This is a genomic window from Sulfurihydrogenibium sp. YO3AOP1 (assembly GCF_000020325.1).
Taxonomy (GTDB): domain Bacteria; phylum Aquificota; class Aquificia; order Aquificales; family Hydrogenothermaceae; genus Sulfurihydrogenibium.
The window spans coordinates 287,697-344,353 of sequence record NC_010730.1 but is presented as its reverse complement, the minus strand read 5'-3'; the positions used below and the strand labels follow the sequence as shown (position 1 = coordinate 344,353).

At 33.3% G+C, this 56,657-nt stretch carries 63 protein-coding genes, 6 tRNA genes and 1 other RNA gene (2 of these 70 cut by a window edge); 57 read left to right on the top strand and 13 right to left on the bottom strand.

Features of this window, described 5'->3' with window-relative positions; genetic code table 11:
• The 7 genes from SYO3AOP1_RS01745 to SYO3AOP1_RS01715 form a co-directional block, all read left to right on the top strand.
• On the top strand, positions 1-1,071 hold the 3' portion of the coding sequence (locus SYO3AOP1_RS01745) for a tetratricopeptide repeat protein (protein ID WP_012459067.1). The gene continues 603 nt to the left of window position 1, outside the view; the window shows 1,071 of its 1,674 coding nt (coding positions 604-1,674); its start codon lies beyond the left edge, outside the window; it ends in the stop codon at positions 1,069-1,071.
• A gap of 5 nt (positions 1,072-1,076) precedes the next feature.
• Positions 1,077-1,697 carry a hypothetical protein gene (locus tag SYO3AOP1_RS01740; RefSeq protein WP_012459066.1) on the top strand — a complete coding sequence of 207 codons (621 nt, stop codon included), beginning with the start codon at positions 1,077-1,079 and terminating at the stop codon, positions 1,695-1,697.
• A gap of 283 nt (positions 1,698-1,980) precedes the next feature.
• Positions 1,981-2,841, top strand: a complete 861-nt coding sequence (locus SYO3AOP1_RS01735) for a transketolase (RefSeq protein WP_012459065.1) — start codon at positions 1,981-1,983, stop codon at positions 2,839-2,841.
• A 4-nt stretch (positions 2,842-2,845) separates the two neighbouring features.
• The gene (locus SYO3AOP1_RS01730; protein ID WP_012459064.1) at positions 2,846-3,814 is read left to right on the top strand and encodes a transketolase family protein; all 969 of its coding nucleotides are present in this window, start codon (positions 2,846-2,848) and stop codon (positions 3,812-3,814) included.
• Positions 3,811-4,422: a phosphoribosylanthranilate isomerase gene (locus tag SYO3AOP1_RS01725; protein ID WP_012459063.1), complete on the top strand. Its 612-nt coding sequence runs from the start codon at positions 3,811-3,813 to the stop codon at positions 4,420-4,422. The genes SYO3AOP1_RS01730 and SYO3AOP1_RS01725 overlap by 4 nt, the downstream gene beginning before the upstream one ends.
• 17 nt (positions 4,423-4,439) lie before the next feature.
• Positions 4,440-4,997, top strand: a complete 558-nt coding sequence (locus SYO3AOP1_RS01720) for a CDP-alcohol phosphatidyltransferase family protein (RefSeq protein ID WP_281340768.1) — start codon at positions 4,440-4,442, stop codon at positions 4,995-4,997.
• A gap of 373 nt (positions 4,998-5,370) precedes the next feature.
• Positions 5,371-5,865 carry a DUF302 domain-containing protein gene (locus SYO3AOP1_RS01715; RefSeq protein ID WP_012459061.1) on the top strand — a complete coding sequence of 165 codons (495 nt, stop codon included), beginning with the start codon at positions 5,371-5,373 and terminating at the stop codon, positions 5,863-5,865.
• Between the two features lie 4 nt (positions 5,866-5,869).
• On the opposite strand, the gene SYO3AOP1_RS01710 is transcribed toward SYO3AOP1_RS01715, so the two are convergent.
• The 8 genes from SYO3AOP1_RS01710 to speD form a co-directional block, all read right to left on the bottom strand.
• Positions 5,870-6,565, bottom strand: a complete 696-nt coding sequence (locus tag SYO3AOP1_RS01710; RefSeq protein ID WP_012459060.1) for a response regulator transcription factor — start codon at positions 6,563-6,565, stop codon at positions 5,870-5,872.
• Positions 6,566-6,567: 2 nt separating this feature from the next.
• A complete protein-coding gene (locus SYO3AOP1_RS01705) occupies positions 6,568-6,993 on the bottom strand; it encodes a phosphate-starvation-inducible PsiE family protein (RefSeq protein ID WP_012459059.1) in 426 nt (141 codons plus the stop codon).
• Positions 6,994-7,125: 132 nt separating this feature from the next.
• An RNA gene (ffs, locus tag SYO3AOP1_RS09185) (signal recognition particle sRNA small type) lies at positions 7,126-7,224 on the bottom strand.
• Between the two features lie 22 nt (positions 7,225-7,246).
• A tRNA-Ser gene (locus tag SYO3AOP1_RS01700) sits at positions 7,247-7,336 on the bottom strand.
• Positions 7,337-7,534: 198 nt separating this feature from the next.
• Complete coding sequence (rpoD, locus tag SYO3AOP1_RS01695; RefSeq protein WP_012459058.1) at positions 7,535-9,307, bottom strand: RNA polymerase sigma factor RpoD; 1,773 nt, start codon at positions 9,305-9,307, stop codon at positions 7,535-7,537.
• Between the two features lie 15 nt (positions 9,308-9,322).
• Positions 9,323-10,942 carry a DNA primase gene (dnaG, locus tag SYO3AOP1_RS01690; protein ID WP_012459057.1) on the bottom strand — a complete coding sequence of 540 codons (1,620 nt, stop codon included), beginning with the start codon at positions 10,940-10,942 and terminating at the stop codon, positions 9,323-9,325.
• Positions 10,943-11,351: 409 nt separating this feature from the next.
• Positions 11,352-11,774: a pyridoxamine 5'-phosphate oxidase family protein gene (locus SYO3AOP1_RS01685; protein WP_012459056.1), complete on the bottom strand. Its 423-nt coding sequence runs from the start codon at positions 11,772-11,774 to the stop codon at positions 11,352-11,354.
• 74 nt (positions 11,775-11,848) lie between these two features.
• A complete protein-coding gene (speD, locus tag SYO3AOP1_RS01680; RefSeq protein WP_007545558.1) occupies positions 11,849-12,250 on the bottom strand; it encodes an adenosylmethionine decarboxylase in 402 nt (133 codons plus the stop codon).
• 216 nt (positions 12,251-12,466) lie between these two features.
• Here speD and tig point away from each other — a divergent pair, with 216 nt between their 5' ends.
• From tig to bioF, 7 genes are all read left to right on the top strand, one after another.
• Entirely contained in the window at positions 12,467-13,789 is a 1,323-nt protein-coding gene (tig, locus tag SYO3AOP1_RS01675; RefSeq protein WP_012459055.1) for a trigger factor, read from the top strand.
• Entirely contained in the window at positions 13,782-14,387 is a 606-nt protein-coding gene (gene clpP / locus SYO3AOP1_RS01670) for an ATP-dependent Clp endopeptidase proteolytic subunit ClpP (protein WP_012459054.1), read from the top strand. The genes tig and clpP overlap by 8 nt, the downstream gene beginning before the upstream one ends.
• 5 nt (positions 14,388-14,392) lie before the next feature.
• Positions 14,393-15,619 (top strand): ATP-dependent Clp protease ATP-binding subunit ClpX, encoded by a 1,227-nt coding sequence (gene clpX / locus SYO3AOP1_RS01665; protein ID WP_012459053.1) that lies wholly within the window; start codon positions 14,393-14,395, stop codon positions 15,617-15,619.
• Positions 15,620-15,622: 3 nt separating this feature from the next.
• The gene (yihA, locus tag SYO3AOP1_RS01660; RefSeq protein ID WP_012459052.1) at positions 15,623-16,216 is read left to right on the top strand and encodes a ribosome biogenesis GTP-binding protein YihA/YsxC; all 594 of its coding nucleotides are present in this window, start codon (positions 15,623-15,625) and stop codon (positions 16,214-16,216) included.
• A 495-nt stretch (positions 16,217-16,711) separates the two neighbouring features.
• Positions 16,712-17,476, top strand: coding sequence for a tryptophan synthase subunit alpha (gene trpA, locus SYO3AOP1_RS01655; RefSeq protein ID WP_012459051.1), 765 nt, complete (start codon positions 16,712-16,714; stop codon positions 17,474-17,476).
• A complete protein-coding gene (gene hisH / locus SYO3AOP1_RS01650) occupies positions 17,460-18,083 on the top strand; it encodes an imidazole glycerol phosphate synthase subunit HisH (protein ID WP_012459050.1) in 624 nt (207 codons plus the stop codon). The genes trpA and hisH overlap by 17 nt, the downstream gene beginning before the upstream one ends.
• 2 nt (positions 18,084-18,085) lie before the next feature.
• Positions 18,086-19,243, top strand: coding sequence for an 8-amino-7-oxononanoate synthase (bioF, locus tag SYO3AOP1_RS01645; RefSeq protein ID WP_012459049.1), 1,158 nt, complete (start codon positions 18,086-18,088; stop codon positions 19,241-19,243).
• Positions 19,244-19,251: 8 nt separating this feature from the next.
• Here bioF and SYO3AOP1_RS01640 read toward each other — a convergent pair whose 3' ends face one another.
• The 3 genes from SYO3AOP1_RS01640 to SYO3AOP1_RS01630 are packed head-to-tail and all read right to left on the bottom strand — an operon-like array spanning position 19,252 to position 21,725.
• Complete coding sequence (locus SYO3AOP1_RS01640) at positions 19,252-19,605, bottom strand: hypothetical protein (protein WP_012459048.1); 354 nt, start codon at positions 19,603-19,605, stop codon at positions 19,252-19,254.
• A gap of 18 nt (positions 19,606-19,623) precedes the next feature.
• Positions 19,624-20,706: a cyclic dehypoxanthinyl futalosine synthase gene (gene mqnC / locus SYO3AOP1_RS01635; RefSeq protein WP_012459047.1), complete on the bottom strand. Its 1,083-nt coding sequence runs from the start codon at positions 20,704-20,706 to the stop codon at positions 19,624-19,626.
• Complete coding sequence (locus SYO3AOP1_RS01630) at positions 20,703-21,725, bottom strand: hydroxyacid dehydrogenase (protein ID WP_012459046.1); 1,023 nt, start codon at positions 21,723-21,725, stop codon at positions 20,703-20,705. Before SYO3AOP1_RS01630 ends, mqnC begins: the two co-directional genes overlap by 4 nt.
• Positions 21,726-22,014: 289 nt before the next feature.
• Here SYO3AOP1_RS01630 and SYO3AOP1_RS01625 point away from each other — a divergent pair, with 289 nt between their 5' ends.
• The 5 genes from SYO3AOP1_RS01625 to SYO3AOP1_RS01605 all read left to right on the top strand — a co-directional run bounded on the left by SYO3AOP1_RS01625 (position 22,015) and on the right by SYO3AOP1_RS01605 (position 27,437).
• Positions 22,015-23,151 (top strand): FtsX-like permease family protein, encoded by a 1,137-nt coding sequence (locus SYO3AOP1_RS01625; protein ID WP_041674665.1) that lies wholly within the window; start codon positions 22,015-22,017, stop codon positions 23,149-23,151.
• Between the two features lie 5 nt (positions 23,152-23,156).
• Complete coding sequence (locus SYO3AOP1_RS01620) at positions 23,157-23,885, top strand: ABC transporter ATP-binding protein (RefSeq protein ID WP_012459044.1); 729 nt, start codon at positions 23,157-23,159, stop codon at positions 23,883-23,885.
• A 39-nt stretch (positions 23,886-23,924) separates the two neighbouring features.
• On the top strand, positions 23,925-25,010 hold the full coding sequence (locus SYO3AOP1_RS01615; RefSeq protein ID WP_012459043.1) for an HlyD family secretion protein: 1,086 nt from the start codon (positions 23,925-23,927) through the stop codon (positions 25,008-25,010).
• A gap of 1 nt (position 25,011) precedes the next feature.
• Positions 25,012-26,397, top strand: coding sequence for an efflux transporter outer membrane subunit (locus tag SYO3AOP1_RS01610; RefSeq protein WP_012459042.1), 1,386 nt, complete (start codon positions 25,012-25,014; stop codon positions 26,395-26,397).
• Between the two features lie 164 nt (positions 26,398-26,561).
• Positions 26,562-27,437, top strand: coding sequence for a glycosyltransferase family 2 protein (locus tag SYO3AOP1_RS01605; RefSeq protein ID WP_012459041.1), 876 nt, complete (start codon positions 26,562-26,564; stop codon positions 27,435-27,437).
• On the opposite strand, the gene amrA is transcribed toward SYO3AOP1_RS01605, so the two are convergent.
• Positions 27,427-28,008: an AmmeMemoRadiSam system protein A gene (gene amrA / locus SYO3AOP1_RS01600; protein ID WP_041674500.1), complete on the bottom strand. Its 582-nt coding sequence runs from the start codon at positions 28,006-28,008 to the stop codon at positions 27,427-27,429. The genes SYO3AOP1_RS01605 and amrA overlap by 11 nt on opposite strands.
• Positions 27,983-28,780 (bottom strand): AmmeMemoRadiSam system protein B, encoded by a 798-nt coding sequence (amrB, locus tag SYO3AOP1_RS01595; RefSeq protein ID WP_012459039.1) that lies wholly within the window; start codon positions 28,778-28,780, stop codon positions 27,983-27,985. Before amrB ends, amrA begins: the two co-directional genes overlap by 26 nt.
• A 432-nt stretch (positions 28,781-29,212) precedes the next feature.
• Here amrB and SYO3AOP1_RS01590 point away from each other — a divergent pair.
• The 38 genes from SYO3AOP1_RS01590 to rpsE all read left to right on the top strand — a co-directional run.
• A tRNA-Thr gene (locus tag SYO3AOP1_RS01590) sits at positions 29,213-29,285 on the top strand.
• Positions 29,286-29,308: 23 nt separating this feature from the next.
• Positions 29,309-29,391: transfer RNA gene (locus tag SYO3AOP1_RS01585), tRNA-Tyr, on the top strand.
• A 10-nt stretch (positions 29,392-29,401) separates the two neighbouring features.
• Positions 29,402-29,474, top strand: a tRNA-Gly gene (locus SYO3AOP1_RS01580).
• A 63-nt stretch (positions 29,475-29,537) separates the two neighbouring features.
• Positions 29,538-29,610, top strand: a tRNA-Thr gene (locus tag SYO3AOP1_RS01575).
• A gap of 56 nt (positions 29,611-29,666) precedes the next feature.
• Positions 29,667-30,857, top strand: coding sequence for an elongation factor Tu (gene tuf, locus SYO3AOP1_RS01570; RefSeq protein ID WP_012459026.1), 1,191 nt, complete (start codon positions 29,667-29,669; stop codon positions 30,855-30,857).
• Positions 30,858-30,873: 16 nt separating this feature from the next.
• Positions 30,874-31,023: a 50S ribosomal protein L33 gene (gene rpmG, locus SYO3AOP1_RS01565; RefSeq protein WP_012459038.1), complete on the top strand. Its 150-nt coding sequence runs from the start codon at positions 30,874-30,876 to the stop codon at positions 31,021-31,023.
• Positions 31,024-31,038: 15 nt separating this feature from the next.
• Positions 31,039-31,111 (top strand) — tRNA-Trp (locus tag SYO3AOP1_RS01560).
• Positions 31,112-31,127: 16 nt separating this feature from the next.
• On the top strand, positions 31,128-31,313 hold the full coding sequence (gene secE / locus SYO3AOP1_RS01555; protein ID WP_012459037.1) for a preprotein translocase subunit SecE: 186 nt from the start codon (positions 31,128-31,130) through the stop codon (positions 31,311-31,313).
• An 8-nt stretch (positions 31,314-31,321) separates the two neighbouring features.
• A complete protein-coding gene (gene nusG, locus SYO3AOP1_RS01550) occupies positions 31,322-32,119 on the top strand; it encodes a transcription termination/antitermination protein NusG (protein ID WP_012459036.1) in 798 nt (265 codons plus the stop codon).
• Positions 32,120-32,184: 65 nt separating this feature from the next.
• Positions 32,185-32,622 (top strand): 50S ribosomal protein L11, encoded by a 438-nt coding sequence (gene rplK / locus SYO3AOP1_RS01545; RefSeq protein ID WP_012459035.1) that lies wholly within the window; start codon positions 32,185-32,187, stop codon positions 32,620-32,622.
• A gap of 5 nt (positions 32,623-32,627) precedes the next feature.
• Complete coding sequence (gene rplA / locus SYO3AOP1_RS01540; RefSeq protein WP_012459034.1) at positions 32,628-33,356, top strand: 50S ribosomal protein L1; 729 nt, start codon at positions 32,628-32,630, stop codon at positions 33,354-33,356.
• 11 nt (positions 33,357-33,367) lie between these two features.
• Entirely contained in the window at positions 33,368-33,913 is a 546-nt protein-coding gene (gene rplJ, locus SYO3AOP1_RS01535) for a 50S ribosomal protein L10 (protein ID WP_012459033.1), read from the top strand.
• A 28-nt stretch (positions 33,914-33,941) separates the two neighbouring features.
• Positions 33,942-34,328: a 50S ribosomal protein L7/L12 gene (gene rplL, locus SYO3AOP1_RS01530; RefSeq protein WP_012459032.1), complete on the top strand. Its 387-nt coding sequence runs from the start codon at positions 33,942-33,944 to the stop codon at positions 34,326-34,328.
• A gap of 116 nt (positions 34,329-34,444) precedes the next feature.
• Positions 34,445-38,911, top strand: a complete 4,467-nt coding sequence (locus SYO3AOP1_RS01525; RefSeq protein WP_012459031.1) for a DNA-directed RNA polymerase subunit beta — start codon at positions 34,445-34,447, stop codon at positions 38,909-38,911.
• Between the two features lie 58 nt (positions 38,912-38,969).
• Entirely contained in the window at positions 38,970-43,709 is a 4,740-nt protein-coding gene (gene rpoC, locus SYO3AOP1_RS01520; RefSeq protein ID WP_012459030.1) for a DNA-directed RNA polymerase subunit beta', read from the top strand.
• A gap of 415 nt (positions 43,710-44,124) precedes the next feature.
• Positions 44,125-44,532 carry a 30S ribosomal protein S12 gene (gene rpsL, locus SYO3AOP1_RS01515; RefSeq protein WP_012459029.1) on the top strand — a complete coding sequence of 136 codons (408 nt, stop codon included), beginning with the start codon at positions 44,125-44,127 and terminating at the stop codon, positions 44,530-44,532.
• 24 nt (positions 44,533-44,556) lie between these two features.
• Positions 44,557-45,036, top strand: coding sequence for a 30S ribosomal protein S7 (rpsG, locus tag SYO3AOP1_RS01510; RefSeq protein ID WP_012459028.1), 480 nt, complete (start codon positions 44,557-44,559; stop codon positions 45,034-45,036).
• Between the two features lie 47 nt (positions 45,037-45,083).
• Positions 45,084-47,165, top strand: coding sequence for an elongation factor G (fusA, locus tag SYO3AOP1_RS01505; protein WP_012459027.1), 2,082 nt, complete (start codon positions 45,084-45,086; stop codon positions 47,163-47,165).
• A 23-nt stretch (positions 47,166-47,188) separates the two neighbouring features.
• Positions 47,189-48,379: an elongation factor Tu gene (gene tuf / locus SYO3AOP1_RS01500; RefSeq protein WP_012459026.1), complete on the top strand. Its 1,191-nt coding sequence runs from the start codon at positions 47,189-47,191 to the stop codon at positions 48,377-48,379.
• A gap of 16 nt (positions 48,380-48,395) precedes the next feature.
• On the top strand, positions 48,396-48,704 hold the full coding sequence (gene rpsJ, locus SYO3AOP1_RS01495) for a 30S ribosomal protein S10 (protein WP_007546165.1): 309 nt from the start codon (positions 48,396-48,398) through the stop codon (positions 48,702-48,704).
• A gap of 14 nt (positions 48,705-48,718) precedes the next feature.
• Positions 48,719-49,399 (top strand): 50S ribosomal protein L3, encoded by a 681-nt coding sequence (gene rplC, locus SYO3AOP1_RS01490; protein ID WP_012459025.1) that lies wholly within the window; start codon positions 48,719-48,721, stop codon positions 49,397-49,399.
• A 23-nt stretch (positions 49,400-49,422) separates the two neighbouring features.
• Entirely contained in the window at positions 49,423-50,049 is a 627-nt protein-coding gene (rplD, locus tag SYO3AOP1_RS01485; protein ID WP_012459024.1) for a 50S ribosomal protein L4, read from the top strand.
• Positions 50,046-50,339 (top strand): 50S ribosomal protein L23, encoded by a 294-nt coding sequence (gene rplW / locus SYO3AOP1_RS01480; RefSeq protein ID WP_012459023.1) that lies wholly within the window; start codon positions 50,046-50,048, stop codon positions 50,337-50,339. Before rplD ends, rplW begins: the two co-directional genes overlap by 4 nt.
• A gap of 11 nt (positions 50,340-50,350) precedes the next feature.
• A complete protein-coding gene (rplB, locus tag SYO3AOP1_RS01475; protein WP_012459022.1) occupies positions 50,351-51,175 on the top strand; it encodes a 50S ribosomal protein L2 in 825 nt (274 codons plus the stop codon).
• A 2-nt stretch (positions 51,176-51,177) separates the two neighbouring features.
• The gene (gene rpsS / locus SYO3AOP1_RS01470; protein WP_012459021.1) at positions 51,178-51,477 is read left to right on the top strand and encodes a 30S ribosomal protein S19; all 300 of its coding nucleotides are present in this window, start codon (positions 51,178-51,180) and stop codon (positions 51,475-51,477) included.
• A 13-nt stretch (positions 51,478-51,490) separates the two neighbouring features.
• Positions 51,491-51,841 (top strand): 50S ribosomal protein L22, encoded by a 351-nt coding sequence (gene rplV, locus SYO3AOP1_RS01465; RefSeq protein ID WP_012459020.1) that lies wholly within the window; start codon positions 51,491-51,493, stop codon positions 51,839-51,841.
• Positions 51,841-52,524: a 30S ribosomal protein S3 gene (gene rpsC / locus SYO3AOP1_RS01460; RefSeq protein WP_012459019.1), complete on the top strand. Its 684-nt coding sequence runs from the start codon at positions 51,841-51,843 to the stop codon at positions 52,522-52,524. Before rplV ends, rpsC begins: the two co-directional genes overlap by 1 nt.
• A 25-nt stretch (positions 52,525-52,549) precedes the next feature.
• Positions 52,550-52,966: a 50S ribosomal protein L16 gene (gene rplP, locus SYO3AOP1_RS01455; RefSeq protein ID WP_012459018.1), complete on the top strand. Its 417-nt coding sequence runs from the start codon at positions 52,550-52,552 to the stop codon at positions 52,964-52,966.
• A gap of 11 nt (positions 52,967-52,977) precedes the next feature.
• Positions 52,978-53,181, top strand: coding sequence for a 50S ribosomal protein L29 (gene rpmC, locus SYO3AOP1_RS01450; RefSeq protein ID WP_012459017.1), 204 nt, complete (start codon positions 52,978-52,980; stop codon positions 53,179-53,181).
• 10 nt (positions 53,182-53,191) lie between these two features.
• Positions 53,192-53,464: a 30S ribosomal protein S17 gene (gene rpsQ, locus SYO3AOP1_RS01445; protein ID WP_012459016.1), complete on the top strand. Its 273-nt coding sequence runs from the start codon at positions 53,192-53,194 to the stop codon at positions 53,462-53,464.
• A 73-nt stretch (positions 53,465-53,537) separates the two neighbouring features.
• Complete coding sequence (rplN, locus tag SYO3AOP1_RS01440; protein WP_012459015.1) at positions 53,538-53,906, top strand: 50S ribosomal protein L14; 369 nt, start codon at positions 53,538-53,540, stop codon at positions 53,904-53,906.
• Positions 53,907-53,908: 2 nt separating this feature from the next.
• Complete coding sequence (rplX, locus tag SYO3AOP1_RS01435; RefSeq protein ID WP_012459014.1) at positions 53,909-54,268, top strand: 50S ribosomal protein L24; 360 nt, start codon at positions 53,909-53,911, stop codon at positions 54,266-54,268.
• A 3-nt stretch (positions 54,269-54,271) separates the two neighbouring features.
• On the top strand, positions 54,272-54,835 hold the full coding sequence (gene rplE, locus SYO3AOP1_RS01430; protein WP_012459013.1) for a 50S ribosomal protein L5: 564 nt from the start codon (positions 54,272-54,274) through the stop codon (positions 54,833-54,835).
• 17 nt (positions 54,836-54,852) lie between these two features.
• Positions 54,853-55,041 (top strand): type Z 30S ribosomal protein S14, encoded by a 189-nt coding sequence (locus tag SYO3AOP1_RS01425; RefSeq protein WP_012459012.1) that lies wholly within the window; start codon positions 54,853-54,855, stop codon positions 55,039-55,041.
• 12 nt (positions 55,042-55,053) lie between these two features.
• Positions 55,054-55,464, top strand: a complete 411-nt coding sequence (gene rpsH, locus SYO3AOP1_RS01420) for a 30S ribosomal protein S8 (RefSeq protein WP_012459011.1) — start codon at positions 55,054-55,056, stop codon at positions 55,462-55,464.
• A 19-nt stretch (positions 55,465-55,483) separates the two neighbouring features.
• On the top strand, positions 55,484-56,029 hold the full coding sequence (gene rplF, locus SYO3AOP1_RS01415; RefSeq protein WP_012459010.1) for a 50S ribosomal protein L6: 546 nt from the start codon (positions 55,484-55,486) through the stop codon (positions 56,027-56,029).
• 16 nt (positions 56,030-56,045) lie between these two features.
• Positions 56,046-56,417, top strand: coding sequence for a 50S ribosomal protein L18 (gene rplR / locus SYO3AOP1_RS01410; RefSeq protein WP_012459009.1), 372 nt, complete (start codon positions 56,046-56,048; stop codon positions 56,415-56,417).
• A gap of 11 nt (positions 56,418-56,428) precedes the next feature.
• Positions 56,429-56,657: the beginning of a 30S ribosomal protein S5 gene (rpsE, locus tag SYO3AOP1_RS01405; RefSeq protein WP_012459008.1), read on the top strand. It continues 356 nt past the right edge of the window; only the first 229 of its 585 coding nucleotides appear in the window; its start codon is at positions 56,429-56,431; its stop codon lies off the right edge, out of view.

The following is a 56,657-nucleotide window of genomic DNA, read 5'->3' as shown; positions in this document are numbered from 1 at the left end:
CAACTTCTTGGCGAGATTTACAGACAATCCGGCAATTACGATAAAGCAATAGAAATCTACAAAAACATACTAAAAGATGACCCTAATAATCTTGAAGCTTTAAACAGACTATTTCAGATTTACGTAGATAAAGATGACTTCAATAATGCTGCAGAAACTATAGATAAAATCATCAGACTCAATCCAAAAGACAACGATGCTATATTAAAGAAATTTTTACTTTACATAAAGTATGGTAAATCTAACGAAATTTTACAAGATTTAAAAAAATCTTCACAAGAAAATCCGGATAATCCATTCTTAAAATTTATGCTTGGAATGGCTTATGAAACCCTGGAAGATTATCAAAATGCAAAAGCAATTTATGAAGAGTTATACAAACAACAGCCGGACAACCAAGAACTTATTGACAGACTTGTCAGTGTTTATTTAAACCTAAAAGAATACGATAAAGCTTTAGAAATTTTAAACAAACTTTACGTCCAAAACCCTAAGGATTATAAAATTCTTTTATCAATGGCTGATATAGAAGACAAGAAAGGAAATATAAAAAGAGCACTTGAGCTTGTTAAAGAAGCTGAAAGTATAGCACCGGATGATCCAACCGTTCATTTTATAAAGGCAATTTATCTTGATAAACTTGGAAATTGGCAAGAAGCAGAAAAATCCCTTTACAAATCCTTAGAGCTAAGACCGGATTATCCTGATGCTTTAAATTATCTTGGATACACCTACATAGATAGAGAAATAAACATAGACAAGGGCATTGAACTTGTTAAAAAAGCACTCGAGAAAATGCCGGATAGCCCTGCTTATTTAGATAGTCTTGGTTGGGGGTACTACAAAAAAGGTAATTATACTGAGGCTGAAAAGCTGATAAAAAAAGCACTTGAAAAAATGCCCGATGACCCGGTATTAAATGAGCATTATGCAGATATTTTACTAAAATTAAACAAAAAACAGGATGCTGTAGAGTACTACAAAAAAGCTTTAGAGCTAATAGATAAAAAGGGTGAAGGAGAGCCAAATCAAAAAGAAAGAGTTTTAAGAAAGCTTAAAGATTTGAGGTAAGTAAGATGAAAAATTTAAAATTTCTAATTATTGTTCTGTTTTCTGCTTTATTTTTAAACTCTTGTTCTACAACTACATTTCAACCTTTTTACTGTGAAAATAAATTTAAAGAGATAAAACAAAAAGATAATACCATTCCTGATAAATTTAGCTTTGCCTGTTCTGCGATGGTTTCTGGCTTGCCGGCATTAGTAAAAGGAGAATTTAGAGAAAATGAAAAAATGTATATATCATCTCCCTTTGGAAAAAATCTTTTGACAATAGAAAGAAAAGATGGCTCTTTATGCGTCAAAGCTTCAGGATTTGAATCTTGTAATTCCGGAGAGATTTTATCCTTAATATCCCTTTATATGCCACAAGCAAAACCATTGACAGATATAACTCTTTTAAAAAGTTTAATATCTAAAAAATTCAACATTCAAGAAAATGAAAAGTATGAATGTGATGGCAATACATTAAAGATAATCAGACCTGAGTACACACTTGTCTATGAAGAAGGAAATTTAAGAAAGATAATCTATAAAGATTATACAGTTGAGTATGGTTTAAACAATGAAATTCAGCTTACAAATAATGGCAGTGTTTTAATGAAGCTTAATATATCAAATTTGAACTTTGCTAAATAGGAATAAGCTGTAAACTTCTCAATAGTAGAAGGCTCTTTAAATGTTTCCAAGAGTTTTGACTTTACTGCAGGAAAAGGGAATAAGCTCTGATGTAAAATATTTATCTCTTGTTAAAGACAGCTTCAGTAAATATTGCAATTGGCTATTATCAAGCGTACAAAAAATGAGCATTTAGTAATTCCATAGCTTCTAAAAACGATAAAAATTTTAAAGTTGTTAAATGAAATGAAAGGCAAGCAGAGAAATGATAAATTTATAGACATTTACAGGAGGTTAGAAAAGGTTGAGAGATATTCAAGAGTTAAAAGAAATAGCAAGAGAGCTTAGAATTGATATTATCACAATGGTGTACAACGCCCAGTCTGGACATCCGGGTGGGTCTTTATCTGCCATTGATATATTAACTGTTTTATACTTTGGTGGATTTTTAAGATATGACCCAAAAAATCCTTGGTGGGAAGACAGGGATAGATTTATCCTTTCTAAAGGACATGCATCACCTGCTTTATACTCAGTGTTGGCAAAAGCTGGATACATACCAAAAGAAGAATTATCTACATACAGAAAAACAAAGGGATTTGCTCCGGATGGATATAGTAGATTGCAAGGCCATCCTGCATGGCAAGGAAATAAACACGGCGTTCCCGGAGCAGAAGCTTCAACAGGCTCCTTAGGTCAAGGATTGTCAGTAGCAATCGGTCAAACTCTTTCTGGAAGGCTTGCAAATAAGGATTATAAAGTTTATGTAATGCTTGGGGACGGAGAAGTCCAGGAAGGTATGACATGGGAAGCTGCAATGTTTGCAGGACATCATAAGTTAGATAATCTAATAGCAATTCTTGATAATAATAATCTTCAAATTGATGGAGATATAAGACAGATCATAAACATTCATCCACTAAAAGAAAAGTATGAAGCTTTTGGCTGGCATGTAATAGAGATTGACGGACATGATTATCAGCAGATAATAGATGTCTTTACTCAAGCAAATCAAATAAAAGGAAAGCCAATCATGATTGTAGCTCATACAGTTAAAGGTAAAGGCGTATCGTTTATGGAGAATAACTTTAAGTGGCACGGCGTTGCACCAAGTAAAGAAGAGTATGAAAAAGCAATCCAAGAATTAACATCCGGAGGTGTGTAGTTTGATGGCAGAAAAAATTGATATAAATAAATTACCTAAAAAAGCATTAAGAGATACATACGGAGAAGTCTTAGTTGAGCTTGGAAAGATAGACCCAGAAATGGTTGTTTTAGATGCAGATTTATCAGAATCTACAAGAACTCATAAATTTCATGTTGCTTATCCGGATAGATTTTTCAATGCCGGAATTGCAGAACAAAACTTGATTGGTATAGCTGCAGGACTTGCTTATACTGGCAGGACTGTTTATGCATCTTCATTTGCCATATTTTTAGCCGGAAGACCCTGGGAGATAATCAGACAGCAAATAGCTTACAATAAACTAAACGTTAAGCTTGTAGCTTCTCATGGTGGTGTTTCTGTAGGTCAAGATGGAGCTTCTCATCAAATGAATGAAGATATATCACTGATGAGAACACTGCCAAATATGAATGTAATCGTTCCTGCAGATAGCGTTGAGATGGAAAAAGTTCTTAAAAAAGTTCATTGGATTAAAGAGCCGTTTTATATAAGAATGGGAAGGGAAAAATTCCCGGTAATATTGCCTGAAAACTACGAGTTTGAACTTGGTAAAGGTTATGTATTAAAAGAAGGTAAAGATGTATCTGTTATAGCCTGTGGTGTGATGGTTTCTATGGCTTTACAAGCTGCTTACGAGCTTGAAGATGAAGGTATAGATGTAGAAGTTATAAACATGTCTTCTATAAAACCTATTGATAAAGATTTAATCATACAAACCGCTAAAAAAACAGGTGCAGTGGTTACATCAGAAGAGCATTCTATAATCGGCGGTCTTGGAAGTGCAGTGGCAGAAGTTTTAGCAGAAAACTATCCAACTATCCTTGTAAGACATGGTGTTGAAGATAGATTTGGCATATCCGGTCCGGCTTGGGAAGTAATGGAAGAGCTTGGTTTATCTGTACCTTGTTTGAAGAAAAAGATAAAAGAAGCTTTAACTAAAAAAGTGAGATGATTGTTAAAATCTGTGGCATAACTCTGCCAAGTCAAGCAAGAGAAATATCAGAGTATGGAGCAGATTATATAGGTGTTATAACCTATCCAAAAAGTCCACGATATGTTGACGTTGAAAGAATTAAAGAAATAAAAGAAAAGCTAAAAAATAGTAAGCTTGTTGCGGTTGTTGTAAATCCAAGTTTAGAGCAAGTTTTAGAACTTTTAAACATAGCTGATTTTATCCAGTTTCATGGAGATGAAGGTTTAGATTTTGTTAAAAACTTTCCGAAAGATAGAGTTATAAAGGCAATTAGAGTTAAAAATGAATCAGATTTAGAAAAAATAAAGACGTTTAAAAACGAAGATATTACAGTTTTGGTTGATGCGTTTAAAGAAGGTGTTTATGGCGGGACGGGGGAGATGATAGATTTAAATCTCTTGAAAAAGATTACAGATATGTATGACAAAGTAATCATCTCTGGCGGTCTGTCTGAAAGCAATATTAAAGAAATTTTAAACCATGTAAAACCCTATGGAGTTGATGCATCATCAAAGTTAGAAGTATCTCCGGGCGTTAAAGATTTAGATAAAGTTAAAAAATTTATAGACATAGTGAAAAACAGATGAGCCAGTTTATAAAGAATATGAAACCTATCTGGGAAGAGAAAACAGCCCCGGTTGTAGATTTTCTGTATAGATTAAACATAACTCCAAACTTTCTAACTATCTCTGGCTTGATTTTAATTTTCATTGGAAGTTATTTTATTTATCTAAATTATCTATTTATCGCAGGGGTTTTTATTCTTTTTGGAAATATTTTTGATGCGCTTGATGGCTATCTTGCAAGAAAGTATAATAAAACTTCAACTTTTGGAGCTTTTTTAGATTCTGTCATAGATAGATACTCTGATATAGTTCCAATTTTCGCTTTGATTTATCTGTATAAGGATGATGATTGGTTTTTTTTGATTGGCGCAGTGGCTATAATCGGCTCTTTTATGACAAGCTACACAAGGGCAAGATGTGAAGGTCTTGGATATGAATGTAAAATAGGTGCATTTGAAAGACCGGAAAGGTCAATATTTTTAATCATTGGGCTTTTATCTGGATTGGTTTTTTACAGCATTCTTTTAATAGCCATCGGCTCAAACTTTACAGCATTCCAAAGAATTTTTTATTTTTATAAAATAACAAAGTATTAAATTTAAATACATTGGGTGAAAAAATTAAAAGAGTATGAAATTCTTCGCTGGCTGTAGAATGAAAAATAAAGCTCTCTTATCAAAAGCTTCTATATTTACTAAATTACTTACGCATTAACTTAAAACATGCGTCAGAAGTCCTTGCTAATTAAGGTAAATTGCATAGTTTTGTCTTACGAACCCTCATTACGTACGAGTAATTTATGAATTGTTCCAATGCTATTTTCTCAATGACTTACTTTTTTATCTAATTATAATATGTAACTTCTATTCCTTAATGATTTTTCTCATATTTTGATTAAATCAAATATATTGACATATGAAATTATAAAAATTATATTTAGATTAAAACTAACAATCGGAGGTTGGTGTCATGAAAAAAGTTTTACTGGTTTTAGTTTTGCCTTTACTGATGTTAAAGCTCTCTTTTGGTGGGGAGGTTAATTTTGAAAAAGGTTATTATTACGTTGTGATTAAGAACGGTAATTTTGACAAAGTGAACGCAGTACTTCAGCAAGAAATACAAAATCATAAATGGGGTATCCTTCATACAATGAATGTAGATAAAACAATCAAATCTAATACTCCACATAAAACTTATCTGCTATGTCGTGCTGATTATCTAACTGAAGGTATAAAGTTTAACAAAGATGTAATAAGTGTATTAATTCCATGTAGAATATCTATCTATCAAGACAAAAATGATGTAAAAATTTTAGTTGAGGATGTAGAAGCTGCGTCAACAAACTTTGGAATTGAAGATAAAAGATTTAAAGCATTTTTAAGACAAGTTACTGATGAAATGAAAAGCATTCTTCAAAAAACTTCTGACCATTTTGAAAAGAAATCTTTAACTCCGCAAATGTAAAAGATCATGGGGTAGGCTCGCATTCCCACTTATAGCCTACTCCTCTTATAGTTTTAATGCAGTTTCCATATTCTTTTAGCAGCTCTCTTAACTTTTTTATATGAACATCAATCGTTCTATCATAAACATCTTTATCCCAAGCCCAAACATGCTCTATTATGTAATCTCTTGATAATACTTTACCTTGAGAGTTTACAAGTGCTAAGAGAAGCTTAAACTGAGTAGTTGTCAAATGAACTGGCTGACCTTTTATCGTTACTTCAAATTTTTCTGGACTTATTTTTAAATCTCCAAACTTATACTCTGGTTTTGCAGTAGGAAAATGAAGAGACTTAGAACGTCTCAAAAGTGCCTTTACTCTCGCAAGAAGCTCTCTAAATGAAAATGGTTTTGTCACATAATCATCTGCACCAAGTTCAAGACCAACAATTTTATCTATCTCAGTGCTTTTTGCTGTTAGCATTATTAATGGAATATGCTCTAATTCTTTATCAGACCTAACAAGCTTACAAAACTCAAGACCATCAACTTCTGGCATCATTAAATCTAATACTACAATATCTGGTTTTTCTTGCTTGATATGTTCAAAAGCAACTTTACCGTTTGGAAACGACCTTACATCAAAGCCTTCTTTTTTAAAGTTATAAGTCAAAAGCTCATTGATATCTTCATCATCTTCAATAACATAAATCAACGCCATCTTTACACTCCTATTCTGTTGTAGTTATTTGGAGAAAATTTTATTGTTATCGCTCTTGCAATTATCATTATAAAAATTATTCCTGTTATCATGATAGCAAAGCTTTCGGAAATTGTATGTTTGTATAAGCCAAGCACAAGCTCTCTTAAAAGAATTATGATTGATACGTCTAAAACAACAGAAATTCTTATTCTTTTGTAGTAAATATAGTCATTGATGCTTTTTATAATCTCAATCAGAATAAACATAGATAATGCATTGTTTATTAGATGTCTTATGATTTCATTGATGTTAGGGTAGGATCCGTAAATATCGTAAAAGATTTTTATAAGGTTTAGAAATAATCCTGCTGAAAGTATAAGCTCTAATACGAATAAGCTAAAAAGTATACTATTATCTAAAAGCCTGAACTTTAATATGTTTTCCATAGATTATATTTTATGAAATTTTTGTTTAGAGTTTATTAAGATTTGGTTAAGATTTGTTAATAATGTGATTTGAGTATTAGAGATCAGATGTTTTTCGCTTACTCACCTACTCACTTTCTCACTTAGTTTTATATAAACCGGGATACCGCTCCGGCATAGAAGGGTCGGCTTATCCTTGCTTCCTTCCGGACCTGGGGAGGTTCACCGTCTTCTATCCGGAGGGTCCCGGATTGTAATCTGTTTCAGGCTCTAACGGATGGGGCGGGATTCGAACCCGCGGTACGGGGATTACCCATACACAGCATTTCCAGTGCTGCTCCTTCGGCCACTCGGACACCCATCCAGTAATCTAATATTATATCATAATATCGCCAAAGGAGGGATATAGAAAATTATCAATATATCCATTTTTATAAAAATTTCAAATCAAAATTATAAAGTAACTTCTTCAAAGTACAGTTTTGGCGATGGGTAAAATGTGCTAAGTTTAAAAAATAACCTTTAAATACTCCTCATTACTTATTCACTTTCTCACTTATCTTTATTCACCTTCAATAAATGGTTTTAAATATTTTGCTCTGTGTGGATGTCTGAGCTTTCTTAATGCTTTTGCTTCTATCTGTCTAATTCTTTCTCTTGTTACACCAAATCTTTTTCCAACTTGCTCTAATGTATGCTCTGTATCATCTTCTAAACCAAATCTATATCTTAAAACTTGCTCTTCTCTTTCTGATAAAGTTGATAAAACCTCATCCAACTGTAATCTTAGAGCTTGTTTTAGCATGTGTTGCTCTGGAGAGAGAACAGTTTTGTCTTCTATAAAGTCTCCAAGATGAGATTCTTCATCTGAACCGATTGGAGTTTCAAGAGATACCGGATCTTGGGACGTTCTAAGTATTTTTCTTACTTTATCAGCTGGCATTCCGGCTTTTTTGGCAATCTCTTCTGGAGTTGGTTCTCTACCAAGCTCTTGTACAAGCGTTCTTGATATTCTTAAAAGTTTATTGATAGTTTCTATCATGTGAACAGGAATTCTTATTGTCCTTGCTTGGTCTGCTATAGCTCTTGTTATTGCTTGCCTAATCCACCATGTAGCATAAGTTGAAAATTTAAATCCTTTCTTGTAATCATATTTATCAACAGCTTTCATAAGTCCTATATTTCCTTCTTGGATTAAGTCTAAGAATTGTAGCCCTCTGTTTGTGTATTTTTTGGCTATTGATACAACAAGTCTAAGGTTTGCTTTAACTAACACTTGTTTTACATTATTGATTTCATTTCTACCTAACTGAATTAAGTCTAAAACATGGTCAAATTCTGATGGAATTGTTCCGATTTTTTGTTTTATCTCTTCTATTTCGTCTTTCAATTTTAATGTTTCTGTTCTTAGAATTTCATATCTTCCATAAGAAAAGCCATGTTCTTCAAGCTTTTTAAGTATTTCTGGATTTTTTTCATAATCTGATGAAAGCATTAAATCTATGTCAGGATGAATTTTAGAGATGATTTTTATTCTTTTTTCATAATCTTTTTCATTCTTCCTTAGTTTTGTATAAAGCTCTTTTAATTCATCTGCTATTTTATCTAATTTTGTGAATTTAATATTTAAGCTTTTGATAAATCTATTTAATTTAGCATGCTGCCATACAAACTCTTTTTTGTCCTCTAAGCTTCCTGTCTCTAAATATTTTTTTTCTTTTTCTATAAGATCTCTGTATAGTTTTGCAAGTTCAAGACCTTTTTTGATAAAATCTGCTGTAATTTTATCGTAATTACCATTATTTTCCAAACTAAACTCTTCAGATTCTGAAGTTTCTTCTTCATCCTTAACTTCTGGCTCATCTAAATTTAGGATATCATGAACTCTTGCTTTTCCATCTATTACTTTTGCCCATTCATCTAAAAGTCTTTCTGTTAAGAAAGATGTTCTTAAAAGTCCTCTAAATACCTTTTTTCTGCCTCTTTCTATTTCCATTGAGTATTTGATTTCTTCGTCTCTCTTTAAAAGTGGAATTTTACCCATTTCTCTGAGATAAAGCTTAACAGGGTCATCAGCTTTATTCCAAACATCGTCATCGCTTAAGTCAATTCCTAAGTGTTCTGAAATATCTTCATCTTCTGATTTGATTTTTTCATCGTCTCTAACATCAATGTTTAGCTCGTTTAAGTATTCAATAAGGCTTTCTATATTCTCGTCAGATGAGAAAAACTCTTCTTCAACATACGTGCTTATTTCTGCATAGGTTACGTATCCTTTCTCTCTGGCAAGGTTAATAAGAGTTCTTACATCATCCCTGTCGTGTAAGTTAATCATTTCTATATCGACCTCCTAAAATTTATTCATTAACATTGCTTCACGCATAAGTCTTTGACTTTCTTTTTCGTGTTTTTTTACAAACTCGTTTAGAATGTTTTGAAAAGATTCATAAGATGGCTGTATTTTAGTGTCTTGAATTATGTCTGATATTAATAGCTCGTATTCAGCATTATTTTTAATTAAATCTATAATATATTGTATTTTTTCAGGAAAAGATATTTTATCAAAAATTTCATCTTTTAGTACTTCTGGATTTTGATAGATATATTTAATTAAAACTTTTTCCTTATAACTTAATTTTAAATTTAATTTATTAGCTTCTTCTTCCATTTCAAAACGATACTCCTTTTCAGGGTATTTCTTTATATCATCGATTTCTGATTCTATTTTTGATGGCGTTTTATTAAGTATCTGAGATAAATGGAACACATAACTTGTCCTTAATCCATGATCTTTAACATTTGCTAACATCATTAAAATATAGTTATAAATTGCTGTATATTTCATTAACTGCTGTTTATCTTCTATGTTATTTATTTCTTTAAGTTTTCGTGTCAAAAAGAATATAATATCTTCGGCATTGTTTATAATTTCTTTTACAGCATTTAAACCTTTTTTTGATAGTTCGTCTGGGTCTTTTGCTTCAGTATAATAAGCATATCTAACAGTAATTCCTTCAGATAATAAAATTTCTGCTGCTCTTATAGCTGCTTTTTTCCCCGCTTCATCAGAGTCAAACATAACAATAACTTCTTTTACATATTTTTTAAGAAGATTGACATGTTCTTTTGTAAGAGCTGTTCCAAGTGTCGCAACAACATTCTTGATGCCAATTTGATATAAAGATATTAAATCCATATAACCTTCGACAATGACAACTTGACTTTTTTCTTTTATAATTTGACTATTTTCAAAAAGTCCATATAAAACTTTACTTTTTTTATAAACTTGAGTTTCTGGTGAGTTTAGATACTTTGGATGTCTGTTTTCATCTATAGCTCTTCCACCAAATCCTACAATATTGCCTTTATGGTCTTTGATAGGAAAAATTATTCTTCCACTAAACTTATCATAGATTTTGTCATTATGAACAGATATCAAGCCTATTTTGTTTAAATCTTCAATAGATATATTATTTTCTTGAATAAATTTATTAAATCTTTCTGGGTTTTCTGGAGAGTATCCTATCTCAAAGTCTATAATCGTTTGAGGTTGTATTCCTCTTTTTCTTAGGTATTCTCTGGCTATTTGACTTTCTTTAAGCTGGTTTTTATAAAAATCTGTAATCTGCTTTGTGAGAGAGTACAAACCTTTTAAATGTTTTTCTTTATCATTGCCTATATATTTAACTGTTATTCCGTACTTTTGTGCTATTTTTATGATTGCGTCAGAAAAGGATATTTTTTCATATTCCATTACAAATTTAATTGCATTTCCACTGATTCCACAGCCAAAACATTTAAAAATATTTTTTGTTGGAGATACTACAAAAGATGGAGTCCTTTCGTTATGAAAAGGACATAAAGCTACATAAACTGAACCTGTTTTTTTTAAAGATAGATAATCCGAGATTATATCGTAAACATTAGCAACTCTTTGAACTTCTTCAATTGTTTCAGGAGATATAGCCAATAAAACTCACCTTTTAAAAAATATTTTTTCGCAAGGTATTAATATATTTTTTAAAAAAATTTTTTCAATATGTTTAAAAACTTAAAAATATAAGATTTTTCCCACGGCTATAGAACGACAAAATTTCATCTCTTTCTAATTAATGTCTAAATCCAAATCGCGAGAGATTAGTTTTAGTCATTTTTTTAATTGGGCAGCTAAGAGACTGCCCAAAAAGTTGATGATATATCATTTCTTACTTTTTTATGTACGGACAATTCATGAATTGCCCCTACTCTTTCACTTGCTTTGTCATCTCGAGGACTTTAGTCCGAAGGATCTTCTTTTTTAATGTTTTTTAAAAATCCTTAATTTCTCACCAATAATAACTATCTCACTATCTCACTTATTCACTTTCTAACTTTCTCACTTACTTTAAGGCGTTCAAAACTTTTTCATCAAGTTCTAAAGCCTTTTGTATGTTGCCGGTGTGTTCAAATGGAATAGTTCCTTTAACTGTTGCACCCGGAAATAAGTTATCAACAACAGATTCGACATTTACTTCTACCACCGAAACAGGAAATGGAATAGTTTCTATTTCATCTTTAACTATCTTAGCCGTACCGTAAATCGTCACTGCTACAGATGGACCAAATACAGATATTGCCACATTTGCGTTTTCTTTAATATTATTTACTGATGCAGAATTTTTACTTAAAGCTACTTTGATAGTTTTTTCATCTGTAGCTATTAGCCATGATACAAAAGCCAAATGTGGTTTGCTATCTTTTACTGTTGCAAATACTGCCGGCGTAAAATCTTTGAGTAAATCTAATATGTCTTTGTTAAGCATAGTAATACCTCCGTATTTTAGTGATGTAATAAATTTACCGGCAGATTTTTAAAATAACAATGCTAAAAATCAGATTATACTTGTGCCAGCTGCATTTTTTCTATGTTTACACCTTCTGGGTTAACTGGAACTACGCCTCTTTCAGCTATTTTCTCATCAATTCTCTTTGGTTTGAGAGTTTTAATGATGTATTCCATAGCTTTGAAAGTTTTTTCCTTGCCACCACAAGTGTAAACGTCTATTGCAGCATAACCATGCTCTGGCCAGGTATGAATAGAGATATGGGATTCTTCTAAGAGTATAACTCCTGTTGCACCGTGAGGATTAAACTGATGAAAATGAGATGATAATTTACTTAAGTTTGCGTACTTGACTGCACCTTCAAGAAGAGCTTTTACATCTTCAACGTGGTCAATTTTTTCAAAATCTACTCCGTATAGGTCCGCTAAGATATGCAGTCCGAGGGTTTTTTCCATTTTCTTTCCTCCTTGATAATTTTTTTGAAGTACATTTTCGTCGGGCTATTACTGCCCATGATAAAAAACCTCCTTTGCTCAGGATAGATTTGAAAATAATATTATAATTCAAATTTTAAAAATTTAAAATACTTTTGCACAAAAAATATGCAATTTAAAACTCACTAAACTTTATGATATAATTTTCTTTTAAAAACTATTAAGAGGAGTGAATAGATGAACGTAGTAGTAGAAGCAGAAAACTTATTAAGAACTTTAACAATCGAGGATGAAGGGCAAAAAGTAAAAGAATTAGCAGAAGAAGTGATTAAAGAAATATCAAAAGTAGCAGAAGTAAAAGGATTTAGAAAAGGTCATGTTCCAAAGGCTGTAATAAAGGCAAAATATAAAGATGCTATAAAAGAAGAAGTGGCTAAAGCATACATCAATAAATATCTTCCTGAAATTCTTGAAAAAGAAAATCTCAAACCAGTTACGCCTGAAATATTGTTCGGTAATGTAAAGCTTGAAAATGATGAAAAATTATCAATGAAAGTTAGCTTTGAAGTTACTCCAGAATTTGAACTAAAACCTTACGAAGGTATAGAAGTTGAAGTCGTCAAACTTGAAGTGAAAGATGAAGATATAGAAAATGCTATCAAAAACATCCTTGAAAACAATGTTAGATACGAAGATGCAGATAAAGAAATAGAAGATGGTGATAAAGTTAAAATCAAATATCACATAATTTCTGACAAAGGCGACGAAGAAGAAGATGAATTTGAAACCATAATTGGCTCAGGTACTTTAAGAAAAGAGATTGAAGATGCTATAAAAGGAAGAAAAGTTGGTGATAAGGTAGAGCTTGAAAATATGCCTTTGTATAATGAAAAAGGTGAAGAAATAGGTAAAGCAAAAATAGAAATAGAAATTTTAGAAGTAAAAAGGAAAGTTGTTCCAGAATTTAACGATGAGTTTGTAAAATCTGTAGGTCTTGGTGAAAACGTAGAAGAAGCTAAGAACAAAATTAGAGAAAATATAGAAAATCAATTAAAAGCGCTTAGAAAACAAGAAATTGAACAAAAGATTTTAGATAAATTAGCTCAAGAATATGATTTTCCAGCTCCGGCCTCTCTATTAAGGTTGGAAATTGACAATTTAGTTCAAAGATATGCAGCTCAGCTTGAAAGCTATGGAATTAAGCCAAACAAAGAAATCATTGAAGCCGCAGAAGGAAATTTGACTATAACAGCTATCAATAATGTTAGAGTTATGCTTATCCTTTCAAAAATTGCTGAAAAAGAAGGTATTACTGTATCTGATGAAGAGTTAGATGCACAAATTTCCAAGTTGGCGCAGTCTTATAATGTTTCATTTGCTGATATGAGAGAGTATTTAATCCAAAAAGGCATGTTAGAAGGAATTAAATCAGATATTGCAAGACAAAAAGCACTTGACATACTAGTAGAAAAGGCAAATATTAAAGAGATATCTAAAGAAGAGTTAGAAGCAAGAGAAAAACAAGAAAATAAAGAAAGTAAAGAGGAGCAAAATGGATAAGATTTTAAATCAATTAATACCAATAGTTATAGAACAAACACCAAGAGGTGAAAGAGCATACGATATATATTCAAGACTATTAAAAGATAGAATAATTCTTCTTGGAACACCTATTGATGACCATATTGCTAACTTAGTTGTTGCACAGCTTTTATTTTTAGAATCTGAAGATCCGGATAAAGATATTTATATGTACATTAACTCTCCCGGTGGTGTAGTTACTGCCGGTCTTGCTATTTACGATACTATGAACTACATAAAACCAGACGTAGTTACAATCTGCATGGGGCAAGCAGCATCTATGGGAGCTTTCTTACTCTCTGCCGGAGCCAAGGGAAAGAGATACTCTCTACCAAATGCAAGAATAATGATTCACCAACCACTTGGTGGATTCCAAGGACAGGCTACGGATATAGAAATCCATGCAAGAGAAATTCTAAGACTTAAAAGAATGTTAAACGAATACTTAGCAAAGCACACAGGACAGCCAATTGAAAAAATAGAAGCAGACACAGAAAGAGATTACTTTATGTCTGCTGAAGAGGCTAAGGAATATGGTCTTATAGATAAAGTTATTTATAAAAGAGGTGAAAAATAAGAAAAATGGCAAAAGAAAAAAAATGTTCTTTCTGTGGAAAACCAGAAAGTAAAGCAGATGTATTAGTAGAAGGGCCTAATGATATACTCGTTTGTGATAGCTGTGTAGATAAGCTTGCATCTATAGTTAGGGAAGAGCTTGAAAACAAAAAGTTTGAAAATTTATCAAAACTTCCAACACCTGCAGAAATAAAAGCTAAACTTGATGAGTATGTTATAGGTCAAGAAAAAGCGAAAAAGATTTTATCTGTAGCGGTATACAATCATTACAAAAGAATATATCAAAAAGAGTTATTTAAAGATAAAGACGTTGAAATTGAGAAAAGTAATATTTTGCTTATTGGTCCAACAGGTTCTGGTAAGACACTTTTAGCAAGAACTTTAGCAAGAATCTTAAACGTACCTTTTGCCATTGCAGATGCTACAAACATCACAGAAGCAGGATACGTTGGTGAAGACGTTGAAAGCATTCTTGCAAGATTGCTTCAAAATGCTGATTACGATGTAGAAGCAGCAGAAAAAGGAATTGTTTATATAGATGAAGTAGATAAAATAGCAAAAAAGTCTGGAGACAATCCATCTATCACAAGAGATGTATCCGGTGAAGGTGTTCAGCAAGCTTTATTAAAAATATTAGAAGGAACAATTGCAAACGTGCCACCACAAGGCGGAAGAAAACATCCACATCAAGAGTTTATTCAAATTGATACAACTAATATCCTTTTTATTCTCGGTGGTGCTTTTGTCGGACTTGAAGATATAATCAAACAAAGAATTGGGAAAAAATCTATAGGTTTTGGTGCAGATATTAAATCAAAATCTGAAGAAAAAGAGTTATTATCCTTGGTTCAACCAGAAGACCTTATAAAATTTGGATTGATACCAGAATTTCTTGGTAGAATACCGGTCATAGCAACCTTAGAAGAGCTTGACGAAGACGCGCTTGTAAGAGTCTTAACAGAGCCAAAAAATGCTTTGATAAAACAATACAAAAGCTTACTTGCAATAGATGGAATAGAGTTAGAATTTACAGAAGATGCTTTAAGAGAGATAGCAAGAGAAGCTATTAAAAGAAAAACAGGAGCAAGAGGTTTAAGAGCTATCATAGAAGATTTAATGCTTGATGTTATGTATGAAGCACCAAATCAAAAGACGCTTAAAAAAGTAATCATTGATAAAGATGTAGTTCTCAAGCAAAAGCCACCAATTTATGTTAATGAAAAAGCAAGCTAAGAAATGAGTAGTTTAAAAAGTGTAAAGTTTGTAAAAAGTGCAGTTAAACCAGAAGACTTTCCACCACCAGACAAGCCAGAGATAGCCATAGTTGGTAGGTCTAACGTAGGAAAGTCTTCTTTAATAAATGCTATTTTTAAAAGAAGCATCGCAAAGGTAAGTGCTACACCAGGAAAAACGAAACTTATCAACTTTTTTCTCTTAAATGATGATATTTACTTTGTAGACCTACCAGGTTATGGATTTGCGGCTGTGTCACATAAAGAAAAGCAAAACTGGAAAAGAATGATAGAAGATTATCTTTTAAATAGAGAAAACCTAAATTTAATCATCATGCTTGTAGATACAAGATATCCACCTACAAATCTTGATATTTTAATGAAAGAATGGCTTGAATCTTTTGAAAAACCTTACATAGTTGTTGGCACAAAAATAGATAAGTTAAATCAAAGTGAAAAAGCAAAAGCTGAAAAAGTTATAAGAGAGACTTTAGATTTAAGCAAGGATGTTCCAGTTTATTTAGTTTCTGCAAAAGAGGGAACAAATATAGATAAGCTTACAAGTGACATTTTATCAATGGTTAGGTCTGAGGGTTGATTGGTAAAAAGATGTTTTCTAATCTGCTAAGTCTTAAGACAGTTTTAAAACAAAAGTTCTCAAAAATTTGTGTTTGACATACTTTTAGGCGTGAGATAAACAAAGTCATAAAAAGAATACCATTCACCAATCATAAAGTGTTGTAAAAATTTTTGTAAGTTTACTTTTTTGTCTTCCTGAGGACTTTAGTCCGAAGAATTTCCACTTTTGATTTTTTAATTTGAAAAGAAAGACATGAGATTCTTCGTCGGCTGCAGGGTTACTATGTGGATTTTTGCAAGCATTCTCACATTAAAAGAAAAGATTTACAAGAATATAAACAAAAGTTAGATTACATACTAATGGACATAAACAAAAATATCAGAAAATAATTAAAAAATACAATTTCTCAAAATATAAACGTAATTTGACTAAGCACGAATCAGATTTCTTGTTATAATTTTAAAATTAAAATTATAAAGATAACGCTTTAACAAAATTTAAGGAGATGGTTCAGTGATAGGAAAAGTATTTGAGATTAAAAAACCGCTTATTTGCTACTTTATGGCAGGATATCCATCTGTTGAAGACAGTATCAAGACAGCAGAAGTTTTATTAGAAAATGGTGCCGATATTTTAGAAGTTGGATTTCCTTTTTCAGACCCGGTTGCTGATGGCATTACAATCCAAGCAGCCCACGAAAAAGCTGTAAAAGATGGTATTACACCGGTTAAAGTCTTTGAAATTACAAAAACTATAAAAGAAAGATTTCCGGACAAACCACTTATCGCAATGACATATTACAACCCAATTTTTAAAATGGGAGAAGAAAATTTTTGCAAGATAGCAAAAGAAAATGGTGTTGACGGATTGATCGTTCCAGATTTACCACCGGAAGAGGGAGAAAGCTTAAAAAAAATAGCAAATCAGTATGGATTATCTGTGATCTTTCTGCTTGCTCCAACATCACATGAAAAAAGGATTAAACTTGTTTCAAACATGAGTGATGATTTTATATATTACGTATCAATTACAGGAATTACAGGGGAAAGAGAAAGTTTGCCATGGCAAGAACTCAAAAACAAAGTAGAAGAGATTAAGAAAATGACAGATACAAAAATTGCTGTTGGATTTGGTGTTTCAAAGGGAGAACATGCTAAAATTATATCAAGTTTTGCAGATGGTGTTATAGTTGGAAGTGCGATAGTAAAATTACAAGGTAAAAAAGATTTTGAAGGATTAAAATCTTTGGTGAAGGAGCTACATGATAGCATTAGTTGATTATGGAATGGGTAATTTAAGAAGTGTAGAGAAAGCTCTTGAAAAAGTAGGGTTTAGTGTGCTGAGAACGTCAGGCCCTTCGGATTTAGACAAAGCAAGGGCAATAGTTGTTCCGGGTGTTGGAGCTTTTGGGGATGCGATTCATAACTTAGAAAAGCTTGGCTTGAAAGATAAAATAATTAAGCATATAGAAAATGGAAAACCTTACTTTGGTATATGCTTAGGATTACAAATACTATTTGAGTATGGCTATGAGTTTGGCTCTCATGAAGGACTTGGAGTTATAAAAGGTAGTGTAGTAAGATTTGATGATAAATTAAACATAAAAATACCGCATATGGGTTGGAATCAGATTTGGAAGAAAAAAGATTCAAAAATGTTTAAAGATATTGAAGATGGCTCTTATTTTTATTTTGTCCATTCATACTACGTTAAACCAGATGAAGAAGATATCATAGCAACTACAACAGATTATGGAATAGATTTCTGCTCAAGCATTGAAAAAAACAACATATGGGCAGTACAGTTCCATCCAGAAAAAAGTCAAACACTTGGTCTAAAACTTCTTGAAAATTTTAGAAAGTTTGTTTATGAAAGCGAAAAGTAAGGATGTTAAACTTAGATGAGATTTTATCTAAAAAATTACAGGAGATAAAACAAAAAAACAGATATAGAGCAAGACCAATATTAAATGAAAATGTTGTTAATTTCTCATCAAATGACTATTTAAGTCTAAGAGATAATCCAATTGCAAAGCAAAAGCTCATTCAAAATATTGATAAATTATCTCTTGGAAGTGGTGCATCTGTTTTAGTATCAGGATATCATTTAATTCAAAGAGAGCTTGAAAAATTTATCTCTGAATTTAAGCAAACAGAAGACTGTATAGTTGTTGGTAGTGGATATATGGCTAATGTTGGACTTATACAAGCCATTTCTGATGAAGAGGATATTATTTTTAGTGATGAATTAAATCATGCTTCAATCATAGATGGGATTAGAATCTCTAAGGCAAAAAAAATTATTTATAAACATTGTGATGTAGAAGATTTAGAAGAAAAGTTAAAAAAATATCACACAAAAGGAAAGAAGATAATCATTACGGACGGCGTTTTTAGTATGGAAGGAGATATTGCTCCGCTTGATAAAATCGTAGAGATTTCAAAAAAGTATGATGCTATTGTTATTGTTGATGATGCTCACGCAACCGGTGTAATTGGAGAAGAAGGAAGAGGAAGTCTTAATTATTTTAATTTAATGCCAGATAATAATATCATTCAAATAGGAACATTGTCTAAGGCTGTTGGTAGTTATGGAGCTTTTATTTGCGGAAGTAGGATTTTGATAGATTATCTTGTAAATACTATAAGGTCAGTTATATTTACAACAGGTTTATCTCCTATCCAAAACTTTATATCTCTTGAAAATTTTAAAATATTAGCAAAAGAGGATTTTAGAAGAAAAGAAGTTTTAGAAAAGTCTAAGTATTTGGCAAACTCCTTAAAAAATAAAGGGATAGATGTAAAGTTTTTTGGCACTCCTATAATCTCTTTGATAGTTGGAGAAGAAGAAAAAGCTTTAAAATTAAGAGATAAATTGTTAGAAAAAGGCTTTTTTGTTCAAGCAATAAGACCGCCAACAGTCCCAGAAGGAACTTCAAGACTTAGAATAACGATAAATTATAATCATTCTTATGAAGATATTGAAAGATTGTGTGAAGCTATAGCTGAGTTGTTAATGTGTGAAGGGGTGAGAAGTAAGTTATAATCTATTTTTTATTTTGCAAATGGTAAAAGTTTGATTAATAACTCAACAGCATCTTTGTTTATGAAAATTATCAAAAAGGCAAGAATCAAAAACATAATTGTAAATTTCTTGTCAAGTTTTAACACTTCTTTTTCAATTTTAGCTTCAAGCTCTGTTTTAACTAAGACTAAATCGGCCTTTGTAGCAAGTTCTTTCGTAAGCTCATCTTTAAGCTCAAGCTTTTTTTGATTTGCTAAACTTTCCGATTTTTTGTCTAATTCGTTATAAATCAGTTCAATAGTTTGTGCAATCTTTTTAGCCTCTTCTTTGCCTACTTTTTCCTCTAACTTTTCTAATAGCTCAAAATCTATAACATTTGCCATTTTAGAAACTCCAATTACCTAATCAAAAATCTTAACAATATTATAATATGTATCCCTCTGTGCAGGAGTAAAGCCGGCGTCTTTAATTTGTTTTGCCATTTTTTTCGGTCTTGGACTTGAAACTTTAAAGCCTGTAGAAGCTACTACATTTTCTTCAATCATAGTGCTTCCTAAATCATTTGCACCAAATCTTAAGCCGATTTGACCAACTTTCATTGTTTGAGTTACATGAGATGATTGAATGTTATCAAAATTATCAAGATAAATTCTTGCCAATGCTAAAACCTTTAAATACCACACAGAAGTAGCCGGTTCTAAATGGTCAAGTTGTGTATTACCTTTTTGAAAAGTCCATGGTATAAATGCGGTAAATCCACCTGTTTCATCTTGAAGCTGTCTAATATGGTTTAAATGTTCAATGATATGTTTTGGTTTTTCAACATGTCCAAACATCATTGTTGCCGTTGACCTCATTCCAAGTTCATGGGCTGTTCTATGGACTTCAAGCCATTGGGCTGTTGTAGTTTTATTTGAAGATATTAGCACTCTTACTTCATCAGATAAAATCTCTGCGCCACCACCTGGAAGAGACATTAATCCTGCCTCTTTTAATTTTATCAAAACATCCCTTATGCTCATTTTTTCAAGCTTAGCAAGATAATTTATCTCTGTAGCTGAAAGTGAATGAATTTGTATTTGCGGAAATTTTTCTTTTATTCTTGAAAATAACTCTATATAAAAATCAAGTCTTAAATCCGGATTTAAGCCACCTTGCATTAGCAAGGTAGTTCCACCCCAATCTATAAGCTCCTGAATTTTAGCAAATATCTCATCAAGCTCAAGGACATAAGCATCACTATCTGATTTTCTTCTTTGAAAAGCACAAAATTTACATCCTGCAACGCATACATTCGTATAATTTATATTTCTATCTATAACAAACGTAGCTATATTATCCGGATGTTTTTTTGCTCTAATATAATCAGCAAGCCTGCCAAGAGATAATAAATCAAAATTTTCAAGCATATATAATGCTTCTTCTGGCTCTAATCTTTCACCATTTAAAATCTTTCCTGCTAAATAAGATTGTTCTTTTATCAACTTGACACTCCTACTGTATTTTTTGGACTTCCTTCCATGAATGATTTTAAGTTATCAAGCGCAATATCTAATATTCTATAAAGTGCGTCTTTTGTGTTATAAGCGTTGTGTGGAGATACGATAACATTTTCAGAATGTAAAACATAAAATGTCTCTAATGCTTTTTTTAACTTTATTGCAGGAATATCATCTCTCTTTAGAAATTCTTCTTCGATCCAAACATCTTCTGCTTCAAATGTATCAAGACCTACACCACCTGCAAGCCTTCCTTCTTTAAGTGCTTGAACTATAGCTTCTATCTCAACTACAGGACCCCTTGAAGTGTTAATAAGTATAGCATCTAATTTCATAAGTTTAATGTTAAATCTGTTTATCAAATGATGTGTTGCCGGTGTGTATGGTACATGTAGAGTAACGATATCAGAACTTCTAAGCAAATCTTCAAGTCCTACATACTCAACGCCGTATTTTTCAATCAATTCATCATCTTTAGCTCTATCATATACAAGTATTTTCATTCCAAATCCATGTGCTATTCTTATTACATGCTTTCCAATCCTTCCAGCACCAATTACACCTATAGTTTTACCCATTAAGTCTATTCCTGTTAATCCATCTCTTGAAAATATACCTTTTGATGTTCTTTCTATCATGGGTTTAAATTTTCTTGCTAATGCAAGTATTAATGCAAATGTATACTCGGCAACTGTATTATTACCATATCCAGGAACATTACAAACAGTTATACCTTTTTTATTAGCATATTCAACATCTATATGATCATATCCTGTTGACCTTGTAATGATTAATTTTAAATTTTCCATCTTATCAATTACTTCTTTTGTTAGCTTAGAATATATAAATACAATAGCTACTTCTGTATCTTTGTAAAGGTCTACATTTGTATCATCAAGTGGCTCTTTTGTAAATTTAACACTTCCTTGAATTCCTAAGTCTTTTATTTTTTTCTCTAAGTACAATCTTTCCCAATCTTCCGTCTCAAAAAAATGGATGTTCATAACATATCCCTCCACTTGTTTAAATCTATTCTAACATAGAGATAAATATATTGGATATGATAATTAATTAAACTTGTATCTGTAAATACTAAAGAGTTTCAAATAGTTCTTTACAATCAATCCTTCATCTTCATATTAGTAAGTAAGTTTATAAAATAATGATATATTTACAAATTGTTTAAATCATATTTACAAATATATTTTTTTTACCGATATAATACTTGTATATAAAAGCTAACTATAAATTTTTTATTTTTCTTGTTTGAGTTTAAGGAGTTAATATATGAACATGAAAGGTCTTGGAATCATAGCCATAAAGCTTTTAACTGGCGATGGAGGTAAATTTTTTACACTTATAGTTGGTGTTAGCTTTGCTGTATTTCTGATGCTTCAAATGACATCTATGTTTTTTGGCGTAATAGCAAAATCTGGATCAACAATATACAATATAGACGCTGATATATGGGTAATGGACAAAAGCGTTGATAGTTCAAGAGATAATATTCCGTTACCAGATTATGTCCTTGATTATACAAGAAGTTTACCGGGTGTATTGTATGCTGCTCCTATATATTTTGGAGGTGGTAATGTAAAATTACCAAATGGAAAATATCAAGCTGTTAATATAGTAGGTCTTGACGATGTATCTCTAATGGGAAGACCTATTATGATAAAAGGGAATATTAATGATATATATTCAAGTTATGCCTTCATAGCTATAGCAGATCCTGACCTCAGAAAACTTGGGAATGTAAAAATAGGTTTTACTTTTGAAATAAATGACCACAAAGGTGTTATAGTAGGTTTTGCTAAAACTCCAATGTCTGGCCTTTTCGGAAGTCCAACACTTTACACTACATATACAAGAGCTATTGAGTATCTACCTACTACCAGATTTACAATATCGTATGTTCTTGTCAAACTTAAAGATAAAAGGTATATACCTGAGGTTAAAGAATCAATATCTAAGTTAGGTTACAAAGCTTTAACTTCTGAAGAATTCAACCAAATGAATGCAAAATATTATATGTTTAAGACAGGATTTGGTACAAACGTACTTATAATGACACTGGTAAGCTTTATAGTAGGTCTTTCTATCGCAGGTCAAACTTTTTATACCTTTGTATTAGAAAATTTAGAAAAATTTGGGGCATTAAAAGCTATAGGAGCTACTAAGAGAGAACTTATGTTTATTATTGTATCTCAAGCTGTTTTGGTTGGATTAATAGGATATGGCATTGGAGTACTTTTGGCTTCATTTTTTATAGCCTTTGGACATATAAGAATTCCAAACTATGCAGCAATGATTAGTTTTAAAAATATGGCAGCAGCATTTTTTATGGTGGTTTTTATAGTGGCTTTTGCAAGCTTTTTAGGAATCAGAAAAGTATTAAAAATAGAACCTTTTGATATATTTAGAGGATGAATAAAATGTCAAAAATAGCTATTAAAATCGAAAATATTACAAAATGTTTTGGCAGTGGAGATGCAAAAACCTGTGCAGTCAAAAATGTAAGTTTAGATATATACTATGGTGAGATATTATACATAGTTGGTCCAACTGGTTCTGGTAAAACAACGCTTTTAAGTTTAATATCTGGTGTTTTAAGACCAGATAGCGGAAAAGTAATATATTATGGTCTATCAAATGAAGATAAAAGCAAATATATAGATATATATTCCTTAGACACAGATTTCTTGGCAAGATTTAGATTAGACCACATAGGTTTTGTATTTCAAGATTACCATCTTTTCCCAAGGCTTACTGCGATGGAAAACGCAGCAATACCCCTAATACTAAAAGGTTTAGACTGGGATAAAGCCTTAGAGATTTCAAAAGAAAAGCTTAAAATGGCTCAGCTGCCAGAATCAAAATATTTGATTCCAGCTTACAAGATGTCAGGCGGTGAACAGCAAAGAGTAGCCATAGCAAGGGCTTTAGCTACAGATCCACCTATACTTGCCTTAGACGAGCCTACAGCTGCTTTGGACGGTGATACGGGAAAAAAAGTTATAAAATTGATAAAGGAAACTATGTTAAACGAAAACAGAACAATAATTGTTATAACTCATGATAACAGGATATTTGAAGATGCTATGAGAATAGTTTATATGGAAGATGGCATAATAAAAGACATTGTAAAAAATAAGCTTATTTAAAATGTGTTTTAAAAGTTTTTTAATAGCAGGAGGCAATATATGAAAGTCAAAATATTTGTAATCTTAGCTATACTTGGTGTTATAGCTGGTATCGTAAGTGCTTATATCTATGGACATACACAAAAACCACTTCCCCCAGTGTATATGACAAAAAATCCTTATAAAAATGGTGTTTATGCTAATGGTATTATAGAACCAGTGCAAGATAGTGGAGAAAGTATAAACGTTTATCCAGAGGTATCTGGAAAGGTTGTGAAAGTTTTTGTAAAATATGGTGAACATGTTCAAGAAGGGCAACCGTTATTTCAAATAGATGATACTGTTCAACAACAAACTGTAAAACAACTGTATCATCAAATGCAGGCAAACTATATAAAATACCAAGAGCTATTAAATGAACCAAGACCTGAAACGTTAGCGGTTGCAAAGGCTCAAGTGGATTACGCTAATGCTCAAGTACAATATGCAGAATCAAACTATCAAAAACTCTTAAAATCTTACGAGATAAACCCAAAATCTGTATCAAAACAAGATTTAGATAATGCAAAATATGCTCTTGAAGAAACAAAACAAAATTTAAAATTAGCTATGAAAAATTATGAATTAACAAAAGCTGGTGCGTGGAGCTATGATATAAATACCCAATATCAGATTTATAAATCTGATGAATATGCCTACAATAATGCCTTGGAGTTATTTAAAAAATATACAGTTAAGGCTCCTGTATCAGGTACAGTGTTGGAATTAAATGTAGCTAAAGGAGATTATGTATCTCCTCAGGGTGTTTATTATACTTATACAAGATCCTATATTACTCCAATAAGACTTGGACAAAGTTCCAACAATGAGCTTCAAGTTAAAGCTTTCATAGATGAGATACTTCTTACAAAGCTACCACCAATAAAAGAACTAAAAGCTGTTATGTTTATAAGAGGTACAAATATCTCAGTACCTCTAAAATTTATAGCAGTACAGCCTTATGTAACACCTAAGATAGAACTGTCAGGAGCGATTACTGAAAGAGTAGATGTAAGGGTTTTACCTGTTATATTTAGATTCGAGAAACCTCAGAATGTAAATCTCTACCCTGGACAATTGGTAGATATATATTTAGAGGGTAAATAACATGAAAAGAATGATCATTATCCTTATCCTTGGTATAAGCGGATTTATATTAAACTCTTGCTCTTTTTATGCAAAACCTACAGATGTATCTATTGAATATCCTAATTTATTTAAAGAAAAACTGGAAAATACAAATGCAAGTATAGATGTACAACATTGGTGGAAGAGTTTTAATGATGAAACCTTAAATTACTATGTAGATTTAGCTTTAAAAAATAATCCAAATTACCTTATAGCATTAAAAAATATAGAGCTATCAAAAGCATACGTTTTAGAAAATTCATCTGCCCTTTTCCCAAATTTTAACCTAAATGGTTCTGAAACAAGGCAAAAAGTTTCTCAAAGGACACCAAATGGAAGGTTTTTTAGTACGACACCTTATACTACATATAATCTTTCTGTTAGTGCTTCTTATGAAATAGACCTTTTTGCAAAAGCTCTAAACGCTTATAGATATTACAAAGAAAATGTAAAAATAACAGAGGCCCAGGCTAAAGCAATTAAAAATGCCCTTATAATGAATACTGTAAACAATTACTTTCAGATAATAGAAAATGGTCTATATATAGATATATTAGAAGAACAATTAAGAATAGCAAAAGAAAACTTAGAGATTTTAGAAACAAAGTATAAAGCTGGAGTAGTATCTTATCAGAACATAGATCAAGCTAAAATCTCAATACAAAGCTTAGAACAAACACTGCAAAGCTATAAAAATCAAAGAAGTATACTCATAAACGCATTTGCATATCTTTTGGGTAAATATCCAGAAGAATTTAAATTCTCCGCATCTGGAGACATACCAAAAGAGATTAAACTTCCAGAAGCTATTCCTTCAACAGTAATGACTGAAAGACCTGATATTCAAGAAGCTATATCTAATGTGATAGCAAACGATTATGAAAAGAAAATAGCATTGGCAAATTTTTTTCCGTCTTTTAATCTAACTGGTTCTTATGGATTCCAATCTAAACAATTAAGTAACTTAATAACTCAACCAAGTGTAGCATGGAATTTCGGATTAAATATAATAGAGCCCATATTAAACTGGAACAAAAATATAGGTAATTATAAAGCCTCAGAAATAGCTTTAGCTAAAAGTATAATAAACTACAGACAAACAGTATTAAATGCTTTTAGAGAAGTAGACGATGCCATATCTCAATATAAAACAGATAAACTCAATTATAAAAATTTAAAAATAATTTATCAAAATACTTATGATCAATATGAGATAGCTCTTGCAAACTATAAAGCAGGTATAATTCCTTATTCCATATTGTTAAATTATAAAACAAATCTATTAGATGCCAAAAAAAACCTTCTAAATCAGAGGCTAATTCTAATTCAAGATGTAACAGCCTTATATAATGTGCTTGGATATTAAAGCATAATAAAGAAGAGCTTTTTGTAAAATAATCGAGTTTATAAGCTGTTTATAACTTTTTTTGATAAATTCAGAAACGCATTAAAAATTTTTTTAAGAATTTTCAGCAAATCACTGCAAATATTTCACACACAATTTGAATACAATATGATATTATTTTTATCATGAAAGTTAGCGTTATTATTCCAGTTTATAATGGTGAAAAATATATAACTCAAGCGATATTATCTGCTCTTGGTCAAACGTTTAAAGATACGGAAATAATCATTGTTGATGATGCATCTACAGATAAAACTCCTAATATAATTCAAGAAAAATTTAAAAAAGAATTACAGACAGGAAAGATAAGATATTTTAGAAACCAATCAAATAAAGAAAGGTCTTATACAAGAAATAGAGGTTTTCAAGAGTCTAAGGGAGAATATATATTTTTCTTAGATTATGATGACTTGTGGGAGTCTGACTATATAGAAAATTCTATAAAAGAATTGAAAAACTTTGATATTGTGTACTCTTTTCCAAGGACTTTTATAGATGAAAATGAAAACATAAAAAGAGTTTCTAAAAAGAAAGTAGATGCTGATGCAGGAAAGGTTATCTTTTCAGGGAATATAGGATATCCGTCAGCATCAGGGTTTAAAAGAGATAAATTCTTAAAATTTAGAGAAGATTTAAGTTATAGGGAAGACTGGGAGCTTTTTTTAAGAAGCTATTTAAGTGGCTTAAAGATAAAGATTTTAGATAATAATAAAATCAAAATTAGAGAACATACAAATAGAACAAGTAAAAACAACATTGAAATGATGCTTTCCACATTAAAGCTGTATAAAGAATATAAAGATAGAATTCCAAAAGAATATAAAGAATTTTTTTATTTTCATGTAGGTGAAATGTGTTTAAGGTTTGGAAATCTTCCAACCGGCTGGCATCTTGTCCTTAAGTCTTTTAAAAATCCGGAAATCTTTAATAAAAGAAATATTATTAATCTTTTAAAATGGGGGTTTAGATTAGATAGGTTTATATCCTATCTCATTCACTAAACGTTATAGTTCTATATTTGTAAACTTCCAATAGACCGGTTTTCCAAAAATCAGCAGGTAGTCCGGCTTTTAAACACAGATGAGTAAGAAATTCCTCTTTTGATGGTAATTTTTCCCAGACTTCCGGCAAAAACGTTGCTGAAAAATTTTTATATTTAATTATCAACCCATCTTTAAAAGGCTCAATTTTAGATGGTAAATCTCTCCAATCTTCATATTCAACCTTTTCAGGATAGGTTAAAACAGAAACTTTAACTTTAATAAAATCAAGCTCGTTTGGAGATACTGGATTAAACCTTGGGTCTGAAACAGCGGCAGAAATGGCATTATGTATTACATCTTCATACAAAGGTCTATGTGGAATGATTGAACCAATGCAACCTCTCAAATCCCCATATTTAGTTTCTAAAGTCACAAAAGATGCACCAAGTTTTTTTAGATTATCATAAGGAATATCTTCAGGTCTAACCGGAAGCACCTTACGATATGTTAAGTAATACTCAATAGCTTTTCTTGCTAATTTAACTAAAAAATCGCCCTCTTCTTTACTTATAGAAGATATAACTTCCATACCCGACAACACTGCTATAATCTCCTCCTGTATCGCCTGATGTTTTATAATCAAGGATTTTAGATTTTAATCCATGTCTTTTTGCGTATTTTATCATTGCTTCAAGACCAATTTTTCCACATGCTTCACAGTTTTTAAGATAATTTTCATTTAATTCCAAAACCGCAAGATGGCAATATTTATCTATTTCTCTGGCTATATTATCCGGATAGTAATGACTTAAATCTGTACTTATAATTACTACTGTATCATTATCTTTGAAGTATTCTATAATATTCTCAACGATACTACTATCAATATCTCCATATACAAATGGTAAAATTTCAAAGTCCTTTAGTACAACTTGCAGAAATGGCACCTGAACCTCCAAGGAGTGTTCTCTTTGATGTGGAAGAGTATTTAATGTTAATGGAAAATCCGGATGTTCTTTTGAGAATTTTATAATCGCTTCTTTATTAACTTTTACTTTTCCAAGGGGGGTTTCCCAGTAATCATAAAATCCATAAGAAACTCCATTAAAATATACATGGTGGGATGGTCCTATCAGTAAAATTTTGTAATGTTTGCTTGGGTCAAGGTTTAAAAGCTGTTTATATGAAACTGCTGCAACAGGGCCAGAATAAATGTATCCTGCATGTGGAACTACGATTCCCTCAGGAATATAATCATACAAAGGTGCTTTATTCAAATAGTTTTTAATTGTATATAGAAGTCTTTCTTTATTCCCAGTATAAAACATATTCGCAACAGCTGGTTTTCTTACTGTTAGCATGACTAAATTCCTCATCATCATTTTTATATAAATTAAAGTTATGCTGAAATAAACTATTTTCAATAAAAAAGTCGGGTCTCGCGTTTCACTTTTTTTATTTTGCAGCCAAAAGAATCCCGTACTATTTCAAACTGAAAGTGTTCCAAAAATCCACATCGTCATTCTGAGCTAAGCGAAGAATCTCCTGTTTTTTCTTTCTTTTCAAAAAATATTAAAAAATGAGATCCTTCAGACTTACGTCCTCAGAATGATAGAAAAAGGTAAACTTACAAAAATTTTGGAACACCCTCTTTCAAACTTCTCACTACCTCAAGATTTATGCTAAAATATTATTTTTAACTTGCAAAAAGTTAGAAAATAGAAATAAATATTTAAAAAAAATACTTGACACAAATCAGAGAATTGGATATAATATTTATCTCTAAAATTTAAGCCGGTGTAGCTCAGTCGGCAGAGCAGGTGATTTGTAATCACCAGGTCGTGGGTTCGAGTCCCACCGCCGGCTTTAAATTTTAGAATTTAGAATATGGAGAGGTAGCCAAGCGGCCAACGGCAGGAGACTGTAAATCTCCCGGCGAAAGCCTTCGGCGGTTCGAATCCGTCCCTCTCCATATAGTGTATGCGGGAGTAGCTCAGTTGGTAGAGCATCTGCCTTCCAAGCAGATGGCCGCGGGTTCGAGTCCCGTCTCCCGCTCTCCAATAAAACCAAGACGTAAAAAGGCTGTAGTAGTCTTTTTACGTCTTATTATGTTTTTATGCCCAGGTAGCTCAGTCGGCAGAGCACACCCTTGGTAAGGGTGAGGTCGCGGGTTCAAGTCCCGTCTTGGGCTTTGAGAGAGGTTTGATAAAAATAAATGTTCTTCTTATATTTAGGAGGTAAAAATAAATGGCAAAAGAGAAATTTGTAAGAGGAAAAGAGCACCTAAACGTAGGAACAATAGGGCACGTTGACCACGGAAAAACAACATTAACAGCAGCAATCACATACGTACAAAGCAAAAAAGGATTAGCAAAATTTGTTGGATATGGAGACATAGACAAAGCTCCAGAAGAAAGAGAAAGAGGAATTACAATCAATATCACACACGTAGAATATGAGACAGAAAAAAGACACTATGCACACGTAGACTGCCCAGGACACGCAGACTACATCAAGAACATGATCACCGGTGCAGCGCAAATGGATGGAGCAATCCTTGTAGTATCAGCAGCAGACGGACCAATGCCACAAACAAGAGAACACGTACTCCTTGCAAGACAGGTTAACGTACCATACATCGTAGTATTCTTAAACAAATGCGACATGGTAGACGACCCAGAACTAATAGACTTAGTAGAAATGGAAGTAAGAGAACTACTAAGTAAATATGACTTTCCAGGAGATGAAGTGCCTGTAATAAGAGGGTCAGCACTTGGAGCATTAAACGATGACCCAAAATGGTTTGCATCAGTAGAAGAGCTATTAAAAGCAATGGATGAATACATACCAACACCTCCAAGAGAAACAGACAAACCATTCCTAATGGCAGTAGAAGACGTATTCACAATAACAGGAAGAGGAACGGTAGTAACAGGAAGAGTAGAAAGAGGAACATTAAAAGTAGGTGACGAAGTAGAGATAGTAGGACTATCGGAAGAGAAGAAGAAGACAGTAGTAACAGGAATCGAGATGTTCAGAAAACAATTAGATGAAGCAATAGCAGGAGACAACGTAGGAGTACTATTAAGAGGAATCACAAAAGACGAAGTAGAAAGAGGACAAGTATTAGCAAAACCGGGAACAATCACACCACACAAGAAATTCAAAGCACAAGTATACGTATTAAGCAAAGAAGAAGGTGGAAGACATACACCATTCTTCTTAGGATACAGACCACAGTTTTACATCAGAACAGCAGACATAACAGGAACAGTAGTAGAATTACCAGAAGGGCAAGAGATGGTAATGCCAGGAGATAACGTAGAGTTAACAGTAGAGTTAATGGTACCAGTAGCTATGGAAGAGCAAATGAGATTTGCGATAAGAGAAGGTGGAAGAACAGTAGGTGCTGGTGTTGTTACTAAAATAATTGAATAATCGCGAGGAATAGAAGATGAGAGAGATTATTACTTTAGCCTGTACAGAATGTAAAAGAAAAAACTATACAACTACAAAAAATAAGAGAAAGCATCCAGATAGAGTAGAGTTAAGGAAATATTGCAAGTTTTGTAAAAAACATACACTTCACAGAGAAATTAAGTAATTGATCATATATTGCGGGGCAGTAGCTCAATTGGCAGAGCAGCGGACTCCAAATCCGCAGGTTGAGGGTTCGATTCCTTCCTGCCCCGCCTTTGGAGAATATTGATGGTAAAATACCTAAACTTTTTAAAGGAAGTTTTTGAAGAGCTTAAAAAAGTAACATGGCCTTCTAAAAACCTTGTTAAAACAGCAACCATAGCAGTTATAGTTTTAACTTTGATAATGGCATTATACTTATGGAGTTTAGATATTTTATTTACAAAAATAATTGCCTTCATAATGGAGAGGTAAAGACTTAAATGGCGGAAAATGAAAATTTAAACATGGTTAACGAAGAGGTTAATGAAAGCAATTTAGAAAAAGATACTGATGAGAAAAAATGGTACGCTTTATATACACAATCTAATTTGGAAATTAGGGCAAAAGAAAACTTTGTTAAGAATCTAAAGCTTAATAATTTAGAACATTTAGTAGATGAAGTTATAGTTCCTGCTGAAGAAAAGGTCGTCCTTAAATCTCAAGGAAAGGAAAGGTACAGACTTTCTTTAAAAGGTCCAAATAGGGTTATAGAAGTTCAGGGAAAAAAAGGGATTACAAAATTTTCTATAGAAGATGGTACTGTCCGAGTTTTAGAAAGCGTTGAAGGTGACGAAGGATGTGTTTCTCATAGTCCGATTTCTAAGCCAGGACAAAAAATAACATGTAAAGAAAATAGAACTGAAGCAAGAATTGTTTTAGAGAATAAAATATTTCCGGGATATATCCTTATAAAAGCCAAACTTAGCGATGATTTGATAGATTTAGTTAAAAAAACCCCATTTTTAATAGGGTTTGTTAGTGCAGGTGGTAAGCCTGTACCTTTAAATGAAAACGATGTAATGAAAGTCTTAGGGCAAATTCAAAAAGGTACACCAAAAGCTAAAAAACTTCTTTATACAAAAGGGGATATTGTTAGAGTTATTGAAGGCCCATTTATGAATTTTACAGGAACAGTAGAAGAAGTATTTCCAGATAAAGAAAAACTTATCGCATTGATTACTATTTTTGGAAGAGCAACACCGGTTGAACTTGAATTCTCCCAGGTGGAGAAAATTTAGCCTGTCGGTTCAGCTTTGGTGTTTTATTAAGACAGGCGTCAAAGAATTCAAGGAGGTGTATTTAAATGGCTAAGAAAGTAACAGGTCAAGTTGAGCTGATGATTCCAGCTCAACAAGCAGCTCCATCGCCACCAGTTGGGCCAGCTCTTGGTCAGCATGGTGTTAACATTATGGAGTTTGTTAAAAGTTTTAATGCAGCCACTGCAAACATGAAACCTGGTACAATCGTACCGGTAGTAATTACTATCTATTCAGATAGGTCTTTTACGTTCATTCTTAAAACTCCACCAGCATCTTATCTCCTTAAAGAAGCTGCAGGCATCAAAACAGGTTCTGGAGATCCTAAGAGAAATAAGGTTGGAAAAATTACAGTTAATCAGCTAAGGGAAATTGCTGAAATGAAATTAAAAGACCTTAACACTGAAGACATTGAGATGGCTATGAGAACTATAGCTGGTACTGCTCGCAGTATGGGAATTGAAATTGAAGGATATAAGGGGTAAGTGCTATGGCTAAAAGAGGAAAAAAATATTTAGAAGCATTAAAGCTCATTGATAAAGAAAAGACTTACAGCCTTGATGAAGCTATCCAAAAACTAAAAGAAGTGGAAAAAATTCTGCAGAGAAAGTTTGATGAAACAGTAGAGCTTATCTTTAGATTAGGTGTTGACCCCAAGTATGCTGACCAAATGGTAAGAGGTTCAGTAGTGCTCCCTCATGGATTAGGAAGAGAGTTAAAAGTTCTTGTTATCGCTTCCGGTGAAAAGTTAAAAGAGGCAGAAGAGGCAGGTGCTGATTATGCAGGAGGTGAAGAGATTATCAATAAGATCGCAAATGAAAACTGGATAGATTTTGACATTGTGATAGCAACTCCAGATATGATGCCCAAATTGGCTAAGCTCGGTAAAATCTTAGGACCAAGAGGCTTAATGCCAAACCCTAAGGTTGGAACTGTTACGACTGACGTTAAAAGAGCAGTTACAGAAGCTAAAAAAGGTAGAGTAGAGTTTAAAGTTGATAAAACAGGTAACTTGCATGTTCCAGTTGGTAAAATTTCATTTGAAGATCATAAGCTTAAAGAAAATATTTTAGCTGTTGTAGATGCGGTATTGAAAGCTAAGCCACCCGGTGCAAAAGGTCAGTATATAAGAAATGTTGTTTTAAAAACAACGATGAGCCCTTCAGTTAAATTAAATCCAGCTGAATTACAAAAAGCTTTAGAAACTAAAGCAGCTTAAGGAGTAGAGCCATGGCATTAACTACAGATAGAAAATCGATCCAGAAGAAGAGTCAGTTAGTTGCTGACCTCAAACAAAAAATAGAATCAGCACCAGTTGTTATACTTTTAGATTTTAAAGGTGTAGATGCTAACTCAGTAGCAGATTTTAGGAAAACGCTGAAAAAAGAAAATGCTGAATTGAAAGTTGTTAAAAATACACTTTTATACAGAGCTTGCAATGGAACACAACTTTATGATAAAATAGATATTTTTAAAGAGCAAACTGCAGTTATTTTTGGATATGGTGATATTGTTGCACCAGCTAAATTATTGAAAGAGTTTTTGAAAGGAAAAGAAGATGCAAAAGTAAAAGGTGGTTTAGTAGAAGGCGTATTTGCTGATGCACAAAAGATTGATTATCTTGCATCTCTACCAAGCAAGGAAGTACTTGTTGCTCAGCTATTGGCTGTACTACAAGCACCTATTACAAACCTTGTACGCGTACTTAACGCTTTACCGCAAAAAACTGTTTTAGTTTTAGATGCTATAAGACAAGAAAAAGAAAAACAATCTTAAATAAAATTTTATAGGAGGTTTTAAAAATATGGCAACAATTACAAGAGAAGAGATTAAAGAAGCTATTAAGTCAATGACAGTGTTAGAGTTAGCACAGCTTGTAAAAGACTTAGAAGAAGAGTTTGGTGTTTCTGCAGCTGCTATGGTTGCTGCTGCTCCAGCTGCTGGTGGTGCTGCAGGTGCGGCTGCTCCAGCTGAAGAAAAAACTGAATTTGATGTTATTTTAACAAACGCAGGGGCAAACAAAATCAACGTTATCAAAGTTGTTAGAGAAATCACAGGTCTTGGATTAAAAGAAGCAAAAGATCTCGTAGATGGAGCTCCAAAACCAGTTAAAGAAGGAGTTTCTAAGGATGAAGCAGAACAAATTAAGAAAAAATTAGAGGAAGCTGGAGCTACTGTAGAAGTAAAATAATAAATCTTGATAAACATTATCTCAATAAAGAATTTTCAACAAGTTTAAGAAAGGGTAGATTGTCTTTATGGCAATCTACCTTTATTTATTTTAAAATCAAATAAGGTGGTGTAAGGATGAGAGAGTTAAAAAATTTAAAACGAAATCCTTTTCGTAAAATACTTTCAAGAAGAAGAGAAATAATAACACCTCCTGACCTTTTATCCGTTCCAAAAGAATCTTTCGAAAACTTCGTTCAATTTCATACAAATCCTCTAAAAAGAGATCCAAATAAAGGTCTTGAAAGCTTACTTAGAACATCTTTTCCTTTTGTAGATCCAAACGGTCAATTAGAAGTTAGATATATTGGATACGAGATTGGTGATTGGGAATGTGGAAAATGTGGAAAAGCATTACCTGATGAGGTTCTCGGTGGACCAGAAGTTGATTGTCCACATTGTGGCGGTCCGTTAATATATAAAGAAAAGCTAACTGTTGAGGAGTGTAAATTTAAGGGATTAACATATGGTGCTCCTTTAAGAGTTTTATTAGAGCTTGTGATAAATCATACAGACCCTAAAACGGGAGAAATAATTCCTAAGACTATAAAAAAACAAAAAATATACTTTGGTGAGATTCCTCTCCTAACAGATTATGCTTATTTTATGATAAATGGTAGTGAAAGAATTATTGTATCTCAATTAATTAGGTCTTCGGGTATATTCTTCTCAGGAAAAGAAGACAAAACAAAAGACATTATTACAAGGGTTATTTATGAAGGAAGTGTTATTCCAGAAAAAGGTTCAAGGGTAGAGGTTCAGTATGCAACAAATTCAGAAATTTTCTATGCAAAGATAGATAGAAGAAAGATCCTTGGAACAACACTCCTTAGAGCATTTGGATTAGATACTACTTATAAAATTCTTAAAAACTTTTACGGAAAGGTAGATAGATATATTGTTGAAGATGGTAAATTAGTACTTGAAAATACAAAGATTCCCGTTAATTTAGAAGAATTAATGAATAGGGATATTTTTGTAACATATGTATATGAAGAAATATCTGAAAAAGGTCAACCAGTACCTATTAAGCAAGAGAAGTATGTTTCTGTAGAAAATTTAGAAAAACTTTTAAACGATGATAGAATCAGAATAGAAGAAGTCGTTACTGTAGAACCTCAAGTTATAAACAAATCACCATATCAAAGAGTTATTGTTGAAACATTAAAGAAAGATGAACCAAAAATTAATGCTCTCTTTACTTTTAGAGATGCTGCTCTTGTGGAAATTTATAGAAAAATGAGACCTACGGATACTGCAGTTTTAGACCCAAAAGCCTTTATGAAGAGAGCTAAAGAGTTATTTAACAATATGTTTGCAGATATTCAAAGATACGACCTTTCAAGAGTTGGTAGAGTTAAGCTAAATGCAAAAGTACATAACGTTCCAAAAACTATTAAACCTTTAGACCTTGAAGATTTCTTTGAAAAATTCCCACTTTTAGCTCTTGATGAAGATGTAAAAACTAAAAATGGGGTTATTCCAAAAGGAACAAAGATAGACCTGGTAGTATTAGAAAAATTAAAAGAAACTTCATTCAAAGAGATAAAAGTAAAAGAGTACTTAGACGAAGAAGCAAGAACGTTACAGCTTGCCGACATCATTGCAATAGTTAAGTATTTATTAGAATTAAGATATGGAAAGAAAAGCTTAGATGATATAGCACACTTAGGAAATAGAAGAGTTAGACCTGTTGGAGAGCTTTTAGAGGCTCAGGCAAGAATTGGAATTGCGAGAATGCAAAAAGCATTTAGAGATAGAGTTGCTACCGTTGACGTAGAAGACCCTAACTTAAAACCAAGCGAGCTTATTAATCCAAGATACTTAACTAACTCTATTCTTGAATTCTTAAAAAGCGGTCAGCTTTCACAATTTATGGACCAAACAAATCCATTATCTGAATTAACACATAAAAGAAGATTGTCAGCTTTAGGTCCAGGTGGTCTTACAAGAGAGAGTGCTAAATTTGAAATAAGGGACGTTCATCCATCTCATTATGGAAGAATATGTCCGATAGAAACGCCAGAGGGTCAAAACATCGGTTTAGTTTCTTCAATGACTGTTTATTCAAGAATAAATGAGTTTGGATTTTTAATTTCTCCGTATAGAAAGGTTGTTGATGGCGTTGTTACTAACGAAATTGAATATTTAACGGCATACGAAGAAGAAAAGTATGTTATTGCTCAAGCTAATGCTGAAATAGATGAAAAAGGAAGATTCTTAACAGATAGAGTTCTTGCAAGGGCGTATGGTGATATAAGATTAGTAGAACCAAACGAAGTTCACTATATGGATATATCTCCTAAGCAAGTAGTTTCTCCGTCTGCATCGTTGATTCCTTTCCTTGAACATGATGATGCTAACAGGGCTCTTATGGGTTCTAACATGCAACGTCAGGCGGTGCCTCTTGTGAGAACAGAGTATCCTCTCGTTGGTACAGGAATGGAAGTTAGTATTGCCAAGGATTCTGGTTCTGTAATTGTTGCAAAAAGAGGTGGTGAAGTCGTTAAAGTTGATGGAAATACTATCGTTATAAAAGTAAATGAAGACGAGATTAACCCCCATGACCCGTTAGATATTGGTATGGATATTTATAAGTTAAACAAATTTAAAGGTTCTAACCAAGCTACATGCATGAATCAAAGACCTCTTGTTAGAAAAGGTGATATTGTAGAAAAAGGTGCAACAATAGCGGATGGGACTTCTACATACAAAGGCGAGCTTGCACTTGGAAAGAATGTCCTTGTTGCATTCATGCCATGGAGAGGCTATAACTTCGAGGATGCTATCGTAATTTCAGAAAGACTTGTTAAAGATGATGTATTTACATCTATTCATATAGAAGAGTTTGAAATAGAAGCAAGAGAAACAAAGTTAGGTCCGGAAGAGATAACAAGAAATATACCAGGTATTAACGAAAGACAGCTTGCAAACCTCGATGAACATGGCGTTATAAGAGTTGGTGCATATGTTAAACCAGGAGATATTTTGGTTGGTAAAGTTACTCCTAAGGGAGAAACAGCGCTAACACCAGAAGAAAAACTTTTATTTGCCATCTTTGGAGAAAAGGCGAGCGAAGTAAAAGATTCTTCATTAAGAGTTCCTGTGGGCGTTGAAGGTGTGGTAGTTGATGTCCAAATCTTTGCTAAGAAGAAAAAGGATAAAAAAGAAAAAAGAGAGAAGTATTTAGACACTTTGATTAAACAAGAAGTTGATAAACTTAACTTAGAGTTGGAAGAGAAGAAAAAGTTCATATTAGATAAAAGAGATGCTTGGCTTAGGGAAATTCTTATCGGTGTGAAAGTTGCTAAGGATGTCAAAGTGGCTGGTGAAGTTATTATTCCTGAAGGAGAATATATAACTGAAAACAATGTTTCTCAGGCTATAAAAATAATAGCTATCAATCCATCTAACTTTATTAAAGACAAAAAATTAATTAAAAAAGTAGAATCTATCATTGAAAAAGCAAAATCTCAAATTGAGCTTTGGGAAAAGATTTACGAAAAAAGAAAAGAAGCTGTTCAAGAAGGAGCAGATTTAAAGCCTGGAGTTAACGAGCTTGTTAAAGTTTACATAGCTCAAAAGAGAAAGATCCAGGTCGGTGATAAAATGGCAGGTAGACACGGTAATAAAGGCGTAATCTCTGTCGTTCTTCCTGTTGAAGATATGCCATTTATGGAAGATGGTACTCCTGTGGATATAGTTTTGAACCCTCTTGGTGTTCCTTCTCGTATGAACGTAGGACAAATACTTGAGACCCACCTTGGATTAGCTGCTAAAAAACTTGGTGAAAAACTTGGAAAAGAGCTTGAAAAAATCTTTGATAGAGAAAAGATTATCGATAAGATTGTTGAGTATTACAGCATTGTAAATGACACAGATAACAAAATCCTTACTAAACAAAGAAAGAAAGACTCTCAAGAGTTAAGAGAAGCCTTATCGAAACTTGACGACGAATCTTTAAGAGACTTAGTTAGAGATTTAACTAAAATTGGCATTCCTGTCGAAACTGCAATCTTTGAAAGTGCATCAGAAGAAGATATCAAGAAACTTCTTAATTATGCAGGTATAAAAGATAATGGTAAAGTTAAACTTATTGATGGTAGAAGTGGAGAAGCTTTTGACTTGGAAGTTACTGCAGGGTACATGTATATGCTTAAACTGATACATATGGTTGATGATAAAATACACGCACGTTCAACCGGACCTTATTCTCTTATCACACAACAGCCACTTGGTGGCAGAGCTCAGTTTGGTGGACAAAGATTCGGTGAGATGGAAGTATGGGCGCTTGAAGCACACGGAGCAGCATATACATTAAGAGAGATGTTAACAGTTAAGTCTGACGATATTGAAGGAAGAAAGAGAGTATACGAAGCCATCATTAAAGGGAAACACTACTACGATATAGGCGTACCAGAATCCTTTAAAGTTCTTGTTAGAGAGTTAAAAGCTCTTGGTTTAAACGTTGAATGTATAGTTGAAGGAGAGCCTCAAGCCTGTGATACTTCAGAACTAGAAAAGAAAAAGCCTGAGTTAAATTAGGATAGATTTTAACCTCCCTTTTTGGGAGGTTTTTTAAACAATAAGGAGGTAATTTGCTGTGGAAGCAAAAGAAAGAAAAGAAACAGTTAGATTTGATGCTATTAGATTATCTCTTGCTTCACCTGAAATAATTAGGTCCTGGTCTCATGGAGAAGTAAAAAAACCAGAAACTCTTAACTATAGAACATTAAAACCAGAAAAAGATGGACTTTTTGATGCAAGAATATTTGGACCTATAAAAGACTATGAATGTTTATGTGGAAAATATAAAAAAAGAAAGTATGAAGGAACAATTTGTGATAGATGTGGTGTTGAAGTTACACGTTCTGATGTTAGAAGAGAAAGATTTGGACATATAGAGCTTGCATCTCCAGTTGTTCACATATGGTATTTAAAATCTACACCAAGTAAAATAGGTAGTTTGTTAGATTTAACATCAAGAGATATTGAAAGAGTTGTTTATTTTGAATCTTATTTAGTAATAGAACATCCAACAGAGGAAGAAGAGGAAGCTTTTGAAAAAGACCCTAAATCTTTACCTCTAATGGAAGGTGGCCTTACAAAATATGTAAAATTACACGTTGTTTCTGAAGATGAATTTAGAGAAAGAGAATATGAGTATTCAAATGCAGAAAAATACGAATACGGAATGGGAGCTGAAAAAGTTAAAGATGTTCTTGCAAGAATAGACTTAGAAATACTTGCAAAAAGACTTAAAAAAGACCTTCATGGATATGCAGGAACGTTTGACGACTTAAATCTAAGCTACAAAATGAACTATCCAAGACTTTACAATAAAGCTATCATTGAAATTGCAAGAAAGTTTTCAGAAGTAGGACTAAGATTTGGAGATATAGAGCCAACAGAAAAAGAGATAGATGTTATTATATCACAAGGATATTACATTGTAATAGACCCAGCTTCTTCAGATTTAAAATTTGGACAGATCATAAATCCAGAAAATGTAGATTCTCTACCTGAAGGCGTTATTGCTCTTACAGGGGTTGAGGCATTAGAAAAATTATATAAAGCTTATAGAGAAAAAGTAAAAGAAATACCAATTTTTGAAGTTATCAAAGAATCTGTTAGAAATGTAATATTAAAAGAAGGAACAGATGCAAGACTGAAGAAAATCATTAGAAGATTAAGACTTGTAGAAGGTTTTATAGAGTCTGAAAATAAACCTGAATGGATGATACTTGAAGTTTTACCGGTTATTCCACCAGATTTAAGACCTTTGATAGCTTTAGATGGTGGCAGATTTGCAAGTTCAGACCTTAACGACCTTTACAGAAGAGTTATTAACCGAAATAACCGTTTAAAAAGACTTATCGATTTAGACGCTCCAGAAATCATCATTAGAAACGAAAAAAGAATGCTCCAAGAGGCTGTCGATGCTCTTATCGATAATGGTAGACGTGGAAGAATGGTCACTCAAAACAACAGACCATTAAAATCTCTTTCAGACTCATTAAGAGGTAAAGAAGGAAGATTTAGACAAAACCTTCTTGGCAAAAGAGTAGACTACTCAGGACGTTCTGTAATCGTTGTAGGTCCTGAATTACAGATGCATGAATGCGGTCTTCCTAAGCAGATGGCTTTAGAGCTATTCAAACCATTTATATATAGAAGACTTGAAGAAAAAGGTTATGCTACATCTATAAAATCAGCTAAAAAATTAGTTGAAGAAAAGGTACCAGAAGTTTACGAATGTCTTGAAGAAGTTGTAAAACAACATCCTGTTCTTTTAAACAGGGCACCGACATTACACAGAATGTCTGTTCAAGCATTCGAGCCAAAATTAGTAGAAGGAAAAGCTATAAAACTTCATCCATTAGTTTGCCCTCCATTTAACGCAGACTTTGATGGCGACCAGATGGCTGTTCATGTACCACTATCCGTTGAAGCTCAGCTTGAATCTTACATATTAATGTTATCTACTCAAAACATTCTTTCACCAGCCCATGGTAAACCAGTTACTATGCCATCACAGGATATTATTCTTGGCGTTCACTATATGACTCAAGAATTACCAAATGCTAAAGGTGAAGGAAAGATATTTGGCTCTCCGGAAGAAGCTGTAACTGCTTACGAATTAGGCACAATAGACTTACTAGCTAAAATAAAAGTTAGAATAAATGGCAAAATTGTTGAAACTACAGCCGGTAGAATAATCTTCAATCAAATACTTCCGGAAGGTTATAAATTTGTAAATGAAGTATTAGATAAGAAGAAAATTTCCAAATTGATTTCAGATATTTATGAAAAATACGGAAATGAGATTGCTGCTCAGACATTGGATAAAATTAAAGAAATAGGTTTTAGATTTGCTACTAAAGCAGCTGTATCTATTTCTGTTGCTGACTTAGTTGTTCCTAAGAAAAAAGCTAAAATTCTTGAGAAAGCTATAAAAGAAGCTGAAACAGTTTGGAAGCAGTACGTAGATGGAATCATCACAAAAGGTGAGAGACACAACAAAATCATTGATATATGGTCTCAGGCTACAAACGAAGTAGCAAAAGAAATGTTTAACGAGATAGAAAAATCTGAAAGAGTAGAAAACGGTAAAAAATATCCGGGTTATTTCAATCCGGTTTATATGATGGCATCTTCTGGTGCAAGAGGTAGTAGAGACCAGATAAGACAGCTTGCAGGTATGCGTGGTCTTATGGCAAAACACTCAGGTGAATTTATCGAAACTCCAATCATGTCAAACTTTAGAGAAGGATTATCTGTTGTTGAGTACTTTATTTCAACGTACGGTGCAAGAAAAGGTCTTGCTGACACAGCTTTAAAAACTGCAGTTGCAGGATACCTTACAAGAAGATTAGCAGACGTTGCACAGGACGTTATAATTACAGGAGAAGACTGTGGAACATTAAAAGGTATAACGGTTAGCTCTATTATTGAAAGTGGTGAAATTGTTGTACCATTTAAAGACAGAATAATTGGAAGATACACAGCAGAAGATGTTTATGACCCATATACTGGAGAACTACTAATTTCTGCAAACGAAGAAATCACAGAAGAAGTTGTTGATAAATTTGAAAAAGCAGGTATTGAAAAAGTAAAAATCAGGTCTGTATTAACTTGTGAAATGCCTCATGGTGTCTGTGCAAAATGCTACGGCAGAGACTTAGCACAAAGAAAGCTTGTTGATATAGGTGAAGCGGTTGGAATAATCGCTGCTCAGTCTATTGGTGAACCGGGTACTCAGCTTACAATGAGAACGTTCCACATTGGTGGTGCTGCTACAGCTAAGGAAGTCCAAACTCAGCATAAAGCAACCCATGATGGAACAGTAAAACTTCAAAATGTAAAATTTGTCGTAGATAAAAAAGGTAGAAAATTAATCATCAATAGAGAAGGTTCGATTAAAATCCTTGATAAAGAAGGAAAAACAATAGAAAGATTTCCGGCACCATATGGAGCAGTTTTATACGTTGAAGATGGTCAAGAAGTAAAAGAAGGTACAATTTTAGCTGAATGGGAGCCATTTAGCGACCCAATCATTGCAGAAAAAGGTGGAGAAGTAGAATTAAGAGACGTTATCTTAGATGTTACATTAAAAGAAGAAAGGGATAACATCACGGGTAAAACAATTTATACAATCACATTCTTAAGACCAAAAGACGCACAACTCCATACTCCAAGATTGGTAATTAAAGGTGAAGATGGAAACGAGTATGTTTATGACCTTCCAGTAAATACAATCTTGTTAATTCCAAAAGAAAATCTTGAAGAAGTTTGGGATAAATGTTTTGCATGTTCTGAAGCAGAAAAAACAGATATTCACCACAAATATTTACAAGTTAAAAAAGGCTTTAAGGTATCAGAAGGTGATGTAGTTGCTAAAATACCAAAAGAAAAAGCAAAAGTTAGAGACATCGTTGGTGGCTTACCAAGAGTTGAAGAGTTGTTAGAAGCAAGAGAACCTAAAAATAAAGCTATCATCACAGAAATAGACGGTATTGTAAAAATCTACGAAGATGCAAAAGAAATTACATTAATAAATCCTAAGGAAGGAAAAACAGAGACTTACAAAGTTCCGGATACCACGTTTGTCATTGTAAAAAATGGTTCCTTTGTAAAAGCTGGACAAAGCTTAGTTGATGATGGAAGTATCGTCGCAGAATTTGATGGAATGGTAAGACTAAAAAGTGAAGGTTCAAGAATAGTTGTGTTTAATAAAGAAACTGGACAACAGAAAGATTACAAAGTTCCAAAAGGAAAATTCATTATTGTTAAAGATAACTCTGTTGTAAAAGCTGGAGACCCTCTAACAGATGGTACTCCAAACCCACACGACATATTAAGAGTAATGGGTATAGAAGAGCTTGCGGCATTCTTAGTAAAAGAAGCACAAATTGTTTACAGATTACAAGGTGTTGAAATCAACGATAAACACTTTGAAGTAATCATAAGACAAATACTTAGAAAAGTTAAAATTGTAGACCCAGGAGATAGCAGATTTTTACTCAACGAGATAGTAGACAAACTTGACCTTGAAGAAGAGATTAATAAGGTAATTTCTGAAGGTGGAAGACCACCAAAAGCTGAGCCTGTTCTTGTTGGTATTACAAAAGCTGCATTAACTACAAGAAGCTGGATTTCTGCAGCGTCATTCCAAGAAACAACAAGAGTTCTTGCAGATGCGGCGGTTGAAGGAAAAGTAGACCCATTAAAAGGATTGAAGGAAAACGTTATCATTGGTGGAATTATTCCAGCCGGTACAGGTATAAAAGAGTATTCGGAAGTTGAAGTAGTGTTAAAAGAAGAAGAAAAAGAGGAAGTGTAAAATAGTATAACTACCGGATCCCTTGAATCGGGGGTCCGGATAGTTTATAGTTTAAAAGATATTTTAATTAAGGATTTTTAAAACTTTGTTCAAGTTAAAGGAAATATGTAAATATATATAGAGATTCTTCGCTAATGCTGTATTATTACTTTTGTCTGTCATCCTGAGGACTTTAGTCCGAAGGATCTCCTCTTTTAAAGAACATGAGAGAGTGAGTAAGTGAAATAAACAAGAGGTAAAAGGACGGAGATTCTTCGCTAACGCTCAGAATGACGATCAAAAGATTAATAAATTTTAGACTTAGTTAAAATTTGAAACACTCTCTTTAACTGCTTGATTTTTATACAAATTTTAATTATAATATTTGTTTTAGTTTATAATAGAAAAAATCTGTTTTTAATTTAGGAGGTTTACAGTGCCAACTATTAACCAATTGGTTAGAAAAGGTAGAGAGAAAGTAGAGAAAAAATCAAAAGCTCCAGCATTGCAAGGAAACCCTCAAAAAAGAGGCGTTTGTGTTCGTGTATATACTACAACACCTAAAAAGCCAAACTCAGCTTTGAGAAAGGTTGCAAGGGTGAGATTGTCAAATGGTTACGAAGTAACTTGCTATATCCCAGGAATTGGTCATAACCTGCAAGAGCACTCTATTGTTCTTGTTAGAGGTGGAAGGGTTAAGGACTTACCAGGGGTAAGGTACAAAATTATTCGTGGTGCTCTCGATGCTGCTGGTGTTAAAGATAGAAAACAATCAAGGTCTAAGTATGGTGCTAAGAGACCAAAACCAGGTCAAGCTGCTGCTACTACTGGAAAGAAAAAGTAATTAATTTTTAAGGAGAGGTAAAAAATGCCAAGAAAAGGACCAGTTAAACCAAGAGAGATAATGCCAGACCCAATTTATAGAGATGTTTTGGTGCACAAATTAATCAATAAAGTCATGGTAGATGGCAAAAAGTCAAAAGCAGAAAAAATAGTTTACGGTGCTATGCAAATTTTAGCTGAAAAAACCGGCGAACAACCATTAGAAGCTTTGCATAAGGCTATAGAAAATTTAAAACCAATATTAGAAGTTAGACCAAGAAGGGTAGGTGGTGCTACTTATCAAGTTCCTATGGAAGTCCCTCCAAGAAGACAAATATCTTTGGCGCTGAGATGGTTGGTTGAAGCTGCAAGAAACAGAAGTGGTAGAGGAAATTATACAATGTTGGAAAAATTATCAAATGAATTATTAGATGCATACCATAATAGAGGAAATGCAATCAAGAAAAGAGAAGATACTCATAGAATGGCTGAAGCGAATAAAGCTTTTGCACACTATAAATGGTAATCAAAATTAGAATTAAATTAAATCAGAATGTTGGAGGAAAATAAAAAATGCCAAGGCAAGTACCAATTGAAAAATTAAGAAATATAGGAATAGTTGCCCATATTGACGCTGGAAAAACAACAACAACAGAAAGAATATTATTTTACACCGGAAAAACTTACAAAATCGGTGAAGTCCATGAAGGCGCTGCTACCATGGACTGGATGGAACAAGAAAAAGAAAGAGGTATTACAATTACATCAGCAACAACAGCTGCATACTGGAAGGGATACCAATTAAACATAATTGACACTCCAGGGCACGTTGACTTTGGTGTTGAAGTTGTTAGGTCTATGAAAGCTCTTGATGGTATCGTTTTCGTTTTTGCTTCGGTTGAAGGCGTTCAACCACAGTCAGAGGCAAACTGGCGATGGGCTGATAGATTTGGAGTTCCAAGAATAGCATTTGTTAATAAAATGGATAGAGTTGGTGCAAACTTTTTTGGCGTTTACGAAGATATGAAGAAAAAGCTTGGAACAAACCCTGTCCCTATCCAAGTACCAATTGGTGCTGAAGATAACTTTAAAGGTGTTGTAGACCTTTTTAATATGAAAGCTATCATTTGGGAAGGTGATGAGCTTGGTGCTAAATTTGAAGAGAAAGAAATTCCAGCAGAGCTTATAGACTTAGCACAAGAATGGCGTGAAAAAATGATTGAAGCTATCGTAGAAACAGATGAATCTTTAATGGAAAAGTACTTTGCCGGAGAAGAAATACCGGCTGAAGACTTAAAGAAAGCATTAAGAAAAGCAACAATAGAAAGAAAGCTTGTTCCAATGCTTTGTGGAACGGCGTTTAAAAATAAAGGTATTCAACCAATGTTAGATGCAGTAATAGATTTCTTACCTTCTCCTGTAGATGTTCCTCCTGTAAAAGGAGCTAATCCAAATACCGGCGAAGAAGAGGCAAGACATGCATCAGATGATGAACCTTTCTGTGCATTAGCATTTAAAGTTATGGCAGACCCTTATGCAGGACAGCTAACTTACTTTAGAGTTTACTCCGGTTCAGTAAAAGCTGGTCAAACTGTTTATGTTTCAAACAAAGGTAAAAAGGAAAGAATTGGTAGAATCTTAAGAATGCATGCTAACCAAAGAGAAGAGATTTCAGAAGTTTATGCTGGAGATATCGCAGCTGCTGTTGGTGTAGATGCAACCACTGGTGATACGCTTTGTGATGAAAAAGCACCTATTGTTCTTGAAAAAATGGAATTTCCAGAGCCGGTTATTGCGATGGCTATAGAACCAAAAACAAAATCAGACCAAGAAAAGTTATCTCAAGTTTTAAATAAATTTATGAAAGAGGACCCAACATTTAAAGTTTCTGTAGACCCAGAAACAAACCAAACATTAATCCACGGAATGGGTGAATTACACCTTGAAATCATAATAGATAGAATGAAAAGAGAACACAAACTTGAAGTTAACGTAGGTAAACCACAGGTTGCATACAAAGAAACTATCAAGAAAAAAGCAACGGCAGAAGGTAAATTTATAAGACAGTCTGGTGGTAGAGGTCAATACGGTCACGTTTGGATAGATATAGAACCAAATCAAGAAAAAGAATATGAGTTTGTAGATAAAATCGTTGGTGGTGTGATACCAAAAGAATTTATCCCAGCTGTAGATGAAGGTATTAGAGAAGCAATGAACCAAGGTGTCGTAGCAGGCTATCCTGTTATAAACGTAAAAGCTACACTTTTTGACGGTTCTTTCCACGAAGTTGACTCATCTGAAATAGCGTTCAAAATAGCTGGTTCTATGGCATTTAGAGATGCTATGAAAAAAGCAGACCCAGTATTGCTTGAGCCTATCATGCACGTCGAAGTAGATACACCTGAAGAATACATGGGTGATGTAATGGGTGACCTTAACAGAAGAAGAGGAAGAATCCTCGGAATGGAAAAAAGAGGGAATACTGTAACTATTAAAGCTGAAGTTCCATTGGCAGAAATGTTTGGATATGCTACAGATTTAAGGTCTATTACACAAGGTAGAGCGACGTTTGTAATGACATTTGAAAGATATGAAGAAGTTCCAAGACATATTGCTGAACAAGTTGCAGGACAAAGAAGTAAAGCTAACGCTTAAAAATATTTAGGAGGTAAAAATAAATGGCAAAAGAGAAATTTGTAAGAGGAAAAGAGCACCTAAACGTAGGAACAATAGGGCACGTTGACCACGGAAAAACAACATTAACAGCAGCAATCACATACGTACAAAGCAAAAAAGGATTAGCAAAATTTGTTGGATATGGAGACATAGACAAAGCTCCAGAAGAAAGAGAAAGAGGAATTACAATCAATATCACACACGTAGAATATGAGACAGAAAAAAGACACTATGCACACGTAGACTGCCCAGGACACGCAGACTACATCAAGAACATGATCACCGGTGCAGCGCAAATGGATGGAGCAATCCTTGTAGTATCAGCAGCAGACGGACCAATGCCACAAACAAGAGAACACGTACTCCTTGCAAGACAGGTTAACGTACCATACATCGTAGTATTCTTAAACAAATGCGACATGGTAGACGACCCAGAACTAATAGACTTAGTAGAAATGGAAGTAAGAGAACTACTAAGTAAATATGACTTTCCAGGAGATGAAGTGCCTGTAATAAGAGGGTCAGCACTTGGAGCATTAAACGATGACCCAAAATGGTTTGCATCAGTAGAAGAGCTATTAAAAGCAATGGATGAATACATACCAACACCTCCAAGAGAAACAGACAAACCATTCCTAATGGCAGTAGAAGACGTATTCACAATAACAGGAAGAGGAACGGTAGTAACAGGAAGAGTAGAAAGAGGAACATTAAAAGTAGGTGACGAAGTAGAGATAGTAGGACTATCGGAAGAGAAGAAGAAGACAGTAGTAACAGGAATCGAGATGTTCAGAAAACAATTAGATGAAGCAATAGCAGGAGACAACGTAGGAGTACTATTAAGAGGAATCACAAAAGACGAAGTAGAAAGAGGACAAGTATTAGCAAAACCGGGAACAATCACACCACACAAGAAATTCAAAGCACAAGTATACGTATTAAGCAAAGAAGAAGGTGGAAGACATACACCATTCTTCTTAGGATACAGACCACAGTTTTACATCAGAACAGCAGACATAACAGGAACAGTAGTAGAATTACCAGAAGGGCAAGAGATGGTAATGCCAGGAGATAACGTAGAGTTAACAGTAGAGTTAATGGTACCAGTAGCTATGGAAGAGCAAATGAGATTTGCGATAAGAGAAGGTGGAAGAACAGTAGGTGCTGGTGTTGTTACTAAAATAATTGAATAATCGCGAGGAATAGAAGATGCAGGAGAAAATCAGAATAAAGTTAAAAGCTTTTGACCATAAAGTTTTAGATCAATCTGTAAAACAAATTGTTGATACTGTTAAAAGAGGTGGAGGACTCGTAAAGGGTCCTATCCCTTTGCCTACAAGAAGAAGAGTTTGGTGTGTACACAGATCGCCACACAAGTTTGAACAATCCAGAGAACATTTTGAGATGAGAATTCATAAAAGACTTATAGAAATTGAAAATGCAACACCTCAAACTATAGAGGCTTTAATGGACATAAGCCTTCCAGCTGGTGTTGAAGTTGAAATCAAACTAAGTTAAAAGGAGAGATGGCAATGCCAAAAGGCATAATTGGAAAAAAAATAGGAATGACGAAAGTTTTTGTTAATGGAAAGGCAATTCCTGTAACAGTTATACAAGCTGGACCTTGCTATGTGGCTTATACAAGAACCCAGGAAAAGGATGGGTATAATGCAGTTGCTCTTACCTTTGGAGAAAGAAAAGAAAAAAATATTCCAAAGCCATTACTTGCAATTTTCAAAAAAGCTAACATAAAACCTGCAAAAGTTATTAAGGAATTTCCTTTAAAAGATGGAGAAACCGTAGAGCCTGGACAAGAAATTAGGATCGAAAATGTTTTTGAAAAAGGTGATTTAGTAGATATCACAGGCAAATCAAAAGGTAGAGGTTTTACCTCTGTAATGAAAAGATGGGACTTTGCAGGATTTCCTAAATCTCATGGTCATAGATATCACAGAGCTGTAGGTTCTATCGGTTGTAGAACAGAGCCAGGTAGAGTTTGGAAGACAAAGAGAATGGCGGGTCATTACGGTAATGAAACAGTAACAGTACTTGGCCTTGAAGTTGTTGATATAATTCCAGAAAAAAATGTAATATTAGTAAAAGGGTCTGTACCTGGTGCTCCAAACTCAACAGTATTCTTAAAACAAAGTGTAATAGCTGATAGAAGAAAAGGAAAATTAAAATTAGCAAAATCAAAAGCAATGTATGCTTAAACTCTACGAAAGAGGTGAATTAGATGGAATTTAATGTAGTTAATAATAAAAACGAAGTTATTGGAAAAATAAATTTAAAAGAAGATATATTTAAAACAGAAGTAAACCAAGGTACAGTTTGGGAAGTAATTAAATGGCATCTTGCATCTAAAAGAGCAGGGACAGCAAGCACAAAGACAAGAGCTGAAGTTGCAGGGTCAAACAGAAAAATTTACCCACAAAAAGGAACTGGTAGAGCAAGACATGGTGATATAAAAGCAAATATCTTTGTAGGTGGCGGAGTTGCTCACGGACCACATCCAAGGGATTATTATTTTGCTCTGCCCAAGAAAGTAAGAAGAAAAGTATTAAAGGGCGTTCTTACTTACAAGTTAAATAACAACGAATTAATAGTTGTAGATGACTTTAACTTTGAAGCACCTAAAACGAAAAATGCTATAGAAGTATTAAAAAGTTTTGGTTTAGAAAATTCAAAAGTTTTATTGGTTTTACCAGAAAAATTAGAAAATGTCATTAAATCCTTTAGAAACATTCCAAAAGTAAAAATATTACTTGCAGAAGGTATAAACTCTTACGATGTTTTAAACAATGATAAAGTAATTATATTTAAGTCTGCATTAGAAAAGATTCAAGAGAGGTTAGCACAATGAAAACCATCTATGACATTATAATTAGACCTGTTCTTACAGAAAAAGCTGTAAAAGACAATGAAAAAAAGAACACTTTAACTTTTGAAGTTGACATGAACGCAAGTAAAACAGAAATCAAAGAAGCGGTAGAAAAGATTTTTAACGTAAAAGTTAAAGAAGTAAGAACTCTGATAGTTAAACCAAAGCCAAAAAGATTTGGCTTTAGGTCCTCTGGATACAAGAAAGCATGGAAAAAAGCTATTGTAAAAGTAGAGTCTGAAAAACCAATCAATATAGCTGAATTAGTATGAGGTGATAAAAAATGGGTGTTAGAAAATTAAAACCAGTAACAAATGGAACAAGACATGCAATCCTATATGATTTTGCTGAAATTACAAAATCAGAACCGGAAAAATCATTAGTTGAGCCACTTAAAAAGCATGCAGGAAGAAATAATCAAGGTAGAATCACTGTAAGACACAGAGGTGGCGGTCATAAAAGACTATACAGAATTATAGATTTCAAAAGAGACAAATGGGGAATTCCTGCAAAAGTTGCGGCGATTGAGTATGACCCAAACAGAAGTGCAAGAATCGCTCTTTTACACTACTTAGATGGTGAAAAAAGATACATCATCTGGCCAGAAGGATTAAAAGTGGGTGATTATATAATGGCTGGACCGGATGCAGAGATTAAAGTCGGCAATGCACTACCTCTTGAAAACATACCGGTTGGTACACTTGTTCATAACATTGAATTAACACCGGGTAAAGGTGGCCAGCTTGTTAGAGCCGCTGGAATGTCTGCTCAAATACTTGGAAGAGAAGGCGATTATGTACAAATAAGATTGCCATCCGGGGAGCTAAGATTGGTTTATAAAAAGTGCATGGCTACGATTGGAGCAGTTGGTCTTGCTGAGCATGAACTTTTAGAGCTTGGTAAAGCTGGAAGGTCAAGATGGCTTGGAATTAGACCTACTGTTAGAGGTACTGCAATGAACCCAGCAGACCACCCACACGGTGGTGGTGAAGGTAGAACTTTTGGTAAGCATCCAGTTTCTCCTTGGGGATTACCAACTAAGGGATACAAAACAAGGAGAGGTGCAAAATACTCTGATAAATTCATAATAAAGCGTAGAGGTAAATAACAATGGGTTATAAAGGAAAGTGGAACGAAAGAAATAAAAATCCTTATGTAAATGAAAAAATACTTAAAAAAATTATAAAAATGAATGAAACAGGTGAAAGAAAAATTATAAAAGTATGGGATAGATCTTGCACTATTACACAAGAAATGGTTGGACATACAATTGCTGTTTATAATGGACAAAAATTTATACCAGTTTACATCCAGCCAGAAATGGTTGGACACAAACTTGGCGAGTTCTCTTTAACAAGAACATTTAGAGGGCACCCAGACAAATCAGCAAAAGTTGTAAAGAAAAAGTAGAGAGGAGTAAAAAATGGAGAATACCGCAAGAGCAATTTTAAGATACGCTCACCTTTCACCTTATAAGGCAAGACAGGTAATAAACCTTATCAGAGGAAAAGATATTGCAACGGCTTTGGCTATCTTATCTCAAATTCCTAAAAAGTCGGCAAGAATAGTTGAAAAAGTTTTGAAAAGTGCGATAGCAAACGCCGAGTTTAAAGGAATGGACATTGACAACCTTTATATCTCTAAAATCCATGCAGAAGAAGGACCAATGTTAAAAAGATATACTCCAAAAGCACATGGAAGAGCAACAATGATTAGAAGAAGATTTAGTCATATATATGTATACTTGGCTGAAAAGCAGCAGGAGGATAAGTAATGGGTCAAAAAGTACATCCAACAGGATTTAGATTAGGTATAACACAAGACTGGAAATCAAAATGGTACTCTGAAAAGAAAAAGTATACTCAAACTCTCCATGAAGATATAAAAATAAGAAAGTTTATTGAAGAAAGATACAAACAAGCTGGAATCTCTTCTGTATTGATAGAAAGGCTTGGGGATAGAATGAGAGTTAAAATCATGGCTGCAAGACCAGGTATCGTTATAGGTGCTAAGGGTGCTGAAGTTGAGAAATTAAATGAAATAATCAAAAAATTAACATCTACAAAAGAAGTAATTGTAAACGTTGATGAAGTGAAAAAACCAGAATTAGACGCCAAATTAGTTGCTGAAGATATCGCTCTTCAATTAGAAAGAAGGGTAACTCACAGAAGAGCAATGAAAAAGGCTATAGATTCTGCTTTAAAAGCTGGTGCAAAAGGAATTAAAACACAAGTTGGTGGAAGAATAGGCGGTGTGGATTTAGCAAGAAAAGAGTGGTTTATGGCTGGAAGAATGCCACTCCAAACTTTAAAAGCAGATATTGACTATGGAACAGCCAGAGCTTCTACAAAATACGGTATCCTTGGAATTAAAGTATGGATATATAAAGGCGATAAATTAGAAGGAAAAGCGGAAGAAGTTCTTAGCAGAGTAGAAGAAGAACTTCACACAACTTAATTTAGAAATCAAGGAGGTTTAAAATATGTCTTTACTTCAACCAAGAAAAGTTAAATGGAGAAAACCTCAAAAAGGTAGAACAAAAGGGAAGGCTACAAGAAGAAATCAAGTTGATTTTGGCGAATATGGATTACAAGCGTTAGAACCGGGAAGATTAACATCAAGACAAATAGAAGCTGCCAGAATTGCCATCGTAAGAGAAGCAAAAAAAGGTGCTAAAGTTTGGATCAGAGTATTTCCACACAAGCCTGTTACTAAAAAACCTGCTGAAACTCGTATGGGTAAAGGAAAAGGTGATTTAGACCACTACGAAGCAATCGTAAAACCTGGTCATATCCTTTTTGAACTTGCCGGTGTTCCTGAAGAGGTTGCAGCAGAAGCATTTAGAAAAGCAGGTCACAAACTTCCAATTAAAACAAGATTAGTAAAAAGTGTTGAGTAGAGGTGAATAGCATGAAGGCATCAGAATTAAGAAAATTATCAAACGAAGAGTTAAAAGAAAAAATATTGGAATTAAAAAAGAAACTATTTAATTTAAGATTCCAAAATAAAATTGGTTCTATCAGCAATACTGCGGAAATCAATCAAACTAAAAAAGATATTGCAAGAATTTTAACTATTCTAAGAGAAAGAGAATTAAACAAAACAAATGGTTAAGAGGTGAAAAATGACAGTAGGTAATGAAACTAAAAAAAGAGTTAAAGAATTTGTAGGAAAGGTTGTTAGCAATAAAATGGATAAGACCGTGGTCGTTGCTGTTGAAAGAAAATTTCCACACCCACTTTATGGAAAACAAGTTAAGAAAACAAAAAAGTTTTATGCCCATGATGAAGAAAATAAATGTAATGAAGGCGACATTGTAAGAATAAGAGAATCTCGTCCGTTGTCAAAGTTAAAGAGATGGGTTGTTGTTGAAATTATTCAGAGTGCGAAAAAATAATATTGATTTAAGAAATAAAAAGTAGTATAATATTAGTTTGTCTTTCTAAAAAAGGTAAAAAGGAGCGGCAGTTATGATACAGAGAGGAACATATTTAAATACTGCAGATAATTCAGGAGCTAAATTGGTACAGTGTATAGGTATCCCCGGCGGTGCAAAAAAAATGCATGCTACCGTAGGAGATGTAATCACCGTTACTGTTAAGTCTGCTATCCCAAGCGGAACCGCAAAAAAGGGGAAAGTTTATAAAGCTGTAGTTGTTAGAACAAAAAAAGAAGTAGCTCGTCCTGATGGTAGTTATGTAAAGGCGGATGATAACGCAGTCGTGCTTTTAAATAACCAGCTTGAACCAATAGGAACACGTATACTTGGACCTGTATGTAGAGAATTAAGGTCAAAAGGATTTTATAGAATCGTATCCCTTGCTCCGGAGGTAATTTAATAATGATAAAGCTTAAAAAAGGCGACCCTGTAATAGTTTTAACTGGAAAAGATAAAGGGAAAGTTAGCAAAATAAAACAAATTATTAGAAAAGATGGAAAAGTTAAAGTTGTAGTAGAAGGTGTAAATGTTGTTAAAAAGCATTTAAGACCTATACAAGGAGTTAGAGAAGGTGGAATTGTTGAAATTGAAAAGCCAATAGATATTTCAAATGTTGCATATTACGATGAAAAATCAAAAAGACCTGTAAAGGTTGGAATAAAGTATGTAGTAGAAGGAAATAAAATTTCAAAAGTAAGAATAAATAAAAAGTCCGGCGAAATTATAGATAAAGTATGGGAAAAAATTAAAAAAGAGGTATAGTAAATGGCTGCAGTAGTAGGGTATAAACCAAGACTTCAAACTAAATATGAGCAAGAAGTTGTGAAGAAACTTATGGAAAGATTCGGTTATAAAAGCCCAATGCAAGTTCCAAAAATCAAAAAAGTAGTTGTCAATATGGGTATTGGAAAAGCGACAGAAGATATTAAATTATTAGATAGAGCGGTGGAAGACCTTACAGCTATTGCAGGTCAAAAACCTGTAATCACAAGGGCTAAAAAATCAGAAGCTGCTTTTAAATTAAGAAAAGGGCATCCAATTGGTGCTAAAGTAACATTAAGAAAAGATAGAATGTGGGACTTTCTTGAGAAGTTAATTTCTGTAGCTCTTCCAAGGGTAAGAGACTTTAGAGGCCTTAATCCAAAATCATTTGACGGTAGAGGTAATTACTCATTTGGTTTATCTGAACAAATTATCTTCCCTGAGATTGATTATGATAAAGTTGATAAAATCAGAGGAATGGACATAATTATTGAAACAACTGCAAAAACTGACGAAGAAGCCCTTTGGTTGTTGTCTTTAATAGGTTTACCAATCAGGTCAGTATAATTTAGGAGGAAAATTAAATGGCTCGTAAATGTTTATTAGTAAAATCTTTTATAAAAAAACCAAAATATTCAACAAGAAATAAATCAAGATGCCCATTATGCGGAAGACCAAGAGGTTATATTAGACAATTTGGAATGTGTAGAATATGTTTTAGAGAAAAAGCACTCAGGGGTGAAATACCTGGGGTAAGAAAAGCAAGCTGGTAGGAGGATAGAAATATGATAACAGACCCAATCGCTGATATGATTGCAAGAATAAATAATGCAATTAAAGCAAGAAAAGATGAGGTAAGTGTTCCAACTTCTAAAATCAAAGAACAATTATCAGAAATTTTAAAAAGAGAAGGGTATATAGAAGATTATGTTGTATCTGAGGAAAATAAAAAAGGTAATCAAGGAACCCTCATAATAAAATTAAAATACTTAGGAAGAAGAAATACTAAACCTGCAATTTCTAAAATTCAAAGAGTTTCAAAACCTGGTTTGAGAAAATACGTATCCGTCGATGAAATGCCATATGTTCAAAAAGGACTTGGCATCGCTATTCTTACGACAAACAAAGGTATAATGACAGACTCAGAAGCAAGAAAGCAAAGACTTGGCGGCGAAATCATATGTTATGTCTGGTAATAAAATAAGGAGGCAATAAATGTCAAGAATTGGAAAAAAACCGATAGATATACCTAAGGGAGTTGAGGTTTCAATCGCTCCGGACAATACTGTTAGCGTGAAAGGTCCAAAGGGGCAGCTCTCTTATAAATTTCATCCAAGTATCTCAATCACAAAAAATGAAAATCAAATCATAATTGAAAGAAAATCTGAAGACCCATTTTCACGAGCAGTTCATGGAACTACAAGAGCACTCTTAAACAATATGGTCAAAGGTGTAACAGAAGGTTTTACAGAAGAGCTTGAAATTGTTGGTATTGGTTATAGAGCAGCTGTAAAAGGAAATAACTTAGAATTAACCTTAGGTTATTCCCATCCTGTAATTTATCCAATTCCAAAAGATGTACAAATAACCGTAGAAGGGAATACTAACATTAAAGTTAGTGGTATTGACAAACAAAGAGTTGGTCAAGTTGCTGCAGAAATTAGGTCATTTAGAGAACCAGACCCATACAAAGGAAAAGGCATAAGGTATAAAGGTGAAGTGATTAAGCTAAAAGCTGGTAAAACTGTCGGTAAAAAATAATCAAGGAGCGTAAAAGATGGCAGTAAAAAGTAGAAATGAATCAAGGGTAATTAGACATAAAAGAATAAGAAAAAAAATCTTTGGAACGGCTGAAAGACCAAGATTGGCTTTTTATAGAAGTTTGAATGCTATTTATGCACAAATAATAAATGACGAAACAGGTGAAACTCTTTTATCAGCATCAACTATTGATAGAGATTATGTTGCTAAGTATGGAAAAAGAGGCGGAAAATCTATGGAAGATGCTAAAAAATTAGGTCAGTTTTTAGCTGAAAAAGCTATTGCAAAAGGCATACAGAATGTTGTTTTTGATAGAGGAGGCTTCTTATATCACGGAAAAGTTAAAGCCTTTGCTGATGCAGCAAGAGAAGCTGGATTAAACTTTTAAAGGAGAGAGTGATGGGTGTAAGAAATATAGAAAGATTGATTGAGCAAAGAATTAAAGAAAATCCAATAAATCCAGATATACTTAACTTAGAAGAAAAAGTTGTTGAAATCAGAAGAACCACTCGTGTTATGGAAGGTGGAAGACGTTTTTCATTCAGCACACTTGCTATAGTAGGCGATAGAAATGGTCATGTTGGATTTGGACATGGTAAAGCAAGAGAGGTTCCGCCATCTATCGCAA

Excerpts from the sequence above, each read along its gene's own strand:
- SYO3AOP1_RS01740 (WP_012459066.1), top strand. The coding sequence starts at position 1,077 with ATGAAAAATTTAAAATTTCTAATTATTGTTCTGTTTTCTGCTTTATTT.
- SYO3AOP1_RS01640 (WP_012459048.1), bottom strand. The coding sequence starts at position 19,605 with ATGGCAAATGTTATAGATTTTGAGCTATTAGAAAAGTTAGAGGAAAAA.
- rplA (WP_012459034.1), top strand. The coding sequence starts at position 32,628 with ATGGCTAAAAGAGGAAAAAAATATTTAGAAGCATTAAAGCTCATTGAT.
- amrA (WP_041674500.1), bottom strand. The coding sequence starts at position 28,008 with ATGGAAGTTATATCTTCTATAAGTAAAGAAGAGGGCGATTTTTTAGTT.
- rpsG (WP_012459028.1), top strand. The coding sequence starts at position 44,557 with ATGCCAAGAAAAGGACCAGTTAAACCAAGAGAGATAATGCCAGACCCA.
- rplR (WP_012459009.1), top strand. The coding sequence starts at position 56,046 with ATGGCAGTAAAAAGTAGAAATGAATCAAGGGTAATTAGACATAAAAGA.
- secE (WP_012459037.1), top strand. The coding sequence starts at position 31,128 with ATGGTAAAATACCTAAACTTTTTAAAGGAAGTTTTTGAAGAGCTTAAA.
- SYO3AOP1_RS01615 (WP_012459043.1), top strand. The coding sequence starts at position 23,925 with ATGAAAGTCAAAATATTTGTAATCTTAGCTATACTTGGTGTTATAGCT.
- SYO3AOP1_RS01525 (WP_012459031.1), top strand. The coding sequence starts at position 34,445 with ATGAGAGAGTTAAAAAATTTAAAACGAAATCCTTTTCGTAAAATACTT.
- SYO3AOP1_RS01605 (WP_012459041.1), top strand. The coding sequence starts at position 26,562 with ATGAAAGTTAGCGTTATTATTCCAGTTTATAATGGTGAAAAATATATA.
- tig (WP_012459055.1), top strand. The coding sequence starts at position 12,467 with ATGAACGTAGTAGTAGAAGCAGAAAACTTATTAAGAACTTTAACAATC.
- rpmC (WP_012459017.1), top strand. The coding sequence starts at position 52,978 with ATGAAGGCATCAGAATTAAGAAAATTATCAAACGAAGAGTTAAAAGAA.
- rplK (WP_012459035.1), top strand. The coding sequence starts at position 32,185 with ATGGCTAAGAAAGTAACAGGTCAAGTTGAGCTGATGATTCCAGCTCAA.
- rplD (WP_012459024.1), top strand. The coding sequence starts at position 49,423 with ATGGAATTTAATGTAGTTAATAATAAAAACGAAGTTATTGGAAAAATA.
- rplE (WP_012459013.1), top strand. The coding sequence starts at position 54,272 with ATGGCTGCAGTAGTAGGGTATAAACCAAGACTTCAAACTAAATATGAG.
- rpsC (WP_012459019.1), top strand. The coding sequence starts at position 51,841 with ATGGGTCAAAAAGTACATCCAACAGGATTTAGATTAGGTATAACACAA.
- rplX (WP_012459014.1), top strand. The coding sequence starts at position 53,909 with ATGATAAAGCTTAAAAAAGGCGACCCTGTAATAGTTTTAACTGGAAAA.
- amrB (WP_012459039.1), bottom strand. The coding sequence starts at position 28,780 with ATGCTAACAGTAAGAAAACCAGCTGTTGCGAATATGTTTTATACTGGG.
- SYO3AOP1_RS01610 (WP_012459042.1), top strand. The coding sequence starts at position 25,012 with ATGAAAAGAATGATCATTATCCTTATCCTTGGTATAAGCGGATTTATA.
- tuf (WP_012459026.1), top strand. The coding sequence starts at position 29,667 with ATGGCAAAAGAGAAATTTGTAAGAGGAAAAGAGCACCTAAACGTAGGA.
- rplJ (WP_012459033.1), top strand. The coding sequence starts at position 33,368 with ATGGCATTAACTACAGATAGAAAATCGATCCAGAAGAAGAGTCAGTTA.
- SYO3AOP1_RS01625 (WP_041674665.1), top strand. The coding sequence starts at position 22,015 with ATGAAAGGTCTTGGAATCATAGCCATAAAGCTTTTAACTGGCGATGGA.
- rplW (WP_012459023.1), top strand. The coding sequence starts at position 50,046 with ATGAAAACCATCTATGACATTATAATTAGACCTGTTCTTACAGAAAAA.
- fusA (WP_012459027.1), top strand. The coding sequence starts at position 45,084 with ATGCCAAGGCAAGTACCAATTGAAAAATTAAGAAATATAGGAATAGTT.
- rplF (WP_012459010.1), top strand. The coding sequence starts at position 55,484 with ATGTCAAGAATTGGAAAAAAACCGATAGATATACCTAAGGGAGTTGAG.
- rplB (WP_012459022.1), top strand. The coding sequence starts at position 50,351 with ATGGGTGTTAGAAAATTAAAACCAGTAACAAATGGAACAAGACATGCA.
- rplV (WP_012459020.1), top strand. The coding sequence starts at position 51,491 with ATGGAGAATACCGCAAGAGCAATTTTAAGATACGCTCACCTTTCACCT.
- clpX (WP_012459053.1), top strand. The coding sequence starts at position 14,393 with ATGGCAAAAGAAAAAAAATGTTCTTTCTGTGGAAAACCAGAAAGTAAA.
- SYO3AOP1_RS01715 (WP_012459061.1), top strand. The coding sequence starts at position 5,371 with ATGAAAAAAGTTTTACTGGTTTTAGTTTTGCCTTTACTGATGTTAAAG.
- rpoD (WP_012459058.1), bottom strand. The coding sequence starts at position 9,307 with ATGATTAACTTACACGACAGGGATGATGTAAGAACTCTTATTAACCTT.
- SYO3AOP1_RS01710 (WP_012459060.1), bottom strand. The coding sequence starts at position 6,565 with ATGGCGTTGATTTATGTTATTGAAGATGATGAAGATATCAATGAGCTT.
- rpsJ (WP_007546165.1), top strand. The coding sequence starts at position 48,396 with ATGCAGGAGAAAATCAGAATAAAGTTAAAAGCTTTTGACCATAAAGTT.
- SYO3AOP1_RS01720 (WP_281340768.1), top strand. The coding sequence starts at position 4,440 with ATGAAACCTATCTGGGAAGAGAAAACAGCCCCGGTTGTAGATTTTCTG.
- rplC (WP_012459025.1), top strand. The coding sequence starts at position 48,719 with ATGCCAAAAGGCATAATTGGAAAAAAAATAGGAATGACGAAAGTTTTT.
- hisH (WP_012459050.1), top strand. The coding sequence starts at position 17,460 with ATGATAGCATTAGTTGATTATGGAATGGGTAATTTAAGAAGTGTAGAG.
- SYO3AOP1_RS01630 (WP_012459046.1), bottom strand. The coding sequence starts at position 21,725 with ATGAACATCCATTTTTTTGAGACGGAAGATTGGGAAAGATTGTACTTA.
- bioF (WP_012459049.1), top strand. The coding sequence starts at position 18,086 with ATGTTAAACTTAGATGAGATTTTATCTAAAAAATTACAGGAGATAAAA.
- SYO3AOP1_RS01725 (WP_012459063.1), top strand. The coding sequence starts at position 3,811 with ATGATTGTTAAAATCTGTGGCATAACTCTGCCAAGTCAAGCAAGAGAA.
- yihA (WP_012459052.1), top strand. The coding sequence starts at position 15,623 with ATGAGTAGTTTAAAAAGTGTAAAGTTTGTAAAAAGTGCAGTTAAACCA.
- SYO3AOP1_RS01620 (WP_012459044.1), top strand. The coding sequence starts at position 23,157 with ATGTCAAAAATAGCTATTAAAATCGAAAATATTACAAAATGTTTTGGC.
- nusG (WP_012459036.1), top strand. The coding sequence starts at position 31,322 with ATGGCGGAAAATGAAAATTTAAACATGGTTAACGAAGAGGTTAATGAA.
- rpsH (WP_012459011.1), top strand. The coding sequence starts at position 55,054 with ATGATAACAGACCCAATCGCTGATATGATTGCAAGAATAAATAATGCA.
- SYO3AOP1_RS01730 (WP_012459064.1), top strand. The coding sequence starts at position 2,846 with ATGGCAGAAAAAATTGATATAAATAAATTACCTAAAAAAGCATTAAGA.
- rplL (WP_012459032.1), top strand. The coding sequence starts at position 33,942 with ATGGCAACAATTACAAGAGAAGAGATTAAAGAAGCTATTAAGTCAATG.
- rpmG (WP_012459038.1), top strand. The coding sequence starts at position 30,874 with ATGAGAGAGATTATTACTTTAGCCTGTACAGAATGTAAAAGAAAAAAC.
- rplN (WP_012459015.1), top strand. The coding sequence starts at position 53,538 with ATGATACAGAGAGGAACATATTTAAATACTGCAGATAATTCAGGAGCT.
- rpsS (WP_012459021.1), top strand. The coding sequence starts at position 51,178 with ATGGGTTATAAAGGAAAGTGGAACGAAAGAAATAAAAATCCTTATGTA.
- SYO3AOP1_RS01685 (WP_012459056.1), bottom strand. The coding sequence starts at position 11,774 with ATGCTTAACAAAGACATATTAGATTTACTCAAAGATTTTACGCCGGCA.
- rplP (WP_012459018.1), top strand. The coding sequence starts at position 52,550 with ATGTCTTTACTTCAACCAAGAAAAGTTAAATGGAGAAAACCTCAAAAA.
- rpsQ (WP_012459016.1), top strand. The coding sequence starts at position 53,192 with ATGACAGTAGGTAATGAAACTAAAAAAAGAGTTAAAGAATTTGTAGGA.
- tuf (WP_012459026.1), top strand. The coding sequence starts at position 47,189 with ATGGCAAAAGAGAAATTTGTAAGAGGAAAAGAGCACCTAAACGTAGGA.
- SYO3AOP1_RS01425 (WP_012459012.1), top strand. The coding sequence starts at position 54,853 with ATGGCTCGTAAATGTTTATTAGTAAAATCTTTTATAAAAAAACCAAAA.
- SYO3AOP1_RS01705 (WP_012459059.1), bottom strand. The coding sequence starts at position 6,993 with ATGGAAAACATATTAAAGTTCAGGCTTTTAGATAATAGTATACTTTTT.
- clpP (WP_012459054.1), top strand. The coding sequence starts at position 13,782 with ATGGATAAGATTTTAAATCAATTAATACCAATAGTTATAGAACAAACA.
- speD (WP_007545558.1), bottom strand. The coding sequence starts at position 12,250 with ATGGAAAAAACCCTCGGACTGCATATCTTAGCGGACCTATACGGAGTA.